General features: G+C 69.2%; 53 protein-coding genes (2 of these 53 running past the window's edge). 17 read left to right on the plus strand and 36 right to left on the minus strand.

Annotated elements, in window-relative coordinates:
- Positions 1-244, plus strand: the 3' portion of a protein-coding gene (locus tag LDL21_RS26430; RefSeq protein ID WP_225282203.1) for an oxidoreductase. It extends 107 nt beyond the left edge of the window; only the last 244 of its 351 coding nucleotides appear in the window; the start codon falls outside the window, past its left edge; it ends in the stop codon at positions 242-244.
- Here the strand turns inward: LDL21_RS26430 and LDL21_RS26435 are convergent, their stop codons facing one another.
- The 3 genes from LDL21_RS26435 to LDL21_RS26445 all read right to left on the minus strand — a co-directional run bounded on the left by LDL21_RS26435 (position 245) and on the right by LDL21_RS26445 (position 4,271).
- Entirely contained in the window at positions 245-1,756 is a 1,512-nt protein-coding gene (locus LDL21_RS26435; RefSeq protein ID WP_225282204.1) for a leucyl aminopeptidase, read from the minus strand. It abuts the gene before it with no gap.
- A 38-nt stretch (positions 1,757-1,794) separates the two neighbouring features.
- The gene (locus LDL21_RS26440; protein ID WP_225282205.1) at positions 1,795-3,750 is read right to left on the minus strand and encodes a GMC family oxidoreductase N-terminal domain-containing protein; all 1,956 of its coding nucleotides are present in this window, start codon (positions 3,748-3,750) and stop codon (positions 1,795-1,797) included.
- A gap of 104 nt (positions 3,751-3,854) precedes the next feature.
- A complete protein-coding gene (locus tag LDL21_RS26445) occupies positions 3,855-4,271 on the minus strand; it encodes a carboxypeptidase-like regulatory domain-containing protein (protein WP_225282206.1) in 417 nt (138 codons plus the stop codon).
- Positions 4,272-4,471: 200 nt separating this feature from the next.
- Between LDL21_RS26445 and msrA the strand changes: the two genes are divergently transcribed.
- Both msrA and LDL21_RS26455 read left to right on the plus strand, forming a co-directional pair.
- Positions 4,472-4,984: a peptide-methionine (S)-S-oxide reductase MsrA gene (gene msrA, locus LDL21_RS26450; protein WP_225282207.1), complete on the plus strand. Its 513-nt coding sequence runs from the start codon at positions 4,472-4,474 to the stop codon at positions 4,982-4,984.
- A gap of 118 nt (positions 4,985-5,102) precedes the next feature.
- A complete protein-coding gene (locus LDL21_RS26455; protein WP_225282208.1) occupies positions 5,103-6,176 on the plus strand; it encodes a hypothetical protein in 1,074 nt (357 codons plus the stop codon).
- Positions 6,177-6,227: 51 nt separating this feature from the next.
- On the opposite strand, the gene LDL21_RS26460 is transcribed toward LDL21_RS26455, so the two are convergent.
- The gene (locus tag LDL21_RS26460; protein ID WP_067643043.1) at positions 6,228-6,479 is read right to left on the minus strand and encodes a hypothetical protein; all 252 of its coding nucleotides are present in this window, start codon (positions 6,477-6,479) and stop codon (positions 6,228-6,230) included.
- 119 nt (positions 6,480-6,598) lie between these two features.
- On the opposite strand from LDL21_RS26460, the gene LDL21_RS26465 reads away from it, so the two are divergent.
- Positions 6,599-7,630 carry a glycoside hydrolase family 18 protein gene (locus LDL21_RS26465; RefSeq protein ID WP_225282209.1) on the plus strand — a complete coding sequence of 344 codons (1,032 nt, stop codon included), beginning with the start codon at positions 6,599-6,601 and terminating at the stop codon, positions 7,628-7,630.
- Here the strand turns inward: LDL21_RS26465 and LDL21_RS26470 are convergent.
- The 3 genes from LDL21_RS26470 to LDL21_RS26480 all read right to left on the minus strand — a co-directional run bounded on the left by LDL21_RS26470 (position 7,620) and on the right by LDL21_RS26480 (position 10,178).
- A complete protein-coding gene (locus tag LDL21_RS26470) occupies positions 7,620-8,264 on the minus strand; it encodes a nucleotidyltransferase domain-containing protein (protein ID WP_225282210.1) in 645 nt (214 codons plus the stop codon). The genes LDL21_RS26465 and LDL21_RS26470 overlap by 11 nt on opposite strands.
- A gap of 89 nt (positions 8,265-8,353) precedes the next feature.
- On the minus strand, positions 8,354-9,904 hold the full coding sequence (locus tag LDL21_RS26475; protein ID WP_225282211.1) for a bifunctional phosphatase PAP2/diacylglycerol kinase family protein: 1,551 nt from the start codon (positions 9,902-9,904) through the stop codon (positions 8,354-8,356).
- Positions 9,905-9,998: 94 nt separating this feature from the next.
- Positions 9,999-10,178 (minus strand): hypothetical protein, encoded by a 180-nt coding sequence (locus LDL21_RS26480; RefSeq protein ID WP_133734234.1) that lies wholly within the window; start codon positions 10,176-10,178, stop codon positions 9,999-10,001.
- A gap of 101 nt (positions 10,179-10,279) precedes the next feature.
- On the opposite strand from LDL21_RS26480, the gene gcvT reads away from it, so the two are divergent.
- Together gcvT and LDL21_RS26490 are read left to right on the plus strand one after the other, a co-directional pair.
- On the plus strand, positions 10,280-11,380 hold the full coding sequence (gene gcvT / locus LDL21_RS26485; RefSeq protein WP_225282212.1) for a glycine cleavage system aminomethyltransferase GcvT: 1,101 nt from the start codon (positions 10,280-10,282) through the stop codon (positions 11,378-11,380).
- A gap of 26 nt (positions 11,381-11,406) precedes the next feature.
- A complete protein-coding gene (locus LDL21_RS26490) occupies positions 11,407-12,504 on the plus strand; it encodes a branched-chain amino acid aminotransferase (protein ID WP_225282213.1) in 1,098 nt (365 codons plus the stop codon).
- A 48-nt stretch (positions 12,505-12,552) separates the two neighbouring features.
- Here LDL21_RS26490 and LDL21_RS26495 read toward each other — a convergent pair whose 3' ends face one another.
- The 5 genes from LDL21_RS26495 to LDL21_RS26515 form a co-directional block, all read right to left on the minus strand.
- On the minus strand, positions 12,553-13,266 hold the full coding sequence (locus LDL21_RS26495) for an MBL fold metallo-hydrolase (RefSeq protein ID WP_067643314.1): 714 nt from the start codon (positions 13,264-13,266) through the stop codon (positions 12,553-12,555).
- A gap of 135 nt (positions 13,267-13,401) precedes the next feature.
- Positions 13,402-14,151: an adenosylcobinamide-GDP ribazoletransferase gene (locus LDL21_RS26500; RefSeq protein WP_225282214.1), complete on the minus strand. Its 750-nt coding sequence runs from the start codon at positions 14,149-14,151 to the stop codon at positions 13,402-13,404.
- A gap of 14 nt (positions 14,152-14,165) precedes the next feature.
- Positions 14,166-15,233 (minus strand): nicotinate-nucleotide--dimethylbenzimidazole phosphoribosyltransferase, encoded by a 1,068-nt coding sequence (cobT, locus tag LDL21_RS26505; RefSeq protein ID WP_225282215.1) that lies wholly within the window; start codon positions 15,231-15,233, stop codon positions 14,166-14,168.
- A gap of 73 nt (positions 15,234-15,306) precedes the next feature.
- Positions 15,307-15,837: a bifunctional adenosylcobinamide kinase/adenosylcobinamide-phosphate guanylyltransferase gene (locus tag LDL21_RS26510; RefSeq protein WP_225282216.1), complete on the minus strand. Its 531-nt coding sequence runs from the start codon at positions 15,835-15,837 to the stop codon at positions 15,307-15,309.
- A 56-nt stretch (positions 15,838-15,893) separates the two neighbouring features.
- Positions 15,894-16,826 (minus strand): alpha/beta hydrolase, encoded by a 933-nt coding sequence (locus LDL21_RS26515; RefSeq protein WP_255675598.1) that lies wholly within the window; start codon positions 16,824-16,826, stop codon positions 15,894-15,896.
- A 207-nt stretch (positions 16,827-17,033) separates the two neighbouring features.
- Here LDL21_RS26515 and LDL21_RS26520 point away from each other — a divergent pair, with 207 nt between their 5' ends.
- Both LDL21_RS26520 and LDL21_RS26525 read left to right on the plus strand, forming a co-directional pair.
- On the plus strand, positions 17,034-17,468 hold the full coding sequence (locus LDL21_RS26520; RefSeq protein ID WP_225282217.1) for a MarR family winged helix-turn-helix transcriptional regulator: 435 nt from the start codon (positions 17,034-17,036) through the stop codon (positions 17,466-17,468).
- Positions 17,469-17,488: 20 nt separating this feature from the next.
- A complete protein-coding gene (locus LDL21_RS26525) occupies positions 17,489-17,938 on the plus strand; it encodes a hypothetical protein (RefSeq protein WP_225282218.1) in 450 nt (149 codons plus the stop codon).
- 4 nt (positions 17,939-17,942) lie between these two features.
- Here the strand turns inward: LDL21_RS26525 and LDL21_RS26530 are convergent, their stop codons facing one another.
- Complete coding sequence (locus tag LDL21_RS26530) at positions 17,943-18,905, minus strand: helix-turn-helix domain-containing protein (protein ID WP_225282219.1); 963 nt, start codon at positions 18,903-18,905, stop codon at positions 17,943-17,945.
- An 85-nt stretch (positions 18,906-18,990) separates the two neighbouring features.
- Here LDL21_RS26530 and LDL21_RS26535 point away from each other — a divergent pair, with 85 nt between their 5' ends.
- The gene (locus LDL21_RS26535; RefSeq protein WP_225282220.1) at positions 18,991-19,158 is read left to right on the plus strand and encodes a hypothetical protein; all 168 of its coding nucleotides are present in this window, start codon (positions 18,991-18,993) and stop codon (positions 19,156-19,158) included.
- Between the two features lie 57 nt (positions 19,159-19,215).
- Here LDL21_RS26535 and LDL21_RS26540 read toward each other — a convergent pair whose 3' ends face one another.
- Complete coding sequence (locus LDL21_RS26540) at positions 19,216-19,875, minus strand: DUF3043 domain-containing protein (RefSeq protein ID WP_372462227.1); 660 nt, start codon at positions 19,873-19,875, stop codon at positions 19,216-19,218.
- 257 nt (positions 19,876-20,132) lie between these two features.
- On the opposite strand from LDL21_RS26540, the gene erpA reads away from it, so the two are divergent.
- Positions 20,133-20,489, plus strand: coding sequence for an iron-sulfur cluster insertion protein ErpA (gene erpA, locus LDL21_RS26545; protein WP_067496006.1), 357 nt, complete (start codon positions 20,133-20,135; stop codon positions 20,487-20,489).
- 217 nt (positions 20,490-20,706) lie between these two features.
- Positions 20,707-21,633, plus strand: coding sequence for a carbohydrate kinase family protein (locus LDL21_RS26550; protein ID WP_255675600.1), 927 nt, complete (start codon positions 20,707-20,709; stop codon positions 21,631-21,633).
- Positions 21,634-21,690: 57 nt separating this feature from the next.
- On the opposite strand, the gene asnB is transcribed toward LDL21_RS26550, so the two are convergent.
- Entirely contained in the window at positions 21,691-23,634 is a 1,944-nt protein-coding gene (gene asnB / locus LDL21_RS26555; RefSeq protein ID WP_225282222.1) for an asparagine synthase (glutamine-hydrolyzing), read from the minus strand.
- A gap of 539 nt (positions 23,635-24,173) precedes the next feature.
- Here asnB and ctaC point away from each other — a divergent pair.
- Both ctaC and LDL21_RS26565 read left to right on the plus strand, forming a co-directional pair.
- A complete protein-coding gene (gene ctaC, locus LDL21_RS26560; RefSeq protein ID WP_225282223.1) occupies positions 24,174-25,172 on the plus strand; it encodes an aa3-type cytochrome oxidase subunit II in 999 nt (332 codons plus the stop codon).
- A 10-nt stretch (positions 25,173-25,182) separates the two neighbouring features.
- On the plus strand, positions 25,183-25,599 hold the full coding sequence (locus LDL21_RS26565; RefSeq protein WP_067495990.1) for a cytochrome c oxidase subunit 4: 417 nt from the start codon (positions 25,183-25,185) through the stop codon (positions 25,597-25,599).
- 76 nt (positions 25,600-25,675) lie between these two features.
- Here the strand turns inward: LDL21_RS26565 and LDL21_RS26570 are convergent, their stop codons facing one another.
- The 7 genes from LDL21_RS26570 to LDL21_RS26600 all read right to left on the minus strand — a co-directional run bounded on the left by LDL21_RS26570 (position 25,676) and on the right by LDL21_RS26600 (position 37,126).
- Positions 25,676-25,822 (minus strand): hypothetical protein, encoded by a 147-nt coding sequence (locus tag LDL21_RS26570; RefSeq protein ID WP_225282324.1) that lies wholly within the window; start codon positions 25,820-25,822, stop codon positions 25,676-25,678.
- Positions 25,823-26,733: 911 nt separating this feature from the next.
- Positions 26,734-27,486 (minus strand): bestrophin-like domain, encoded by a 753-nt coding sequence (locus LDL21_RS26575; RefSeq protein WP_181700959.1) that lies wholly within the window; start codon positions 27,484-27,486, stop codon positions 26,734-26,736.
- Positions 27,487-27,489: 3 nt separating this feature from the next.
- Entirely contained in the window at positions 27,490-28,701 is a 1,212-nt protein-coding gene (locus tag LDL21_RS26580; protein ID WP_225282224.1) for a cytochrome P450, read from the minus strand.
- Entirely contained in the window at positions 28,698-30,155 is a 1,458-nt protein-coding gene (locus tag LDL21_RS26585) for an acyl-CoA reductase (protein WP_225282225.1), read from the minus strand. The genes LDL21_RS26580 and LDL21_RS26585 overlap by 4 nt, the downstream gene beginning before the upstream one ends.
- Complete coding sequence (locus LDL21_RS26590) at positions 30,155-31,555, minus strand: phenylacetate--CoA ligase family protein (RefSeq protein ID WP_225282226.1); 1,401 nt, start codon at positions 31,553-31,555, stop codon at positions 30,155-30,157. Before LDL21_RS26590 ends, LDL21_RS26585 begins: the two co-directional genes overlap by 1 nt.
- Positions 31,552-36,489: a type I polyketide synthase gene (locus LDL21_RS26595; RefSeq protein ID WP_225282227.1), complete on the minus strand. Its 4,938-nt coding sequence runs from the start codon at positions 36,487-36,489 to the stop codon at positions 31,552-31,554. Before LDL21_RS26595 ends, LDL21_RS26590 begins: the two co-directional genes overlap by 4 nt.
- Positions 36,490-36,559: 70 nt before the next feature.
- Entirely contained in the window at positions 36,560-37,126 is a 567-nt protein-coding gene (locus tag LDL21_RS26600) for an EF-hand domain-containing protein (RefSeq protein WP_181700948.1), read from the minus strand.
- Positions 37,127-37,663: 537 nt separating this feature from the next.
- Here LDL21_RS26600 and LDL21_RS26605 point away from each other — a divergent pair.
- Positions 37,664-38,701, plus strand: coding sequence for a helix-turn-helix transcriptional regulator (locus LDL21_RS26605; protein WP_225282228.1), 1,038 nt, complete (start codon positions 37,664-37,666; stop codon positions 38,699-38,701).
- A gap of 20 nt (positions 38,702-38,721) precedes the next feature.
- Here the strand turns inward: LDL21_RS26605 and LDL21_RS26610 are convergent, their stop codons facing one another.
- From LDL21_RS26610 to LDL21_RS26675, 14 genes are all read right to left on the minus strand, one after another.
- Positions 38,722-39,996 (minus strand): FAD-binding protein, encoded by a 1,275-nt coding sequence (locus LDL21_RS26610; protein ID WP_067495966.1) that lies wholly within the window; start codon positions 39,994-39,996, stop codon positions 38,722-38,724.
- Positions 39,997-40,047: 51 nt separating this feature from the next.
- Positions 40,048-41,592, minus strand: a complete 1,545-nt coding sequence (locus tag LDL21_RS26615; protein WP_225282229.1) for an alkaline phosphatase D family protein — start codon at positions 41,590-41,592, stop codon at positions 40,048-40,050.
- A gap of 115 nt (positions 41,593-41,707) precedes the next feature.
- Positions 41,708-43,081: an ABC1 kinase family protein gene (locus LDL21_RS26620; protein ID WP_225282230.1), complete on the minus strand. Its 1,374-nt coding sequence runs from the start codon at positions 43,079-43,081 to the stop codon at positions 41,708-41,710.
- Between the two features lie 294 nt (positions 43,082-43,375).
- Positions 43,376-44,149, minus strand: a complete 774-nt coding sequence (locus tag LDL21_RS26625; protein ID WP_225282231.1) for a sporulation protein — start codon at positions 44,147-44,149, stop codon at positions 43,376-43,378.
- 83 nt (positions 44,150-44,232) lie between these two features.
- Positions 44,233-44,961, minus strand: a complete 729-nt coding sequence (locus tag LDL21_RS26630; protein ID WP_067495956.1) for a lysophospholipid acyltransferase family protein — start codon at positions 44,959-44,961, stop codon at positions 44,233-44,235.
- A 118-nt stretch (positions 44,962-45,079) separates the two neighbouring features.
- Entirely contained in the window at positions 45,080-46,069 is a 990-nt protein-coding gene (locus LDL21_RS26635) for an ROK family protein (RefSeq protein WP_067495953.1), read from the minus strand.
- A complete protein-coding gene (locus tag LDL21_RS26640) occupies positions 46,066-46,818 on the minus strand; it encodes a serine/threonine-protein kinase (RefSeq protein WP_225282232.1) in 753 nt (250 codons plus the stop codon). The genes LDL21_RS26635 and LDL21_RS26640 overlap by 4 nt, the downstream gene beginning before the upstream one ends.
- Entirely contained in the window at positions 46,815-48,089 is a 1,275-nt protein-coding gene (locus tag LDL21_RS26645) for an ArsA family ATPase (RefSeq protein WP_305082694.1), read from the minus strand. The genes LDL21_RS26640 and LDL21_RS26645 overlap by 4 nt, the downstream gene beginning before the upstream one ends.
- Positions 48,086-48,526 (minus strand): SRPBCC family protein, encoded by a 441-nt coding sequence (locus LDL21_RS26650; RefSeq protein ID WP_225282233.1) that lies wholly within the window; start codon positions 48,524-48,526, stop codon positions 48,086-48,088. Before LDL21_RS26650 ends, LDL21_RS26645 begins: the two co-directional genes overlap by 4 nt.
- Before the next feature lie 12 nt (positions 48,527-48,538).
- On the minus strand, positions 48,539-48,928 hold the full coding sequence (locus LDL21_RS26655) for a polyketide cyclase / dehydrase and lipid transport (protein WP_067642979.1): 390 nt from the start codon (positions 48,926-48,928) through the stop codon (positions 48,539-48,541).
- Between the two features lie 43 nt (positions 48,929-48,971).
- Complete coding sequence (locus LDL21_RS26660) at positions 48,972-50,099, minus strand: glycosyltransferase family 4 protein (protein ID WP_225282234.1); 1,128 nt, start codon at positions 50,097-50,099, stop codon at positions 48,972-48,974.
- Positions 50,100-50,162: 63 nt separating this feature from the next.
- The gene (locus LDL21_RS26665) at positions 50,163-51,152 is read right to left on the minus strand and encodes a peptidase MA family metallohydrolase (RefSeq protein ID WP_225282235.1); all 990 of its coding nucleotides are present in this window, start codon (positions 51,150-51,152) and stop codon (positions 50,163-50,165) included.
- Between the two features lie 4 nt (positions 51,153-51,156).
- Positions 51,157-52,137: an NlpC/P60 family protein gene (locus LDL21_RS26670; RefSeq protein ID WP_225282236.1), complete on the minus strand. Its 981-nt coding sequence runs from the start codon at positions 52,135-52,137 to the stop codon at positions 51,157-51,159.
- Positions 52,138-52,401: 264 nt separating this feature from the next.
- Positions 52,402-52,971 (minus strand): C40 family peptidase, encoded by a 570-nt coding sequence (locus tag LDL21_RS26675; RefSeq protein WP_181700930.1) that lies wholly within the window; start codon positions 52,969-52,971, stop codon positions 52,402-52,404.
- Positions 52,972-53,632: 661 nt separating this feature from the next.
- On the opposite strand from LDL21_RS26675, the gene LDL21_RS26680 reads away from it, so the two are divergent.
- The 3 genes from LDL21_RS26680 to LDL21_RS26690 form a co-directional block, all read left to right on the plus strand.
- On the plus strand, positions 53,633-54,850 hold the full coding sequence (locus tag LDL21_RS26680) for an ATP-binding protein (protein ID WP_225282237.1): 1,218 nt from the start codon (positions 53,633-53,635) through the stop codon (positions 54,848-54,850).
- 10 nt (positions 54,851-54,860) lie between these two features.
- On the plus strand, positions 54,861-55,877 hold the full coding sequence (locus tag LDL21_RS26685; RefSeq protein WP_225282238.1) for a tetratricopeptide repeat protein: 1,017 nt from the start codon (positions 54,861-54,863) through the stop codon (positions 55,875-55,877).
- Between the two features lie 65 nt (positions 55,878-55,942).
- Positions 55,943-57,339, plus strand: the 5' portion of a protein-coding gene (locus LDL21_RS26690; protein ID WP_255675604.1) for a DEDD exonuclease domain-containing protein. Its footprint extends 403 nt past the window's final position; the window shows 1,397 of its 1,800 coding nt (coding positions 1-1,397); the start codon lies at positions 55,943-55,945; the stop codon falls past the right edge of the window.

Consider the following 57,339-nt stretch of genomic DNA (forward strand, 5'->3'; position numbering starts at 1 on the left):
CGGAGTCGAGGCATTCGTCGAACCCAAGACCACTGTGACCGATGTCACAGCGGTCCTGGTGGCGGCGGACGGCGAATGGACGCGCCGGATCGTCGGCGAGCACGGCGCGCGCCGCCTGGCCGACACCTTGCGGGTTCCCGTGTACGACGTGACCAAGACGGGCTATCCCCAGCGGATGCGCGACTTCGACGCCCGCCGCCGCATCGAGCAGCGGCGGGCCCGTGAAGCCGAGCTGGAGGAGTGACTACTCCGCGCCGATCTGTTCGATCACCGCGATGAGCGTGCGCACCGGGACACCGGTGCCGCCCTTGCCGATATAGCCGAACGGTCCGCCGGTATTGTAGGCCGGACCGGCCACGTCCAAGTGGGCCCACTGCACACCCTCGGGGACGAATTCCTTGAGGAACAGCGCCGCCGCGAGCATGCCGCCCCAGCGGTGCGGCGTGACATTGGCCAGGTCGGCGACCTTGGAGTTCAGGTCCGCGCGCAGTTCGCTCGGCAGCGGCATGGCCCAGCCGTTCTCGCCCACCGCGCGCGAGACCTCGGCGACGCGATCGCGGAACTCGTCGGTGCCCATCACGCCCGGGGTGCGAGTGCCGAGCGCGACCATCTGCGCGCCGGTGAGGGTGGCGACATCGATGAGGTAGTCGGGTTCGTCCTCGACGGCGCGCACGATGGCATCGGCGAGGATGAGCCTGCCCTCGGCATCGGTGTTGATGACTTCGACCGTGGTGCCGCCGTATTGGGTGAGCACGTCGCCGGGGCGCTGCGCGGTGGCCGACGGCATGTTCTCGGCCATCGGCACGGTCGCGGTGACGGTGACGGGGAGACCGAGGCGCGCGGCGAGCAGCACGGTCGCGATGACCGCCGCCGCACCGGCCATGTCGGAGGTCATGTTCTCCATGTTCGCGGCGGGCTTGATCGAGATACCGCCGGTGTCGAAGGTGATGCCCTTGCCGACCAGCGCGACCTTCTTGGGCCCGCCCGCATAGGTGATGCGCACCAGCCGCGGCGGGCGTGAGGAACCCTGACCGACGCCGATGATGCCGCCGTAACCGGCTGCCGCCAACGCGTTCTCGTCGAGCACCTCCACCTCGAGCCCGGCGGCTTCGGCGAGCACGCGGGCCCGGTCGGCGAACTCGGCGGGGTACAGCGCGCTCGGCGGGGTGTTCACGAAATCGCGTGCGGTGGCGACGGCTTCGGCGACCAGCTGGGCGCGCAGCAGCTCCAGCACCCCGAATTCCGGTTCCGGAACCAGCAGTTCGACGCGGACCACCGGCTGTTCGTCGGGCTTGGGCGCGCTCTTGGCCGACTTGAACGCGGAGAAGGTGTAGGCGCCCAGGTAGAAGCCCTCGGCGGCGGCACCGAGATCGATGCCGGACAGGGTGGTGGCGACGAGTTCGGTGCCCGACAGCGCCCGCGCCGCGACGCCCGCGCTGCGGCGGACCTGCTCGGCGTCGACCTTCTCGGCCGCGCCGAGACCCACGGCGAGCACGCTGGTGACGTTGTCCAGCGCCGCCGGTGCGGGCACCCGGGTGAGTTCCTCGGGCTTGCCCTTGGCGCCGACCGCGCCGAGTGCGTCGAGCAGCTCCGTGCGGACCTCGGGGGTGAGCACGTCGCCGAACAGGTCGGCCGGGGCGATGGCCGGTCCGTTCTCCGAGGAGGTCAAGCCGATCACCAGCACATCGGTATCCGCGGTGAGGGATTCGATACGTGCCAGTTCCGGTCCGAGTGAACGATCTGCAACAGCGGTCATCGACCCAGATTATGTGGTCGGCGCTCGGGGCCGCACGGCTAGGTGAGCTTCGCCGCGAGCCGCGTCGCGTTCATGTACCCGATCGCCTCGATGGTCACCATCGGGTTCACACCGGGCGCGGTGGGGAAGCAGGAGCCGTCGGCGACGACGATGTTGCCGACGTCCCAGGTGGCGCCGTCCGGATCTGTCGCGGATTGCTCGGCCGTGCCGCCCATCCGGGCCGAGCCCATGATGTGCAGCGCGCCCATCGAGCAGCGTCCCGGGCCGTATCCGGCCTGTCGGCAAGCGGCCTCGAACTGTGCGAGCGACCCGCTCTTGCCGGGCGTGAAGGAGATGCCCGCTTGGTGGCCGGAGTAGATGCGTTGCGCGCCTGCGGCTTCGAGCATGGTCGCCGCGCCGACGATGCCGGTGTGCAGGTGGGCGGCGTCGTAGTCGGAGAGCCGGTATTTCACCACCGGCTCGCCGCTGCGATCGACGCCGACGGTGCCCGGGTCGCGGTCGCGGGTGATGACACCGATGGAGCTGGTGCGGGCGAATTCGAGCATGGCGTCGCGATGCTGCCGTGCGCCGCGCCAGTTCATGAACCCGGTGGCCAGCCCCGGGTGCACCGGGCCGGTCTCGTAGATGACGCCGAAGCCGTTGCCGTCGAGGTCGGCGTGGTGCCTGCTGATCCGCGCCTGCAGCGCTCCCTCCCAGGGCCGGATCTCGTCCTCGAACACCCCGAACACGGCGGCCGCGGGATGCAGACGCAGGTGGCGGCCGATATTCGGGTTGCGCAGACCCGACCGGCGCAGCAGCGCGGGCGTCTGCACGGCACCCGCGGCGACGACGACCGCGCGGGCGCGCACCGTGATCTCGACCCCGTCGGAGGTGCGGGCCGATACCGATTCCGCCCGACCGGCTTTCACCGTGACGGTGCGGACGTCGGCGTCGACGACCAGCCGGGCGCCGTGCTCGGCGGCGTCGCGCAACCAGGTCTTGGTCGCCGACTGCTTGGCGCCGAGTCGGCAGCCGTAGCCGCAGCGACCGCATTCGATCGCCGCGTCGCAGGCGTCGCCGACATTGCGCGGCAGGGTGTCGACGTCCCAGCCGAGCGCTCGCGCGCCGCGTTCGAGAATGCCGTCGCGGGCCGAGATCGGCGATTTGGCGCGGGTGACGCCGATCCGCTCACTCACCACGTCGAGCGCCGCCCCGAACTCGTCACCGGCGAATTGGGGGACGCCGAGGTCGGCCCATTCCGCGCGCACACGGTCGGGAACCGGCAGCGAGGTACTCCAGTTGACGACGGTTCCGCCGCCGAGACAGCTGCCCGCGACCAGCGTGAGCTGGCCTTCCGCCGTCGTCGCGGGGCCGGCCGCGTAGAGGGTGGTCAGCGCGGCGAGTTCGCCGTCGCCGAAGTCCTTGTCGTCGTAGTAGTTTCCGCGCTCGAGCACGACCACATCGAGCCCGGCCCGCGCGAGCACGGCGGCCGCGGTGCCACCACCGGCGCCGGATCCGACGACGACCACATCGCAGTCGAGCGTGGTCGGCCGGGTGAACCGCTCCGGCTTCAGCTCCGGTGCCGCGGCGTCGGGGGCGGGGCCGGTCGGTGCCGGGTAGCCGATCCGCTCCCACAGCGGATTCGTGCCGGTCGGGCCGGGGGTGACGTTGTACGCCAGCAGGGAGGCCTGTTTCAAGGCCTGGAAGATCGCGCGGACCGGGGCGAGCCGGGAATCCGCGAGCCGCAGCAGGGCCGCCTCGCGCTGCGCCTGCGACAGGGTGGAGAACCGCCGGAAACCGGTACCGGTGAGCGCGCCGAACGCGCGGGTGTCCCACAGGTCGAGCAGGGTGGCGAACTGCTTGCGGTCGGCCTCGCGCGGGTTACGGCCGAGAATCGCGAGAATGGTTTCCACCGCGCCGAGCTCGGCGGCGCTGGGTAGTCCGGTCTCGTCACCCGGTATGAACGTGTTGCAGATCGCGGCGAGCGTCGCGCGCTGTGCGGCCGTCGGTTCCATGAGGAAACCACCCCTTTTCCACTTCGGGTGATGTCTATCACGGACGGGGTGAACGCGCTGGGCGTCAACGGTTTTCGGGCCGGACGGATGCCCGGCCCGAACCGTCAGCCTGCGACGAAGCGGACCGTCTTGGTGCTCGGGGTGTCGAGAGCGACCTCGGTGGAGGTGATCGGTTGTACGTCGGAGTCGCTGGTATAGGCGGTGAGCTGATAGCGGCCGGGCTGCAGGCCGCGGAAACTGGCCTGGCCGGAATTGCCGGTGAACAGGTGGCGGTGGATCGAATCGCCACAGGCGTCGACGCCGATCAGCACCACCTTGCCGCCCGCGATCGGTGCGCGCGTGTCCGCCGCGACCAGCACGGCATCGATCTGGCCGGCCGCCGCGCGGGTGTACCGGTCGTCGTACAGCGTTTCACCGCCCTGCTCGCAGCTGGTCGTGGTCTGGCCGACGGTGTCGTCGGGACCGCCCGGATGGGCGAGGGCACCGCCGGCCGTGCCCGTGAGAAGAGCTGTCGCGATCACTGCGATCGCCGAACACTGTGAAACCCCGAACCGTGGCATTGCGCCGTATTCCTCCTCGAATGTGGGTAACACTGGGGTTGGTGTTGCGTGAACTCTCGGGGCGAGACTGTACTGAGCGGAATTCCGGGGATGAATCCGGCGTTCTACTCCCACGGTCGTGCGCTGTACGTGCGACCACGAGCTCTCATCGAGGAGGATCTGTGAGCGAGACCCGCAAGGCGATTCTGGCCGGTGGCTGCTTCTGGGGTATGCAGGACCTGATCCGCCGTCAACCGGGGGTTCTGTCGACACGCGTCGGTTACACCGGTGGCGAGAACGAGCACCCGACCTACCGCAACCATCCCGGTCACGCGGAGGCCGTCGAGATTCTCTACGACCCCGAGCGGACCGATTACCGCGCGCTGCTCGAATTCCTCTTCCAGATCCACGACCCGACCACCAAGGACCGGCAGGGCAACGACATCGGCTCGAGCTACCGATCGGCGATCTTCTATCTCGACGACGAGCAGCGGCGCATCGCGCTCGACACCATCGCCGACGTGGACGCCTCCGGGCTGTGGCCGGGCAAGGTGGTCACCGAGGTCACCCCGGCCGGGGAATTCTGGGAGGCAGAGCCCGAACATCAGGACTATCTGGAGCGCTATCCCGACGGCTACACCTGCCATTTCCCGCGTCCGGGATGGAAATTGCCCAAACGCGAGAATGTGAGCTGATAAGCGACGCCGACATATGCCATGATCGGCGATGTCGGCGTGAGCGCGATGACGCCGGATCGGTATGACTCATGACGGCGGCCGCGGTCGCCGCAGACGATGAGGAGATGCGGTTCGGATGACGTATGGACAGCAGCAACCCGGATATCCTCCGGCGAGACCGGATCTCAGCGTAGGCGCCGCTCTCGGGTACGCCTGGGAGAAATACAAGAACAACGTCGTCGTCTGGATCGGTATCGTCCTGATCTTCGCCGTGATCCAGGTGGCGCTCAACTTCATCTTCGGGCTCGGCAATTCCGCCGACACCGATTACAGCGGCAACTTCAGCATCGGATTCGGTGTCTGGCAGTTCATCGGCAGTGTGGTGAGCACCGTCGTCGGCTATCTGATCTCCGCGGCGATGGTGCGTGGCGCACTGGACGAAACCGACGGGCGCAAACCGGGATTCGGTGAATTCTTCAAGTTCACCAATGTCGGCGCGATCATCGTGGCTTCGCTGCTCGTCGGTATCGCCACCGGTATCGGTTTCGTGCTGTGCATCCTGCCCGGCATCGTGATCGCCTTCTTCACCTGGTTCACGCTCTACTTCGTACTCGACCGGAACCAGGACGCGATCACCGCGATCAAGTCGAGCTTTTCCGCGATCTCCGCCAATGCGGGGCCGCTGCTGTTGCTGGCGCTCGCGCTGTTCGGCATCAATATCGTGGGCGCGTTGCTGTGTGGCCTCGGTCTGTTGGTGTCGATTCCGCTGTCGGTGCTGGCGACGGCCTACGCCTACCGGGTGATCACCGGTGGGCCGGTGGTCGGCGGTCAGAGCGTCGCCGATCCGGGTTACCCGCCGTACGGTGGTCCGGCCGGTGGATACGGTGAGCAGCCGGGATACGGCGCTCCGGGTGCGGGTGGCTACGGTGAGCCCGGCTTCGGTGGGCAACAGCCCGGCGGGCCCGGATACGGCCAGCCCGGCTTCGGTCAGCAGCCCGGCGGGCCCGGATACGGTGGTCAGCAGCCCGGCGATCCCGGTTACGGCGGTCCGGGTGCAGGCGGGCAGCAGCCCGGCTATGGCGGTCCGGGTGCCGGTGACCAGGGTTACGGCGGCCCGGGGACCGGTAGCGGCGGCTACGGCGGCCCAGGCTCGGGGCCCGATCTCGGCAAGCCCGACGACGAGGGCTGGGGCAGGCCCGAGAACCGCTGATCTACGCCGAGGGGCGTGCGATGATCCGTCATCGCACGCCCCTCGTGCTGTCTACTCGCAGCCGTAACCGTCGCCGTCGCGGTCGAGGCCGTAGTCGTCGGGGCCGATGACCTTCACCTTGCCGGTGTAGACGGGGCCGTTGCCGCTGCCACCCTCGCAGTCGACGTCGCTGACGATGGGTAGGCAGGGGGAGTACGAGCCGTGGCAGTCCGAGGACTGCTGGGCGCTGGCCACGGCCGGGGTCGCGATCGCGAAGGCGAAGGCCGCGACAGCGGCGGACCCGAGGGTGACGGCGAATTTCATGTGGTGCTCCGTTCAGTTGTACAGCGGCGCACAGTGTTTCACGCATGGGCGATTTGCCGGAAATTTCCCTGTCGGTACCTGCCGGTAGTATCGGGGCGTCGTCGATCGGGGGAGGGACAATGCGGGGGAAGTGGCGGGCGTGGTCGTGGTGGATGCGTGGTCTCGTCGTCGTGCTCGCGCTGGTGGCGGTGGTATCGGTGCCGGTCGCGGGCATACTCACCGCGCTGCTGGTGTACAACGTCGGTGAGCAATCCGAGCAGGCGCGAACCCGGGGTAAGGACGCGTTCTGGCTCGGCCACGCCTGGGTCGACGGGCGCCGCACCGACGCCGATATCGACGGGCTCGCGAAGTTGCTGGCGGGTACCGGCATTCGTGATCTGTACGTCCATACGGGTCCGCTGGAGCACGACGGGTCGTTGCGCGACGACCTGGCCCCCAGGGCGCGCTGGTTCGTCGACGCGGTGCACACGAAGTTGCCCGGTATCCGCGTGCAATCGTGGCTCGGCGATATCGTGCAGCCCGAATTCGACGGTCTCGACGTGGAATCGGCGTCGTCGCGGGATCGGGTGGTCGCCTCGGCGCGGCGGGTGCTCGACTACGGGTTCGACGGTGTGCACTATGACCTCGAACCCATCCGGTCGGGGTCGCCGGGGTACCTGGCACTGCTCGAGCAGACCCGCGTGATGACCGCGGCCGCCGGGGTGACCTTGTCGGTGTCGGCGCCGGTGATCGATCCGCTTCCCGGGCTGCATGCGGTGGGGATCGCGGTGGCTGACCACGGGAAGTGGTGGAGCCAGGCGTATTTCGCGGAGGTGGCGCGGCGGGTCGATCAGGTGGCGGTGATGTCCTACGACACCGCGATGCCTACGCGCGCGCTCTACAGCGGCTACGTCGCGCAGCAGACGGAGCTGGCGCTGGAGGTGACGCCCGCGGAGGTCGATCTGCTGATGGGCGCACCCGCGTTCTGGGCCGACGATCCCGGCCATCACGGGGCGGCCGAGACAGTGGCGGCGGCGGTGCGTGGGATCCGATTAGGGCAGACGCGCACCGATGTGGGCCGCGCGAACTTCGGGGTGGCGTTGTATGTGGATTTCGCTGCTACGCCTCAGGATTGGGCCGATTACCGGCAGGGGTGGTGCGTCATTGCGTAGCCGAAGGGGCCGGTAGTTCGGCGAGCCAGCGGTGGCCGGGGTGGACTCGGGTCAGCCAGTTGTGCAGCCGGGTCGAGCGTTCCGGGGTGAGCAGCGGCAGTACGTGGTGGAAATCGGCGGAATCCTTCGGGCGGTCGGCTTTCGCCTTGAACAGCAGGACCGCTTCGGGGACCAGGTAGGGGATACCGGTGGGGGTGGTGCGGATCAGGTCGCGGTAGGGGAGGGTGATGCTGGGGTCGCGTCGGCAGATCCAGATGTCGCCGTCGTGCGGTTCGCGGAACACGTCCAGGTGATAGGCGCCGGTGAACGGGTCCCGCAACCAGGTCTGGTGCAGGTCGGCGTTGTCGGCGGCGGCCGCGAACGACCACAGCGTGCCGTCACCGACGACATCCCACTCGTATTCGGGAAATGCCGCCGCGATCGTCGGGAAAGCCGCTCGGGGAACAGCGATTTCGATGTCGGCATGGGCGCGCGAGATGGCCCCGGCGAACAGGTCGAGCGCCCACCCGCCTGCCACCGCCCACGGCGCCGTGCAGTCGGCGAGACGGGCGGCGACCACGCTCGGCGTCCAGGGGTCCCAGCGGCGGTCTGCTTCGAACGCGGTGATCGGACGTCCACCGTCCGGAAAGCTCATGATCCATCATGTGCACAGTCCGACAGGGTGGCGCAAGGTTGTTGTGGGCGATGGTGATCGAGGTGAGACGGGTTCGTGAGAAACCCGGTTCAGCGACGCCGATCGGTGAGCCAGGCCAGCGGACGACGGTGATGCGGGCGGGCCCGGTTCTCCCAGCGCGGGTTCTCCTCGTCGCGGCGGTACACCGTCACCCGGCCCGCCACCGAGAACCGCAGGGTGCTCGCCGTGCCGACCACCTCACCGTCGGCGGCCACCGCGATCGGGGACTTCGAGGTGATGGTGAGTTCGTGGGTCTGGCGTTCGCCGTACACCCGGCTGTGCCCGATCGCGGCCAGCATCAACGCGATCACCGCACGGGTCCGGGAGAACCGCACGTCGGCGCGTAGCCAGCGCACATCGAGCAGCCCCTCGTCGAGGCGGGACCGGAACGCGGGCACCGCGCCGTGCGGATGATAGGGGCCGTTGCCGATGAACAGGAACCACATGTCGTGCCAGCGGTCGTCGATGCGGATGTGGATCGGTTCGGCCCGGCGCAGGGTGACGACGAGGGCCGCGGCGAACGCGGGCCACTTGCCCCAGCGGTCCTCCCACTTCTCCCGCAACCGGACCAGCTCCGGGTAGGCGCCGACGCTGGCGGTGTTGATGAGGTGATGGGTGTGCGGACCCTCTGGGGTGTCGAATTCGACTGCGGCGATGTCGACTTCCACGGCCTCGCCCGCACCGGTGGCGTCGGCCACCTCGCGCAGGTCGTAGACGCCGAGGTCGCGCGCGAAGTGGTTGAGGGTGCCCGCGGGGACGACGACCAGCGGCAGGTCGTTGCGGATCGCCACGGCGGCGGCCGCGGCGATGGTGCCGTCACCACCGGCGGCGCCGACCGCGAGCACCGACGGGTCGATAGCCTCCTGCAGTACCTCGGCGGCGTCGCGACCGGGCACGGTGTGCAGCAGTTTCGCGGCGGGCAGGGCCTCGGCGATATCGGGGGTCGGGTCGTAGGTGGAGTCACCGGAGCGCGGATTGATCAGCAGCGCAAGGCCTTTGCCGTCGGCCAGGATCGGCGCGTCCTGCACGGCGTGTGCCTCGGCCTCGTCGGATTCGCGGATCGGCCACCAGCGGCGGGTGGTGAGCGCGACGGCGGTGCCGACGCTCGCACCGACCAGCACGTCGGAGGGCCAGTGCGCGCCGGTGTGGATGCGCGAGTAGGCGACGGCGGCGGCGACGGGAGCCACGGCGAGCGCGGTGCGCGGGCTCTCCAGCGCGACGGCCGTCGCGAACGCGGCGGCGTTGGCGCTATGCCCGGACGGGAACGACGACGACACCGGCGCGTCGACGAGTCTGCGCCCGTGCGGCATCAGCTCGGCCGGTGGCCTGCGCCGGGGGATCAGCGTCTTGAGCACAAGATTCACCGCGATGCTCGTGCCCGCCAGGGCGATCACACCGCGCAGCGCGGCCCGGCGCGGCGGACCGGGTTTGGCCGCCAGCACCGCAGCCGTGGCCAACCACAGCCCGCCCGTGTTCGCCGAGCGGGTCAGTCGCAGCATGCCGCGATCGATGGCGGTTTCGGGAATGCGGGACACAGCCCGGCTCATGGTCTCGTCCATCCGGGCGACATGACCGAACCGGGCGCGGGGCAGATCACTCACACCGAGAACACTACCGCCGTTGCCCGTCTTCATCTTTCGCTCGCGACCGTCGCGACCCGTGCACCCCTCGAAGCCGGGTCACGACGGTTCCCGATCAGGGGACCGGGATCGGGGACGGGTTGCAGTCGGCCGTGGGGCTCTCGCCGGACAGCGACTGCAGGATGCAGCCCACATTGATCTGGCTGCTGCCGGTCTCGGCGTGCGCGACCGGCTGGGTCAGCAGCACCGACGCGCCGGCGAGCATCAGGACGGAGATGGGTCTACGGAGATTCATGGCGTGATCCTCGCATGCTCCGGCGTGCCGAGATGGCTGGTGAGAGCCCCCAAATGCAGGGGCACGCCGCGATGTCGTGACCGCCGGATAAGCTCGCTGCCATGACCGACAACGTCCTGCTCGAAGGCCCCATCCATGCCGTTCATGTCGAACTGGGGGCGACCTTCGCCCCGTTCGGTGGCTGGGAGATGCCGGTGCAGTACGCGGGAACCGTCGGCGAGCACACCGCGGTGCGGACGACCGTCGGCCTGTTCGATGTGAGTCACCTGGGCAAGGCGACGGTGGCGGGGCCCGGCGCCGCGCAGTTCGTGAACTCGGCGCTGACCAACGATCTCGGCCGCATCCGCCCGGGCAAGGCGCAGTACACGCTGTGCTGCGCGCAGGACGGCGGCGTGATCGACGACCTGATCGCCTACTACGTCGGCGACGACGAGGTGTTCCTCGTCCCGAACGCCGCGAACACCGCCGCGGTCGTCGCCGAACTGCGCAAGACCGCACCCGAGGGCATCACCGTCACCGACGAACACCGTGAGTACGCGGTGTTCGCGGTGCAGGGACCCAAGTCCACCGAGGTACTCGCCGCGCTCGGCCTGCCCACCGACATGGAGTACATGGCCTACGCCGACGCCGAATGGGACGGTCGGCCCGTACGCGTGTGCCGCACCGGCTACACCGGCGAACACGGCTACGAACTGCTGCCGAAATGGGACGACGCCGAACCGGTGTTCCGCGCGCTGGTCGAACAGGTCCGCGCCGCGGGCGGTCAGCCCGCCGGGCTGGGTGCCCGCGACACCCTGCGTACCGAGATGGGCTACCCCCTGCACGGCCACGAACTCTCCCTCGACATCACTCCGAACCAGGCTCGCACCGGGTGGGCCGTCGGCTGGCAGAAGCCGCAGTTCTGGGGCAAGGACGCGCTGACGAAGGAGAAGGCCGACGGACCGCGCCGCACCCTGCTCGGTCTCAAAGCGCTCGACCGAGGTGTGCTGCGCCAGGGCCAGACCGTCCTGCGCGACGGCGAACCGGTCGGGGAGACCACCTCGGGCACGTTCTCGCCCTCGCTGAAGGTCGGCATCGCGCTGGCCCTGCTCGACACCGACGCGAAGCTCGCACCCGGCGACGAGGTGGAGGTCGATGTGCGCGGGCGCAGGCTGCGCTGCGAGGTGGTCAAGCCGCCGTTCGTCGACACCAAGACCAAGTAATAGTTACCGCCCGATAGGATCACGTCATGACAGTCGCTGCACAGTTCACCCGTATTCCGCACCCCGCGCCCATCTCGGCGCAGCAGCGGGAACAGGTACTGGCGGCGCCCGGTTTCGGGCGGTACTTCACCGATCACATGGTGTCGATCGACTACACCGACGGTCAGTGGGGCAACGCTCGGGTCGAGCCGTACGGTCCGTTGTCGATGGATCCGGCCACCATGGTCTTCCATTACGGACAGGCGATCTTCGAGGGCCTCAAGGCCTACCGTCAGCCCGACGGCAGCATCGCCACCTTCCGCATCGACGCCAACGCGGCTCGGTTCCGTCGTTCGGCGGCCCGCATGGCGATGGCGGAGCTGCCCGAGGAGCTGTTCATCGAGTCGGTGCGCCAGCTGCTCGAGGTGGACGCCGACTGGGTGCCCGCCGCCGGTGGTGAGGACTCGCTGTACCTGCGTCCGTTCATGTTCTCGACCGAGGCCGGTCTCGGGGTGAAGCCGGCCGCCGCCTACAAGTACCTGCTGCTCGCCTCGCCCGCGGGCGCGTACTTCCCGCGCGGTGTGAAGCCGGTGCGGGTGTGGTTGTCCACCGAATACGTGCGCGCCGCACCCGGCGGTACCGGTGAGGCGAAGGTGGCGGGCAACTACGCCGCCTCCCTGCTCGCCCAGGCCCAGGCCACCGAGAAGGGTTGCGACCAGGTGGTGTGGCTGGACGCCTGCGAGCGTCGCTACGTCGAGGAGATGGGCACCAACAACCTGTTCTTCGTGTTCGGCACCGGGTCGCAGGCGCGGCTGGTGACCCCGGAACTGTCGGGTTCGCTGCTGCCCGGCATCACCCGCGACTCGCTGCTCACCCTGGCCGCCGACTCTGGCTACCCGGTGGAGGAGCGCAAGGTCTCGGTGGAGGAATGGCGCAAGGGCGCCGAATCCGGTGAGATCAGTGAGGTTTTCGCGTGCGGAACGGCCGCCGTGATCACCCCCGTCGGTTGGGTGCGTTCCCACGACGGCGAATTCGCGATCGGCGGCGGCGAGCCCGGCGAGGTGACGATGGCGCTGCGCGACACGCTCACCGGTATCCAGCGCGGCACGTTCGCCGACACCCACGGGTGGATGCGCAAGCTGTAATCGGCGAAAAAAGAGCGGGCCCCGGTGTGGGCCCGCTCTTTTCGCTTGTCAGCCCGGCATCAGGGCTTGCCACTGCTGCAGGGACTGGGGACGCAGCACGTAGTTGTTGTCGCGGACCGAGGACAGCTCGGCGCTCGGCGCCTCGGAGTACCAGTGGCCCGGGTAGACGACGGGATTGCCGTTCAGCCCGGCCAGGTGGCGCAGGCTGCGGAACATCTCGTCGGAGTCGCCGCCGGGGAAGTCGGTGCGGCCGCAGCCGTCGACGAACAGGGTGTCGCCGGAGATGAGGCGGCCGTCGAACAGGAAGCACTGGCTGCCGGGGGTGTGGCCGGGGGTGTGGAGCAGTTCGATGTCGAAGGCGCCGACCGAGACGGTGTCGCCGTTGTCGTGGCCCGTCAGTTCGCTCGGGGCGATACCGGTGGTCTTGGCGACCCAGTCCAGTTCGTGCTTGTTCACGTGGACGGGCACGCTGGTCTTCTCCAGCAGTTCGCGCACACCGCCGAGGGTGAAGCCGAGCATGGTTCCGCCGACATGGTCGGGGTGATGGTGGGTGGCCAGCACGCCGCTCACGCGCATGCCGTCGGCGGCGGCCACCTCGACGAGGTCGGCGGCCTGGTAGGCGGGGTCGACGAGAAGGGTCTCGCCGGTCTCCCGATCGCCGATGAGATACGCGAAATTGCGCATCTGTGTCGCGATCGGATCGCCGACGGCGTAATCCCGGCCCGACAGCAGCTGACGGAAGTAGAGGCGCTCGGAAGACATGTCTTCCACTGTATTGCCACCGGTGTGCTGGCGATGCACCCGAGTACCGATGACCGGGCGGTCTGTGGGAGCGCACAACCGGCGAGCACCCCATTTGTGAACAGTGCTGGTTTCACATAGTCGTGCGGCGGGGAGTCAGAATGTCAGCGAGAAGCCAAGGGCGGCAAGAGAAGTCGTGATTTCCACCGTCGTGCCGAGAATGTCACCGGACATGCCGCCGAAGCGGCGCACGCAGTGGCGGGTGATCAGAACCGATCCGGCCAGGGCGGTGAGGACGACGACGGGGCCGAGCCAGAAGTTGCCGGGAACGACGAATACGGAGCAGCAGAGGGCGAGGGCAGACCAGAAGGTCACTGCGGTGACCGGCTGGGTGCCCGCGACCAGGGTGCCGAAACCCGACCCCGGAGCGGCCGCAACGCCATGTCGGCAGGCGATGACCACCGCGACCCGGCCGAGCGTCACCGCGAGCACGATCGCCGCCCATCGCCGCTCGTCGACGAGCGCGGCGAAGGCGAACGCCTGAATCCCGATCGCGAAGATCAACGCCGTCACCCCGAACGGCCCCGCCGCACCGGACTTCATGATCTCGCGTGCCCGCTCGGGCGGCCCATAGCTGCCGAGCCCGTCGGCGGTATCGGCGAGCCCGTCGAGGTGCATACCGCGCGTGCACAGGGCGAGAAGCCCCACGGCGAGCAGGCCGGCGAGCACGCTGGTGAGTCCGGCCCGCTCGAACACCCACAGCGCCCCGGCCACCCCGCCGCCCAGCAGCAGTCCGACCAGCGGCGCGAGCGTGATCGCCCGCCCCGCGACGGCCCGGTCGACCTGCGCCGGACCGCGAACGGGTGCGACAGTGAGCCAGGAGATCGCCAATCGCGCGGCGTTCACACTGTTTCGCGGCGTCACTTGACGAGGTCGACAGATACTTCGTCGGATGTGCTCACGCCCGCGTCGGCGAAGGTCGACATCTCCGAGAGGGTGGCGACGGCGGCGCGGAGGAGGGGGAGGGCGGTGAGGGCGCCGGAACCTTCGCCGAGGCGCATGTTCAGGTCCAGGAGTGGTTGCAGGCGGAGGTGTTTCAGGGCCAGGTCGTGGGCGGGCTCGGTGGAGCGGTGGGCGGGGAGCCACCACGCTTTCGCGCCTGCGGCGAGGTCCTCGGCGACCAGGGCGGCGGCGGTGACGACGACACCGTCGAGCAGGACGGGGGTGCGGCGGGTGGCGGCCTGGGCGAGGAATCCCACCATGGCGGCGAAATCGGCGCCCGCCGCCACGCGCAGCAGTTCGACGGGGTCGGCGGCGACGGGGCGGGCGCGGCGCATGCCGTCGCGGATGGCGGCGACCTTGCGGATCCAGCCCGCGTCGTCGACACCGGTGCCGCGTCCGACGGCGGCGACCGGTTCGGTGTTGGTGAGGGTGGCGACGAGGACGGTGGCGGGGGTGGTGTTGCCGATGCCCATGTCCCCGGCGACCAGCAGATCGGCGCCCGCGTCGACCTCCTCGTCGGCGATCGCGCGCCCGGCGGCGAGCGCGGCGGCCACCTCTTCCCCGGTGAGCGCGTCTTCACGGTCGATGGAGCCGGAGCTGCGGCGCACCTTGTGCTGGGAGACCGTCGGATCGGTGTCGCCGTCGACGGAGATGTCGGCGACCCGCACGGTCGCGCCCGCGACGGCGGCCAGCGCGTTCACCGCCGCCCCACCGGCCAGGAAATTCGCGACCATCTGCGCGGTGACCTCGCTCGGATACGCGGAGACGCCATGCTCGGCAACACCGTGATCACCGGCGAACACCACCACCCGGGCACGTTCGAACTGCTTCGGCGGACACGCACCTTGGCAGGCGGCGATCCAGTTGCCGAGTTCCTCGAGTCGTCCCAGCGATCCGGCCGGTTTCGTCAGCTGCGTCTGGCGCTGCTCGGCCGCGGCACGCACCTGCGCGTCGGGGGCCGCGACCGGGCCGAATCCGTGTGTCACTGGCAAGCCTTTCGACAAAGTGGTTCTTCGCTGCTCATCTTGCCCGGACCACGGCGTGCCGGGCGACCCCGGCTCATTTCAACCGGACCGGCAGCCCGGCCACGATCAGGAACGCCTCGTCGCACACCCGGGCCAACCGTTGATTCAGGGTGCCGATCTCGTCCCGGAACAGCCGACCCGACCGCATCGCCGGGATGACACCCATGCCCACCTCGGGCGACACGATCACCAGACGGTGCCGGTAGGCCGCGACGGCCGCCACGAGTTCGTCGCAGTCGGGGGTGACGGTGCCGCGCGGTGCATCCCAGGCGGCGCGGGCGTCGAGGCGGGCGGTGAGCCAGGTGCCGATGTCGTCGAGCAGTGTCGCGGGTGCGCCGGTGGTGAGAACCGTTGCGGGTTCGGTGTTCTCGACGGTCGACCAGTGCGCCGGGCGCCGGTCGCGATGGACGGCGACGCGCTCGGCGAAATCGTGGTCGGCGGGATCGAGGACGGCGGTGGCCAGATAGCGCACCTCGATCGCCTCGGTAAGCAGTCCCTCGGCGAACGCGGACTTTCCCGAGCGGGCGCCACCTAGAACGAGGGTGCGTGAGGCAGTGGCCGACATGGCAGCACGGTAGCAATCGGTGCCATGGCGAGGCGCGGCGGTGGGCCGCCGGGATCTCAGGCTTCGCCGAGTGCCTGCAGGATCATCGGCCGGGCGTTGGTCAGCGACTGCTGCCAGTACGGCCAGGTGTGGGTGCCCGCGGTGATGTCGACGCGGGCGGGGATGCCGAGGGCCGTGGTTCGTTCCCGGAAGATGCTGGCCGCGATCACGGCCAGCGACTCGATGCCCATCGCATTGACGGTGTTGCCCACCGCGGAGCTCGCGTCGAGTGGGCCGGGCACACCGTTGCCCGAGGTGATGTAGAGCGGCAGGCCGCGCAGCAGTTCGGCCTGGACGGTCGCGTCGTTGCGCCGCCAGGCGGGATCGCCGACCGGGCCCCACATGTCGTCGAGGTTGAAGCGGCCCTCGTCGAGCATGGCGGCGCGCATCGTCAGATCCCACCCCGGGAAGGTCGGGTTGAGAAAGCCGGAGAACGCGCCCGCGAACCGGAACTGGTCGCGGTGGTGCGCCGCCAGCGTCAGCGCGGCATTGCCACCCATGGAGGCGCCGACCACCGCGTTGTTGGTGCGTGAAACACCGTATCCGGCAAGGAAGTCCGGCAGTTCGCGGGTGAGGAACGTTTCCCACCGGTAGGTGGTGGTCTGTCCGTTGGTGCTGCTCGGGCGGTACCAGTCGGTGTAGAAACTCGAATGCCCGCCGACGGGGAAGACCAGAGTGACGTTGTCACCGGCGAATCGGTTCAGCACGTCGGTATCGGTGGTCCACTGGCTGTGGTCGCCCGGTGCGCGCAAACCGTCGAGCAGATACAGCGCGGCCGAACCGCCCCGCGCCGCCCACCGCACCTGCACTTTGATCGGCCCCATGCTCGACGGAACGTACAGTTCCTCGAAACCGCCTGCGGGCGTGCGCAACACGGGGACGGTGGGCACGGCCGCAGCCGTTGCCGAACCGATCGTCGACACCACCACAGCCGCGGTCACGGTCGCCAGGACCGTCCTCAACCGCGTGAAATTTCCCCGCCCGCTACGAAACACCGTTCCAGCTGACCAGGTTCCCCATCGGGGGTCAAGTCACTCCGCCTTCTCGATGAACTGACGTGTTCACAAATTATGAACCGTCACAGGCGAATCTGCGCGGAGTCCCAAGTACATGGCTTGCCATGTATTGTTGGGTCGACGACAGAAGATGGGAGCGCGATGGACCGCGGTGACTCGCTCGGGTACGTGATCAACCACCTCGCGCGCCTCATGGAACAGGCGCTGCGCGACCGCATCGCCCGGCACGGGGTGGTGCCGGGCCAATTCGCGCAACTGCTCGCCCTGTACGAGCAGGAGGGAATCTCGCAACAGCAGCTCTGCGAGAAGGTTCGTATCGACCAGTCGACGATGGCGCACACGCTCAAACGGATGGAGCGCGACGGCCTCGTCGAACGCACACCCGACCCCGCCGACGGCCGACGGGCACTGATCCACCTCACCGACCGGTCGCGCCGGCTCCGCCCCGCGTTGGAAGCGGCGGCCCGAGAGGTGAACGCCCTTGCGACAGCGGGATTTTCCGACGCCGAGCGCGAAGAACTGCTGCGCCTGGCCGCCCAGGCGATCGGCAACCTCGAAGCCGATCGCGGCACCTGACGACTGAACAGAGGTACCCCATGCTCACTCGAATCCACCCCATCGCGGGCGTGATCGGACTGCTCACCATTCTCACGTTCTGGGTGTCCACGGTGCTCAGTGAGCTCAGCGGGTCGAAAGACGCCGTAGTCGCCGTGAAACAGGCCGTCCCGTGGGCGCTCCCGGTGCTGGTGCTCGCGCTAGCCGCGACCGGCGGCACCGGCTTCCGGCTGGCGGGAAATTCGACGCTGCCCCTCGTCGTCGCGAAGAAACGGCGGATGCCGATCATCGCGGCCAACGGTCTGCTCGTGTTGATCCCGTCGGCGATCGTCCTCGCGGTTCTCGCCGGGCGCGACCGGTTCGGGCCGCTGTTCTACGGTGTTCAGGCACTCGAACTCGTGGCGGGCGCCGTCAATATCGTCCTCATGTCGCTGAATGTGCGCGACGGTCTGCGCCTCGCCGGGCGGTACCGGACTCCGGAACAGGCGTAGTCGTTCAGTTTCCGGAGCCGAAGCGCCTGCGGTACTCGGTGGGGGCGAGGCCGACTTGGCGCTGGAAATGGTGACGCAGCAGCGCGCCGGATCCGAAACCGCACTGGTCGGCGACGCGTTCCAGCGGCAGCTCGGTGGCTTCGAGTAGATGTTTGGCGAACAGGACGCGCTGCGTGGTGAGCCATTTGACCGGGGTGGTTCCGGTTTCGGCGGCGAAGCGGCGGGCGAAGGTTCGGGTGGACATGCTGGCGCGGGCGGCGAGTTCGTCGACGGTGTGTGGATGCGCCAGATTCTCGCTCAGCCAGGCGAGGAGGTCCGACAGGCCTGCGGCGTGGCATTCGGGGATGGGCTGCTCGATGAACTGGCGCTGACCACCGTCGCGCTGGGGTGGAACCACCATGCGGCGAGCGATGCCGTTGGCGGCGGCCGTGCCGATCTCGCGGCGGACCAGGTGCAGGCAGGCATCGATGCCCGCCGCGGTGCCCGCACTGGTGATCAGGTTGCCTTCGTCGACGAACAGCACGTCGGGGTCGACCGTGGCCTCGGGGTACTTGGCGGCGAGGGTGTCGACGTAGCGCCAATGGGTCGTGCATTTGCGCCCGTCCAGCAGGCCTGCCTCACCTGCCAGGAATGCCCCGGAACAGACGGTGAGCACGGTGGCGCCCGCGTCGGAGGCCGCGCGCACCGCCTCGACGACACCGGGTTGGTAGGCGTGTGCGGTGGTGAAGGGGAATGCCGGAATCGCGACGAGATCGGCGTTCACGAGTTCGTCGAGACCGTATTCGGGTGTCACGGTGACGCCGGGAGTCGTCGAGCGCAGCGGCTTACCAGGCTCCGCCCCGCACACCCGGAACTCGAAACCGGGCAACCCGTCGGCGGTGCGGTCGAGCCCGAAAACCTCGCAGACGACGCCGAACTCGAACATCGCGAGCTTCTCGTTGAGGACGACCGCAACCCTGGACAGCATCACCCCATCCTACTGGCTGGATTTTTACGCACAATGACAGAACAGCCACTTTCGGCTGAAAACCAACGGGCGCAAAATTACTGCCATGCTTACTTTTCTGATCGTCCTCGCCGCCATCACCGCACTCGCCGTCCTCGCCGGACGTGGCACGGCGGGCGCCACCGGGGTCGTCGACCGCGACGCTCAGCGCATCGATGCCGAGCTCCGCGCGATCGCCGGCTATTCGACCGAGATCCGTCCGGGCAATTTCTGAAACAACGAATGCCGTCCCATCCGGATGGATGGAACGGCATTCGCGCAGGTGCGGAAGTTATACCGCGTCGCCCGGGCCGACCCGCGGCTTCGGGGCACGCATCTTGCGGATCTGGGACGCGCGGACGAAGGCGTACCAGCCCAGCTTGAAACCGGTGTCGGTGGTCTCGGGGAACCGCTCGATCACCCGGTTGTTCACGATCCTGCCGAGCACGAAACCCTCGATGATCATGAACAGCATCATCACCAGCATGGCGAGAGTGATGATGCTGTTGAGCTGCGGCGCCACGAACATCGTCAGGATGAGCACCAGCGCCATCGGCATGAACAAACCGACCAGGTTGCGGCGCGCGTCGACCAGATCGCGCACATACGCGCGAACGGGGCCCTGGTCACGGGGCAGCAGGTACTTGTCCTCGCCCGCCAGCATCCTGGCGCGCCGCTCCTGCACCGCGGCGCGGCGATCGGCGGCCGCAGCCTTACGGTCGGCGCGGTTGCCCTTGGCCGCCTTGCGGCGGGCCCGTGCCTCCTTGGCCGTCATCGGGGCGGGCGCCACCGGGCCGCGTCGTTTGCCTTCGGCGTCACGCCTTTTCGGGGTCGGGCGACCCTTACCCGGGGTGGTCGATGCGGGTGCGGCGGCGGTCTTCTCGACGTCGGGCACCGAGGGGTCGACGGACTCGTCGATGGTGCTGGACTCGTCGCGACGGAACAATTTCACGTCCACCAGGCTATTCGATGGGGTCGAGCAGGGGGAAACTCGGTCTCCCCGGCGGTGCCGGTGGTCTCACCGCCGAACCGATGCGAGCTGGATCACACCCGATGGGCGAGTAGTGTGGGCACGAGCACCCGGGGCGGGTCCACACGCGCCGGCATGGGTGGCAAAATGGAATAACGCAGCCGGTGCGATGTGTTGATTTCAGTCGTGCGCTGTGCACCTGAGGTCCGTTGACGGGCTGAGCCGAACTAGGAGTGTCCATGACTGTGCAGAACGAGACCGCCACCGAAACCCACGGTGCGACGCTGACCGACGCTGCCGCCGCCAAGGCGAAGGCGCTGCTCGACCAGGAAGGTCGCGACGACCTCGCCCTGCGGATCGCCGTGCAGCCGGGTGGCTGTGCCGGCCTGCGGTACCAGCTGTTCTTCGACGACCGCGTCCTCGACGGTGACATCGTCGTCGAGTTCTCCGGTGTGAAGCTGGCGGTCGACCGCATGAGCGCCCCCTACATCCAGGGCGCCTCGATCGACTTCGTCGACACCATCGAGAAGCAGGGCTTCACCATCGACAACCCGAACGCGACGGGCTCCTGCGCCTGCGGCGATTCGTTCAACTGAGGTCGGCTGCCGCGGGTTTGCGGGCTCCGTGAACCCGCGCTCACATGCGCCGCGACGACGTGGCGAGGTGACCAAGAGGTGAACTACCGGCGGTCACGCTTGCTACGGTTGAGGTCCGGGATCGGGTGATCCCGGGCTTCTTTGTTTCCGTCTAGCGCCGAAGGGGCTTCGCCTCGTGTCTGTAGCCGTGTCCGCGTCCATCGCCACCGACCACCTCATGCGTTTCCCCGGCAAATTCGCCGATGCGCTGCTCGCCGATCAGCTCGACCATGTGTCGCTGAGTTTCCTCGTCGACGATCTGCAGATCCGCCGCGGCGGCGTCGCGGGCAACATCGCCTACGCGATGGGCCTGCTGAAGCAGCGCCCGCTGCTCGTCGGCGCGGTCGGCGCCGACTTCGCCGAGTACCGGAAGTGGCTGGAGGACAACGGGGTCGACTGCTCGGCCGTGCACGTGTCGACCAAGTCCCACACCGCCCGTTTCGTGTGCACCACCGATGAGACGATGGCCCAGATCGCGTCGTTCTACCCCGGCGCCATGAGCGAGGCGCGCGAGATCGACATCGCCGCGATCGCCGCCGATCACGCGGTGGATCTGGTGCTGGTCGGCGCAAACGACCCCGAGGCGATGATCGCCCACACCCGCCAGGCCAAGGCGCAGGGCATTCCGTACGCGGCCGACCCGTCGCAGCAGCTGGCCCGCCTCGACGGCGAGCAGGCCGCCGAACTCGTCGACGGCGCCGCCTACCTGTTCACCAACAAGTACGAGTGGGCGCTGCTGCAGTCCAAGACCGGCCTGAGCGAAGCCGAGATCACCGCCAAGGTGGGCATCCGGGTCACCACCCTCGGCGCCGAGGGCGTGCTCGTGGTCGACACCGATGGCACCGAGGTCCGCGTAGGTGTGGTTCCCGAGCTGAGCAAGGTCGACCCGACCGGCGTCGGCGACGGTTTCCGCGCGGGCTTCCTCACCGCCCACCGGGCGGGCCTGAGCCTGGAGCGCGCCGCCCAGCTCGGCTCCCTCATCGCCGTCCTCGTCCTGGAAACCACCGGCACCCAGGAATGGACCCTCAACACCGAAGACGCACTCGAACGCCTCACCAAGGCCTACGGCCCCGAATCCGCCGACGACCTGGCCGTTCTCCTCTAGCCGGACATCTTGAAACGACGAACGCCCCCGGGATTTCCCGGGGGCGTTCGTGGTGTGTCAGAGGGAGACGGGATAGGTCGGTTCCTGGATTTCGGGCTTGATGCGGTCTTCGACGAAGATGCCGTGCCAGACCATGAAGACCAGCAGGGTCCACAGGCGGCGGCTGTGGTCGGAGACGCCCGCTTTGTGGTCGCGCAGCATCTGCAGGACGGCCTGCTTGTTCAGCAGGTGGTCGGTCTGGGACTCGGCGATCTGGGTTTCGGCCCAGTCGTAGAGTTCGGTGCCGCGCAGCCAGTGGCGCAGGGGGACCGGGAAGCCGAGCTTGGCGCGGTTGAGGACGTGGTCGGGGACGATGCCGTCCAGGGCCTGACGCAGCGCGTACTTCGAGGTTTCCTTGGTGATCTTCTGGTCGTAGGGGATGCCCTCGGCTACGCGCATCACCTCGTTGTCCAGGAACGGCACGCGCAGCTCCAGGGAGTTGGCCATGGTCATCTTGTCGGCCTTGACCAGGATGTCGCCGCGCAACCAGGTGAACAGGTCGAGGTGCTGCATGCGCGCGACCGGGTCCCAGCCCCTGGACTGGGCGTAGATCGGGGCGGTGACGTCCTGGTGGGTCCACTCCGGGCGGAACTCACGCAGCACCGAACGCAGCTGGGCGTCGTTGAAGCTGCGGGCATTGCCGTAGTAGCGGTCCTCGAGGCTGAGCGAGCCGCGCTGCAGCAGGGACTTGCCGCGCTTGCCGTCGGGGATACGGTCGCCCAGCTTGCCGACGAGTTTGCGCACTCCGGCGGGCAGGTACTCGAAAGGCTTGAGCGACAACGGTTCCCGGTAGATGGTGTAGCCGCCGAAAAGTTCGTCGGCGCCCTCGCCGGACAGCACTACCTTGACGTGCTTACGGGCTTCCTTGGCCACGAAGTACAGCGGGACCAGCGCCGGGTCGGCGACCGGGTCGTCGAGGTACCAGACGATCTCCGGGATGGCGGCGGCGAACTCGGCGGGGGAGACCACCTTCACGATGTGGCGGGCGCCGATCAGCTCGGCGCTCTCGGCGGCCACGTCGACCTCGGAGTAGCCCTCGCGCTCGAACCCGGTGGTGAAGGTGATGAGCTTCGGGTTGTGGCGCATGGCCAGCGCGGCGATGGCGGTGGAGTCGATGCCGCCGGACAGGAACGAACCGACCGTGACATCGGCGCGCATGTGCTTGGCGACCGAGTCCTCGAGCGCGGCGGCGATCTCCGCGTAGCGGCCCTGTGCGGCGCCCTCGGCGAACGGGCGCACCCGGAAGTCGGGGCGGAAGTAGCGGGTGGCCGACGGCTGCGCGCCCACCCGAACGGTGGCGTAGGTGCCGGATTCGAGGCGGCGGATGTTCTTGTGCAGCGACTCGGGCTCCGGCACGTACTGCAGCACCGTGTAGTGCTCGAGGGCGCGCGGGTCGAGCTCGTCGGACAGACCGAGCGGGCTCAGCAGTTCGAGCACGCTCTTCTTCTCGCTGGCGAACGCGGTGCCGCCGGGGCCGGTGGCGTAGAACAGCGGCTTGATGCCGAAGGGGTCGCGGGCCAGGAACAGCTCCTGCTTCTCGGTGTCCCAGATCGCGAAGGCGAACATGCCGCGCAGCTTGCGCACGGCCTCGGGGCCCCAGAAGTGGAAGGCGGCGACGATCGACTCGCCGTCACCGTCGGTGGCGAAGATCTTGCCCTCGGGGAATTCGGCGCCGTGTTCGGCGGCCAGCTGTTCGCGCAGTTCGAGGTAGTTGTAGATCTCGCCGTTGAAGGTCATCGCGTAGCGCTGCGGGTTGTCCGCCGGGCCCCAGCGCAGCGGCTGGTGCGAGTGCTCGATATCGATGATGGAGAGGCGGTTGAAGCCGAAGATCATGTGATCGTCGTGCCAGGTGCCCTTCTCGTCCGGGCCGCGGTGGCGCTGGCAGTGCAGGGCGTCGTAGACCTGATCGACCACCTCGGTCGTCGCCGCATCAGCTGTCAGGAATCCGAGCAGTCCGCACACGTGTCGGCAACCTTCTCTCGTTCGATGTGCGCATGAGCGACCCTGGCGGGCTCGGCGCGTGGACGTCCGGCGCGACGGGGTCGACCGGGGTTGCACTGAACTCTACCGACTCCGCTCGCCCGGTACCCAGGCGAGCGGGCATGTGCGCCGCGAAACCCGGTGCGGCGGTTCGCGCGTCCGCCCGAATCGCCGGGTCGCGCGAACAGAACCGCAGGTCGTGCGGTCGCGTCCGATCAAGGCGGAGTGTCGAATCCGACCCCGCGACAAGACAGCACCCGCTTTGGTCTACGCTGCGTAGTACTCAGGTCCTTCTCAGGTGAACCGGCGTCACAGCCGCGATACTCGGGACGGACCGAAACGTGCTGGAAAACGTGTCGGACGGGCGGATCGCGGCCCCGAAGACGCAAAGTGTCGGAATGTGTAGCGACCAGGAAGGCGTGAGCGTGGCGCACAAGGCGAGCGAAGAGATCGGGGCTCGACCCGTTCGGGGTCGGCAGGGCCGTATCCTTCGGCGGGCCGGGCTGGCGGTGTCCTTGGGGATGACTGCTCTCCTGGTCTCGGGCTGCTCGATCGACAATGTTTGGCTGCGGTTCGGCTGGCCCTCGGGCATCACGCCGCAGGCGACCCGGATGCGGGAGCTGTGGACCTGGTCGGTCCTGGCCGCGCTCGCCATGGGCGTGCTGGTGTGGGGTCTGACCTTCTGGACCGTCATCATGCACCGCAAGCGCAAGGACTCCCCGGAGTTCCCGCGCCAGACGGGCTACAACGTGTCGCTGGAGCTGACCTACACCGCGATCCCGTTCGTGATCATCGCGGTGCTGTTCTACTTCACCGTCGTCGTGCAGAACTACGTGCACGAGAAGACCGACAACCCGGACGTCACCGTCGACGTGACCGCCTTCCAGTGGAACTGGAAGTTCGGCTACCGCGACGTGGCCAATGTGGGCGGCCTCACCTGGAACGGCATCGACACCGAGCGGGAGCTGGCCAACGAGGAGCAGCTGCGCGGCTACGAGGAGCGCGAGGGCGACCACGGCAAGAAGCAGCCGGGCCCCCTGCACGGCAAGCCGGCCAACGACATCCTCTCGTACCTGCACTACGACAAGGTCGAGACCGTCGGTTCCAGCACCGAGATCCCGATCCTGGTGCTGCCGACCGGCAAGCGCATCGAGTTCCAGCTCGCCGCCGCCGACGTGATCCACGCCTTCTGGGTGCCGGAGTTCATGTTCAAGCGCGACGTGATGCCGAACCCGAAGGAAAACCAGTCCGACAACGTCTTCCAGATCTCCGAGATCGAGAAGGAAGGCGCGTTCGTCGGGCGCTGCGCCGAGATGTGCGGCACCTACCACTCGATGATGAACTTCGAGGTCCGCGCGGTCTCGCCGGAGAAGTTCGCCCAGTACCTGCAGGCGCGCATCGACGGCAAGACCAACGGTCAGGCCCTCGAGGCGATCGGCGAGTCCCCGGTGGCCACCTCCACGTACCCCTTCAACACCAAGCGCGATATCAAGAGCGCTTCGGTGAACGAGAGCAAGTGAGGATTCTGATATGAGGATCGAAGCACGGATCTTCGAACTGCTCACGGCGTTCTTCATCCTGGTGGGCATCGTCTACGGCTTCTTCACCGCGCAGTCGCGCACCGGCATCGAGTGGGCCGGTACCACCGCGATCGTGCTGACCGCGGGCCTGTCGCTGATCATCGGCACCTACTTCCGGTTCGTCGCCCGCCGCATCGACCTGCGGCCCGAGGACTTCGAGGACGCCGAGATCGTCGACGGTGCAGGCGACCTCGGCTTCTTCTCGCCCGGTAGCTTCTGGCCCATCACCCTGGCCGCCGCCGGTTCGGTGACGGCGCTCGGCCTGGCCTTCTTCCAGTTCTGGTTGATCGGCCTCGGCGTGGTGATGGTTCTCGCCGCTGCCGCCGGCCTGGTCTTCGAGTACTACCTGGGCGTCGAGAAGCACTGACGCGCTACGCACAATCGCCGCAATCCTGTACGGGATTGCGGCGATTGTCGTTTCGGGACCTTCGGTAGGTCCGGGATCAGGAGCGGCGCGTCGCGGCTCTGGCCGCACCCGCGCTGCCGATCACGAGCAGCAGGATCGCCAGTGCCCATCGTCGTTGCTCCTGGACGACCGGGCGCGCGTCGACGACCTCGGGTTCCCGTTCTCGCGAGGCTGGGATCTGCACCGGTGGCCGCGTCGGGACTGTCGAAGGAACCGCGGGTGGACTGGTCGGTGTGCTGGGTCGGGGTTGTTCGGTGCGCGCCGGCGGTGCGGGGAGTGCGGGAGCCTGCTGGGGTGGAGCGGGGGTTGGAGGCTCCGGCACGATCGGCGGTTGCGGAGGTATCGGGGCGGGAGCGACCGGCGGGTCCGGATTGGGCAGCGCCGGGGCCGGGATGTCGAACGGGGCGGGTGCGGGTGGGGGTATGTCGAACGGGGCGGGAGCCGGTGGTGGGATGTCTGGCGGGACGGGTGCCACTGGTGGTGGGGCGTCGGGCGGCGGCACAGGAACGGGGGCCAAGGGCATTCCGGGCTCGGGGTGAGGTGGCTCGGGTGGCACCGGGATCGCCGGTAGGTCGCCATGGCCCGGTGGGTCGGGTGGCGGGAGCAGCGGTGGCTCCGGCGCGGGGCCGGGCGGGTTCGGCTCGGGGACAGCGGGGGTGGGCGTAGTGGTCGGAATTTCGGGGACCGGTGCGGGTGCAGGTGGCGCGGGAGGGGGCGACGGCGGTTCGGGAGGTGCGTCACGCCGGGGTGCGGGACCCGGGATGATGATCTGGGCGTAGGGGGCTTTCGGGCCGGGCGGGTTTTGCGAGTCACGTTCGGGTTCCGGGGCGGATACTTTCGGCGCGGCCGGTGTGTTCGGCGTCTGCGGACGTGACGGCGCTGCGGGCCGCCCGTCGATCGGGGTCGGTGGCGTCGGGTACTCCTCGACGGGTCGGTCCGGCCGGATCCCACCGCCCGGGATTCCGTTGCCGGGGATTCCGCCGCCCGGATCAGCGCCGGGGACGAACGGAAATCCGGGTGCGGCGTCGACCGCACCCGGCAAACACAGGCCGGCACCTATCGCTATCGCGCAGAATCCCGTGCGCATCGGTGTTCTCATGTGAGCTGAGCCAGAATCGTGGTGAAGGCGTCGGGCCCGATTTTCGCGGCCCGCCCGTACGGGTTCTGGAGCTGGTAGATCGTGTAGATCATGAAGGTGACCACGGCGGCGAAGCTGGCCACCACCACTACGTGGACGCGGGCGCTGGTGCCGGCGAACATCAGCGACAGGCCGATCGACAGCAGCGCGCCGAGCATCAGTGCCACCCACATCATCGGGGACAGTGTGCTGCCCGCGGCTTCCACCCGGGTCTGACGCGCTTCGTACACCTCCCACAGCCGGTCCGCCGCCGCGATCTGGCGGGAACGCTGCCATTCGTCGGCCGCCGGTGTGGCGGCGATGGCGGTGCGCACCTCACTGAGCTCGGTCCAGGCGGTGTCGTCGACCTCCTTCGCGGCCGTCATGGCGGGCCACTCCACCTCGATCACCTCGCCGGTGTAGCGCCGCACCGAGGCGGTGATGGCGCTGCGGGCGGGATCCGGCAGCGAGTCGCCCGCCCACTGCAGGGCGAGCAGCCGGTCGGCCTCGTCCGAGACCGCTTTCTCGGCGGCGGAGTTGGTGTCGAGTACACCGATGAGCAGGAACGAGGCGAGCACCACCTGCAAACCGGCGACGAGAGTGAAGACCTGCCCCACCGACTCGTTGACCGATTCGCCCTCATGGCCTTTCCCACGCCTGCGCAGGTAGTAGGCGCACGCACCGGCGAGGCCTGCGATCAGCGCGACCCACAACAGGGCTTCCCACAGCATGTCTCAGACGTCCTTCGTCGGGTGATCGAATGTGACCGGAAGTGAATCCAGGCAGATATGTCTGCCGTTCTCGAAGTAGCGGGTGGGTGTGCCCGCCAGGTGGTAATTCGGATACCTGGCGAGTTCGGCTAGGACCAAGGCGAATTCCTGCCGGGCGACGTGTGCCCCGAGGCAGAAGTGGATGCCTTGGCCGAAGGTGAGGTGCCGGATCGGACCGCGATCGAGCCGGAAGGTGTCGGGGTCGTCGAACCGGCGTGGGTCGCGGTTGGCGGCACCGGTGAGCAGCACCACCCGCGCGCCCCCGGGGATCACGGTGTCGCCGACGACGACCTCGGTTGTCGTGCGCCGGGTGCCGTGGTCGACCGGCGCCCACAGCCGCAGCGTTTCCTCCACCGCGGCGGGGATGAGCGCGGGATCAGCCCGCAACCGGTCCTGCAGATCGGGTCGCCGGGCCAGCTGCCAGAGCAGGTGCGCGAGGGTGTTCATCGATGTTTCGTGGCCCGCGATGGCGAAAGCCACCAGCATCACATGCAGTTCGTCGTCGGTCACGGGCCTGCCGTCGAACTCCGCACGGACCAGCGTGGAGAGGTAGTCGTCACCGGGTTCGTCTCTCGCCCTGGCGATCTCCTGCCGGAAGAGGTCGGCGAACGGCGGCCAGAACCCGTCGGCGTTGGGGTCGGCTGCCATTCGGTCCCAGGTGTTGGCGGTGAGATCGCGGATGCGCCGCTGAGCGTCGGGGGAGAAGCCGACTGCCATGCCGACCACCGCGAGCGGTAGCGGGACTGCCAGCTCGCCCACCAGATCGGCGGACCCGCGCCGGGCCGCCGGCCGGATCAGTTCGGCCACCGCGCCCTCGATGCGTGGCCGCAATTTCTGTGCGGCCGCGAGCAGGAACGGAGGGCGCATCAGTGACCGGTAGTTGCCGTGCTCCGGCGGGTCGTACTCCAGCGGGGCGAAGCGTGGCGTCCCTTCGGCTTTCGGGAAGAACACGCCCGCGGCCGAACTGTAGGTCTCGTGGTCGGTGAGGGCTGCGGCCACGTCGTCGTAGCGGGCGAGCAACCACATCCCGCCGTAGGCGGGGGAGTAGGTGACCCGGCTCTGTTCGCGGATCGCCCGATGCACCTCGATCGCCACATCGGGGGTGAAGGCTGGATCGTGATGATCGAATCGCTGGGCCAGACGGGCGAATTCGGCCTCGGGAAGCAGTGTAGTCATCGCGGCACCGCTTCCACGGCCGGGGCGAGCTGGGCGAAGGGGTGGATGCGGTGCGGATCGTAGGTCTCGTCGACGACCCATTTGACCAGTCGGCGCATCGGTTCGATCCCGTCCTGCGGGGTGTCGGAGCGGAAGTGCGTGGCGAAGCCGAGTGAGACCAACCGCTGCGCGCCCGCGTGAGGCGCGAGGTCACGCAGCGTGCGTTTGAGCGATTCCGGCCATACCCCCACGGTCTGGGTGTAGGCGTTCATCGCGTCCAGTGCTCGTTCCGGATGATCGATCGGGACGACATTGGCGACCCGGCCGCTGAGCGAGGCGTGGAAGTCGACCGGTTCGTCGGACAGCGAGACCAGCACCGCGCCTTCGTCTTCAGTCCCGCCGAAGACGCGGAAGAAGGCCGGGCTGGTGCGCAGGGCGGCGATCTCGCGGCGCAGTGCGGGGTCGAATCGGGTACCGGCCGTACTGACCGCTGGAGGCAGGGCCTGGATCTGTTCGTGGAGCAGCTCGCCCCACCGCACCGCCCGGTCGATGCCCGCCGTGTCCGTGCCGGTGCAGACGTAGACCACCCGGGCGTTGAAGCACGCGTCCTGATTGAGCAGGCCGACATCGGCGGCGGCGAGGGCCGCGGTCTCGTGCCGGGCGTCGTCGTCGGTGAACGCCTCGGGCCCGATGACCGTCGCGCTGAGCTTCGGATCCAGGGTGACCAGTTCCAGCCCCGGCTGCTGATAGCGGGTGAGGTGCCGGACGGCCGCGAATCCGCCCCAGGCGACGAGCTTTTCGACATGAGCCGGCCGGTAGAGCTCGCTTTCGAACCGCTCGTCCCCGCCGCGCCAATAGGCGACGGCAAGGTGCCGCACCAGCGGATGCGCCGGATCGACCTCGGCCATCGTCCGTGCCAGCGCGACGGCGGTGAAGGGGTCGTTGGCGGGCAGTTTCACCACTGCGTCGCCCCGGGTGAGGGCATTGCGCACCAGGGTGATCGCGGCGATGATCGGGTTGTTGCCCGCGATGACGTGCACGGTCCTCGCCCCGAAGGCCCGCACCCGCGCCGAGCCCCATTCGGCCCAGCCGTCGAGATACCGGATGCCGATGGTGTTCTCGGCCAGGTCGAGGGTGGTCTCGCGGGCGAACAGTCCGGCCAGTTGAGCGTAGGTGGAGCGCAGCACGGGCTCGGTGAGTCCGGAGCAGCCGACGAGTTTCGGGAGGGCTTCTCGCAGGTGGGGGTTGTCGTCGGGGTGCAGTCGCTGCCCGACCTCGTCGAGGAAGTCGATGATGTCGGCGGTCGGCAGTTCGTGGATGTCGCGCATGCTCGTTGGTCCGGGGCAGACGAGGCCGGGAAGCAGGCGGTGTGCGTCGGGTGCCCGGAAGGCCGCGCTCCCGGCGCCGAATTCGGGACCGTCGTCGTGCACGGTTCGCCCACGCACGAACGCGGGAGCCAGCGGTGTCCCCGTCATCACAGTGCCCCGTTGAGGAAGGTCAGCGCCTCGTCGAGCGCTTCGGCGGTGGCGGCGCAGGTGATCTTGTCGTCCCCATCGGGACCGGCGAAGCGACTGATGGCCGCGCCGATCCGCGGGGTGGTCCGGCCGCAGACGCACGGTTCCCAGTCCACTGTCACCAGGTCGCCGGTGACGATGCCGCCCCAGTTCAGGTCGGCGGTCAGGTCGTAGAGGGCGACTCGGCCGGTCGTGGTTCCGGTACGCGGCAGGACCGCCCCTGTCTCCGGGTCGAGCAGGTACAGCACCAGCCACGGTTCGAGGTGATAGCCACCGGCACCGCACTGCAGGTTCAGCGACATCACCTCGACCATGGCGTACACGAATCGCAGGGCGGGCACACCCGCGAACCGGGCGGTGCGGTCGGCCCAATCCTCCGGCAGCGCACCGGCTTTGGAACCACCACCGGCGAAGATCACCGAGTCCGGTGCGAAGACATCGGTGAGTCCCTGTTCGGCCGCGCTGTCGGCCATGCCGGACAGCACATCCCAGGTCGACAGGGCCGCCACCCGGGAACCGGCCAGCTCGTCGGCGAGGCGCCGCACGAACGAGGTCATTCCCGGTCCGGTGGCGCGCAGGGCCTCGGTGAACTCGGCCCGTCGCAGCGCGAGTGCGGGCGGCACCTCCACGCGGCCCGCTTCGCCGCGGGCGGCGGCTGCCCGGAGCCTGCCCGCCAGGAACATGACATCGGCGGAGAGCAGCCCCGGGTGCAGGCAGTGCATGCGTTCGGGTGTCAGCGCGATCTGCTCGGCCATGGCGGTCGCGTGCCGGGCGATGCCGCTGCGGCCGGTCCGAAAGCTCGGCCACACCACGTCGACGCCGGTGTGGTCGTCGTGGGGAAGCACGTCCATGCGCACGATGCGGTACAGCCGGTCGTACTGGATCTGAGAGTGCGGGATGAACGACATGGTGCCGGTGGTGCCCGACGAATGCGCCAGGCGCAGTTCGGTTCGCTCGTCCACTAGCGCGAGCCAGTCGTCGATCGAGGTGCACCCCGCGACGTCGAGGCCGGTCAGGTCGACGGTGGTGAGTCGCGACATCCACGTGTTCATCCGGTCGAAGCGGTTGTCGACCAGCAGTCGTGTCGGGTACGCCTTGTAGACCGTGTGGGGGAACAGTAGGGCCGCCGCGTCGTCGATGGAGTCGAAACCGTCGATGTGCTGTTCGGTGGCGAGCGCGTCGAGAACCGGTATGCGTGGTCGCAATTCGTCGAAGCGCAGGCGTAGCGCGTCCAGTTGGAGTGCGGTCAGCTCCCTGGGATCCATGGTGTGCATGGCGATACGTGACCGGTCGAAGTAGGTGGCGGCGTCCTCGGCGAAGGTGCGCAGGTCGGCGGTGGTGGTTACGGGAGTTGCGGTCATCGATGGCTCCTCGAGAGCAGGTCGGCGAGCGCCCCGGCGGCGGCGTCGATCGTGGGGTGATGCCACAGCAGCGTGGCCGGAATCTGTTGTCCGAGTAGCACGGTCAGTTCGCGACGCAGGAACGCGGAGAGCAGCGAGTCGAAACCCAGCTCCGTCAGGGCGATTCCCAGCGGAACCTCCGTGGGGGACACGCCGAGCAGGTTCGCCACGGACGATCGCAGCAGGGTGACGAGCGCGGCAGGCAGATCGGCTGGTTCGAGGGCTGTCCACCCGGCACCCGGACTGACGGCGGGGGCCGGGGCGAGGCCTGCCAGCAGCGGTGGGTGGGCTGGGTGCGGGACCACGCGCAGCACAGCGACATTCGCGCCACCTGCCGTGATCGGCCCGTCGAGGGCGCGCAGCGCCTGCTCCGTCGAGATGTCGGCGGTGCCGTGGACGGCGAGTTCGGCCGTGATCGCCGTCGAGGACGTCGACATGCCGAGCCCACGCCAGCTGGTCCAGGCGATGGCCCGGCATCCGCTGTCGCCGAGGGCGCGGCGGTGGCGGGCGAAACCGTCGGCGAAGGCGTTGGCCGCGCTGTAGACCGGTTGACCAGGCAGGTGCAGCAGCTGGCCCGCCGAGGAGAACAGGATCAGGAAGTCGAGATCGCCGGGCGCGAACAGTGCGCCGAGAGCGAGGGTTCCGGCCACCTTGGCGGCCAATCCCTGCTCGACGAGGTCGGGCCGCAGGTCCGCGACCGGCACGTTCGCCACGGTGCCTGCCGCATGGACCACGCCGCGCAGCGGAGGCAGACCGTGGGCGTCGGTGTCGAGGGCGGCGGCGAGCGCGGGCCGGTCGGCCACGTCGGCGGCCACGGTTCGCACGGTGACACCCTGAGCTTCCAGTGAGCGTTGCAAGCGGTTCGATCGCCGTGGCGCAGCCCGCCTGCTCACCAGAATCAGCCGGCGGGCGCCGCACTGGACCAACCACTGGGCGGTGATCGCACCAAGGGCTCCGGATGCCCCGAGGACCGCGTAGGACGCGGCCGGATCACAGCGCACACCCGATGTGCCGGGGTTCGACTGGACCGGCACCGCGCGCAGGTGGTGCACGTGGCCGTCGATGACGGCGGCGACGTCTTCGCCGGAGCCCGGTGGTATGCACAGGTGTCTGCGCAGCGCGGCCAGGTCGTCGGCGGTCGGGCGGGCGGGTAGGTCGACGATCCCGGCGAAACTGTCCGGGTATTCGGCGAGCAGGGCCCGGCCCGCGCCCCACAGTGCGGACTGTGCGAGATCGGCCGGAGTAATGGCTTCGGCTGCCCCGCGTGTGACGCACCACCACGGTCCGCGCCGGGTCCGCGCGGTCTCGAACAGTTCGGTGACCATGCGCCGCACCGACTCCTCGACGGATTCATGTGTCCGCGGCCTGGGCGCGCAGACCATGATTCCGTCCCCGTCGGTGCCTGAAAAGGCTTGCCGCAGTGACAGGTCGTCCCCGGAAAACGTGATACCGGGTGCCGCGGTGGTACCGGGATCTGGTTCGCGGATCTGCCAGCGCAGATCAAGAGTGGCGGCCGGCGACTCGGCGTCGATGTCCGGCTCGGCGTAGCGAACACCCGTCAGGCAGGCAAGCAACCTGCCGTCGGAGTCGGACAGGTCGGCGTCGACCCGTAGTCCCGCCCGGACGGTGACAGTGAGCACCAATTCCGCCGGTGGTGGTCCCGACGGGAAGCGGCACTCGGCGATGTGAGCGGGCATGCGGAGTACAGGTGGCCCGGGGAAGACCACCGACGCCGCCGACAGGGCCGCATCCAGAAACGTCGCCCACGAATCGGGCGCGGCCGCTGTGCTTTTCACTCGGGCGGACAAACCCTGGTCGTTGCGCTCGGCCTCGATGATCTGCCAGTGCAGACCCATCGATGTCACGCCAAGCGCGGCGAGCCGATCGATGACGAAGTCGGCGGGCAGGTTCTCGCCGCGGTACCACAGCACGGGTGATCGGCGGGTCTGGCCCGTCGCGCGCCGGTAGTGGGCCGTGGTGTGGGTTTGCCACGCTCCGTCGGTCCGGGAGGAGAGGGTGAGCCTGCCCGCCGAAGCGGTGACCTGGATGTGTCGTGCCGGCTCCATGGTGACCGGTACCCGAAGGGCGATGTCGTAGAGCCGCCGGCCGGGTACCGCCGCGGCGAATGTGTGCAGCAGGATCGCGGCGGGCACGATCTCGCTGCCGCACACCGGGTGGTCACCCGGATAGGGCCGGACGGTTCGGTCGAGGTAGGTGTGCCAGACGCGGACCGGCGGTGTGGTGTTGACGACAGTGGGCTCACCACCGAGCAGCGTCGCGGAGGAAGGGTCGTGGCCGACGATGGCGGTGGCCGCCTCGGTCGTGTGCCGCCAGTAGTGCCGGTGTTGCCAGCGCATGGTCGGCAGGTCGACCAGAGCGCCTTCGGGATACATGGCCGCCCAGTCGATTCGGGCACCGAGCCGATACAGCTCACCGACCGCGGTGTGGAAGGCGGCAAGTTGGGGACGTTGTCTGTGCAGAGTCGGGACAGCCCGGTATGTCTCGTCGATCTCGGCGAGGGAATGGGCGACGACCGGGTGGGCCGAGATCTCGAGGAAGGTGCGATGCCCGTCGGCCCCGGCAGCGGCGACGGCGTCGGCGAAGCGCACCGGCGCGGCCAGATTCGTCGCCCAATACGCGGCGTCGCGAGGCCGTGGATCGCGTGGATCGGTGAAGGCGGTTGTGTACAGCGGTATCCGAGCCGGGCCAGGCTCGAGATCGGTGAGTTCGTGAGCGAGCTGCTCGGCGATCGGGGTCAGCGAAGGGCTGTGGAAGGCAAGGTCGGAATCGACACGGCGGATCGGGATCCCGCGTGCGACCCATTCGTCGGCCAGCGCGTCGACCGCGCGGCGGGTGCCGGAGACCACCGTGCTGCCGAACGACGACCGAACGGCCGCGCACACATCGTCGTAGCCCGCCAGTTCGGCTGAAACCTCGTCGAAAGCGCGCGCCACCATGATCATGGCGCCCCGGCCGGTGGCCGGTTCCAGCAACCGGGATCGCACGCAGATCAGGCGCGCACCGGCCGCCGGATCGAGCACGCCCGCGACGACGGCCGCTGCGATCTCGCCGACCGAATGGCCGAGCACCGCAGCCGGTCGCACCCCGTGCGCCCGCCACATCGCCGCGAGCCCCAGCTGAGTCAGGAAGATCGCGCACTGTGCCGTCGGGGTGTGGGAGAGGTCGCCCCGGCGCAGCAGATCTTCGGCGCTGCAGCCCCATTCGCTACGGAACACCGGTGACACCTCGGCCACGGCGGCCGCGAAAGCCGGGTCGGCGTCGATCAGTTCGGCACCCATCCCCGCCCATTGCGCTCCGTGCCCGGAGAACACCCACACCGGATCGTGCGGTGGTGCCGAGCGGTGGTACTCGGCGGTGACGGCTGCGTCGAGGCCCGCGAGGAGTTCGGCGGTATCACCGGCGAGCACCGCCACCCGGTACGGGAGGTGACTGCGATGCCGGGCCCGTGTGAAGCACACGTCGGCCGCATCGATATCGGGATGCGATCGTACGGCGGTGGCAAGCGCCCGCAGTTCGTCGCGCAGTCCCCCGGCCGAGGCCGCGCTGACAGCACAGAGGTGTTCGGCGCGAGGGGAAGTCGTCACCGGCGATACGGGCGGCGCGGCATCGACGATGATGTGACACAGGGTGCCGCCGTAGCCGTAACTCGCCACACCCGCACGTGCGGTGTGCTCGGTCGACGGCCAGTCAAGGGTGGCGGTGGCCAGGGCGATACCGTTGCGATGCCAGTCGATATCGGATCGCGGTCCGCTCGTCGTCCGCGTGGGCGGGATCGTCCGATGATGCAGTGCAAGGACGACTTTGACCAGACCGGCGATACCCGCGGCGGCCTCGAGGTGGCCGATGTTCGGTTTGACGGAACCGATGAGGCACGGTTTTCCCGACGGGCGCGCGGTGCCGAATACCTCGGCCAGCGCGGCCGCCTCGGCCGGATCGCCGGCCCTGGTCCCCGTCCCGTGCGCCTCGACATAGTCGACCGACCCCGGTGACACTCCGGCGTCCGCGCACGCGGCCCTGGCCAGATGTTGCTGGGCGGGACCGCTCGGCGTCATGATGCCGCTGGTTCGCCCGTCCTGACGGATGGCGCCGCCGCGCAGAACCGCGAGCACGCGGCGCCCGGCGGCGAGCGCGTCGTCGAGCCTCTCCAGGACGACGAAGGCACACCCCTCACCGCGACCGTATCCGTCCGCGGCGTCGTCGAACGACTTGGACACCCCGTCGTCCGCGAGCACACCGGCCTCGGCAAGCGTGACCGACAGCGCGGCGTCGCCCATCAGCATCACACCACCGGCGAGCGCGAGCGGAACGGAACCGTCGCGCAGCGCCGACATCGCCTGATGCACCGCGACCAGCGACGACGAACAGGCGGTGTCCACGGCCACGCTCGGGCCGCGCAGGTCGAGCGCGTGTGAGATGCGGTTCGCCGCACCGCACAGCGCGGCACCGATACCGGTCCACGCGGTGACGGTCGACGGGTCACCGAGCAGTCTGCGGCCGTAGTCGTCGGAACCGATTCCGGCGTACACGGCGGTGTCTGTCCCGGTCAACGTGGTCGGGTCGATTCCACTGTGCTGCAAAGCTTCCCAGGCGACCTCGAGTGCCAGTCGGTGCTGGGGGTCCATGTGCTCGGCCTCGGCGGCCGGAATGCCGAAGAAGGCGGCGTCGAATCCCGCGATGTCGTCGAAATAGGCGCCGGGACGCAGTGCCCGCCGAACTGCGGGCACGTCACGATTGTCCGGCAGGCGTCCCGGTGGCTGCTCGCCGACGACGGTGCCGCCGCCGGTGATGAGCCGCCAATATGCCCACGGGGAGTCGATGCCCCCGGCGAAGCGGCAACCGATGCCGATCACCGCCACCGGTGTGTGTCGTGTCATGCGTCCTCCCGAGCCGGGCGCCGACCGGGAGGTGTCCCGGTCGGCGCGAAAGAGCCTGTGCCGCCGACGATCAGGCCAACGGGCCGATGTCGCCGTAGAGCCAATTGCCGGGCGCCTGCGGATCGGGGCTGGTGTAGTACTCGTGCCAGGCATCGAGCAATTCCTCGACCGACAGCGAACCGCTGCCGTCGCGGTCGAGCCGCTCGAAGGCCAGCCGGCTGTTCTCGGGCGAGGTGCCGAAGGCGCGCTGGTACTGGAAGAACTCCTCGGGCGAGACCTTGCCGTTGTTGTCGGCGTCGCACAGCGCGAACAGGGCCTCGGCGAGCGGACGGAAGCCCTCGCGGTACACGTCGCCACTGGCGGCGAACTTGCGCAGGCCTTCACGCCATTCGGTCTTGCTGATCAGGCCGTCGCCGTCGGTATCGAACTCGGTCGACACGTTCTCCCAGAAGTTCTGGAAGGCGACCAGCAGCGCCTGGGCCTTGGGGGAGTCGAACGGCGCGTCGAGATAGGCGATGATGCGAGCCGCCAGGGCGATCACGTCGGCCCGTTCCATCACCCCGTCGCCGTTCTGGTCGCCGTGGCCGAAGCACACGTCGAACTTGCGGTCGAGCATGTCGGATACCACTGAAGTCATTGCTGACACCACCTCGTAAGTAAGGGGAGGACACGAACTGTGGAATCCCGCGGCGAAATCGCAAGGGAAGCGGGAGATCTCGAAGTTAGACCGCGGCTATCAGTCGGTGCAATGGTCCAGTTAATGCCTGGAACGCGGGTCGCGACGTGCTCGTGACACCTAATCGCCAGGCCGCAGCGGGGTTGCCGAACTCGGGACGGCCCTCCCGGGTGATCGGGTTTGGCACGGTTTTCTGGTGAAGATGGCACGGAAAATTGGGCTCGGCCGCTCGCGGTCCGAATGCGCGGAAAGCGGTCGGAAAGTGGCGAGTTCCCCTGTTATGCTTGTGTTTTCGCAGCTTGGGAGTTGTCGGCACGGTCGAGCTATCGGGGACAGGCGCGGAGGTGGGGTATGCGGATCTATGCGGGTGTGCGCGAAACCGATGAGCGGCAACACGGCGGGCGAGATACGCCCGGCGGACACCCGGCGGAACATTCGTCCGGCCGACGCGGCGATGCGGAGCCCGTCCCGTCGGGTTTGTCTGGTTCAGGGCAATCGATGGGCGAACCACCGCATCGTGAATTCGCGTGCCTGCTCGATACGGCAGGCCGCGGCGGCGGCGGGGGGATCGCCCTGCGCGGGCAGCGGGACCTGAACCGGCTGGCATTCGGGTGCCGTGTGCGCGCCGACGAGGACTTCACCGCCACCCTCTGGACCCTGAGTACGGGCTCGGTGCTGGTCGCCCGGCTGCGCACCTCGGGTATCACCGCAGAGCGCGACGGCGGCGCCGTCCATGATCATTACGGCCAGTACCTGCAGTTGAGCCTGGTGATAGATGGCCGGGTCGCCCTCGAACAACGGGGCGCCCGCTCCGTCGCGGCGTCGGGGCAGGCGTTCGCGGTCTGCCTGGACGCGCCGTTCCGGTCGGTGCTGTCGCGGGGTGAGGCGTGCGCCGTCGACGTGCTGCACCTGTACGTGTCGATGGGCGCGCTGACCGCCTGGGGTCTCGAGCCCGCCGCGGCGGGCGGTCAGGTGTGGGCGCTGTCCGGCGCCGCGGTCTCGGCGCTCCTTTTCGCGCGCGATCTCGCCTGCGGCGCAACGAGTCCCGCGCATCTGGGCATCGCCGCCCGGATCGACGAGATCGTCTTCCGGTCGGCCGTGGTCGCGCTGCTCGAACGCGACCTGGCCGGGGCCGCGATCGAGATATCGACCGAGGACATGCTGCGCCGCCGCGCGATCGACGTCATCGACCGCGGTTTCACCGACCCGGCCATGAACCCCGACGCGGTGGCGCGACGCCTGCACGTGAGCAGAAGGACGCTGTTCCGCGCCTTCGAGCTGCAGGGCCTGTCCGTCGCCGGACTCATCCGTACCCGCAGATTGGTGGCCGCCGCGACCGCGCTCAGCGAAAGCTCACGCAGTATCCGCGAGATCGCCGAGACCTGCGGATTCCGCACGGCCGACCAGCTCTCCCGCGCATTCCGGGCCGAATACGGCGTGCCACCCGCCGCGTACCGCACCGCACGGCGTGCCGACACGCTCACCGCCCGGTGCGCGCGCCAACCCTTCGTGCACACCACCAGAACCGCGTTCTGATGCGCTACCGCGCGGAGGTGTCAGACGCTGTAGCGCAGCGCCTGCTCCGAACGGCAGATGTCGTCGATACCCGCGACGATCTCCCGCAGCTGCTCCGAGGGCAGGGCCGACGGACGCAGGCGGCAGGTGAAGGTGATGAGGCCGTAGTCGGCGGGAGTCAGGCCGCGGGCGGCGGCTTCGGCCCGCAGGTACGGCGAGCGCACACCGTAGGTCATCGCGGAGATGACGGTGAAGCAACCGGAGCGTTCCCGGTGCTCGGAGAACAGGTCGTGCAGGCCGTAGAACACCGAGCCGTAGTTGGCCAGCGGTGCGAACACGCCGACGCGGTAGGCGGGGCCGCGCTCGGAGGAGTTGATGACGGTGTCGGCCAGGTATTCGGCATCGCGCATGGTGAGCACCTTGGGCGCGAACATCAGCGCGCCCGCCGCCGCATTGCGTACGGGCATACCGGCGCGGCCGCCCGCCGCGGAAGCGATGGCGCCCAACGACTTACGGGTGCGGGTGCCGACCTCGCGCCGCGCCCGCAGACCGCGGGTGGGTGCGGTGGGGTACAGGCTCGACCACTGCCCGAACCGGACCGCACCGAGGGTGACCTGTCCGGTGCCGACGGGGCGGGTGACCTTCAGCGGCGCGGTGTCGACCCAGCGACCCACCTGCAGCGCCGCGCTGCCGGGGTTGGTGATCTCGGCGGTCGCGTGCTCTACGAAGGAGTCGAAGTCGAGGAAGCGGTCGGCGTCGGTGGTGAGCCAGGTGTGGTCCTTGTCGACCTCGACCACATCGAGGGTGAGCGCGGTGATGATGCCCGCGCGCCCGCCCGCGCCGAGGATGCGCTGGAACCGTTCGGTGTGGTGGCCACGCCCGCAGGTGCCGATCCGGCCGTCGGGGTCGACGTACTCGAGGTCGACGATCTGATCGATGAACATGCCGTAGCGGTGCGAGGCGGTGCTCACACCGCCGACGGAGGCGAAACCGCCCGCGGTGATGTCGCGGTGGTCGCCGACCACGGGCAGGCCGAGGCCGTGCGCGCCGAGGCGCCGGTCGATCTCCGACAGCTTCGCTCCGGCCTGCACCCGCACGGTGCGGCGACCGAGATTGATGTCGAGGACCGAGTTCATCTTGCGCAACGACAGCACGCCACGCTGATCGGCCAGCCCGAACGAGGACTCTTCGGTCGGTTCGCCGCCACGTACCGTCAGACGTTCGGCTCGATCACGCGAATCACGCACGGTGCGAACGACATCCGCAGTGTCGGTGGGGAGATATTCTTCGGAGGTGACGGTATGCGGCGTGCCCATGACCGCATAGCTAACCACAGCGCGGCGATTCTGGCGACGGGTAGTTCCCACCTATTTCCGCGACGGCGGAAGTTGCTTGCTGAACAGGACTTTTCCGGTCGCGTCGCACAGGTCGACCGTCAATTCCCCGGTGCCGCCGTCGATGCGGACCTCGCCGAAATGCTGGTACTCGAGATCGAGCGGCGAGGTGTTCGGCGCCGGGGGCGCGTGCACGAAAACGGCCTCGGGTCCGAAGGTCGGGTCGAGCGGGTTGGGGCCGAAGGCGCCCGCGTTGAGCGGCCCGGAGACGAACTCCCAGAACTCGTCGAAGTCGGTGAAGTTCGCGCGCGCGGGCGAGTAGTGGTGTGCGGCGGTGTAGTGCACGTCGGCGGTGAGCCAGACGACGTCGCGCACCTTGTTCGCCTTGATCGCCGACAGCACCCGGGCGATCTCGGTTTCGCGGCCCGACGGCGCGCCCGGCGCGGCATTGGCGACGCCTTCGAACGCGGTCTTGCCGTCGGGGACCACCACGCCGATCGGCAGATCGGCGGCGACGATCTTCCAGGTGGCCGTGGACTGCTGCAAACCATCGATGAGCCATGCCGTCTGGGCCGCACCGAGCACCTGACCCTGGGGCCCGGTGTTGGCGGTGTTGGCGTCTTTGTAGGCGCGCATGTCGAGGACGAAAACGTCGAGCAGCGGGCCGTAGGAGATCTTGCGGTAGAGCCGTCCGTCGACGGCCTCGCGCGGCTCGAGCGGCATCCACTCGTGGAACGCCTGCCAGGAGCGGGTGGCGAGGGTGTCCATGCTGCGCTCGGTGTAACCCTTGTCGGCGGCGACGGTACCGCCGGGCGACCAGTTGTTGGTGGTCTCGTGGTCGTCCCACTGCACGATCTGGGCGACCGAGGCGTTGAAGCGACGGTAGTTCTCGTCGGTGAGGTTGTAGGCGTAGTTGCCGCGGAACTGGTCGAGGGTCTCGGCGGGCTGGTTCTTGGCGTCGGCGGTGATATTGCGCCACACCCGGCCGTCGGGCAGCGTCACCGATTCCTTCAGCGCGTTGTCGGCATAGATGACGTCACCGGAATGCAGGAACAGGTGTGGGTCGCGAGCGGCCATGGTCGCGAAGACCTTCATGCCGCCGACATCGGGGTTGATGCCGAACCCCTGACCCGCTACGTCGCCGGACCACACCAGCGAGATATCGGCGGGCGCGGTGGGGGCGGTGCGGAACACGCCGCTCAGCGTCTCGGAGGTCGCGCCGTCCTCGCCCTCCAATCGCACTCGGTAGTGCACGAGCTGCCCGGCGGGCAGGCCGTTCACCCGTACGCGCCCGGTGCCGTCGGTGGCGGGAGTGAGCAGCGGCCCGGTGAACCGCCGCACGTCGCTGAACTTTTCGGTGGCCGCCGTTTCGACGACCAGGGTGGCGGGACGATCCGAGCGGGCCCAGATCAGCGCGCCGTCGCTACGCGGGTCGCCGACCGCGATGCCGTGGGTGAGGGTCGGCCTGGCCCGCACCAACCCGGGGCCGGCACCGCAGGCGGCCAGCGCGGGGCCGGTGAGCAGACCGAGAGCGGAGGCGCGCAGCAGCGTGCGCCGGGACATCGCGAAGTCGACCATGTCCTGCACCGTGCCCGGTCGAGTCGAACGGGCGGTCGTGTGTACGGCAACAGCCGGTGAACGCTGCCGGACGGAAAGCCTCACGTCCACCTGGGCGAAAGGAACTGTTCAGCGGTCAAAGACCAACGGCGGCAGCGGTTTCGGGGTACCAGCGGGTGCATTCCGCACGCAACGGGACGGCCGTTCGGAGCTGGCACAGGATGGCGACGCCGCCGAGGAACGAACGCAGCAGGGGAGTGTCGGCCGGTGGCATGGTGAGCTGGCGCAGGATGTTCGACAGGCTCAGGTCGGTGGCCAGGCGCACCTGCTCACGCAACCAGTCCGCCGACAGCGGGTAGGTCGGCGACATCAGCGCCTCGCGCACGGGACGCAGACGCTCGGCGACGGTGGCGATGTCGAGGTCGCCGCCGGGGGCGACATAGCCGTGGCGGCGCAGCGCGGCTTCGAGGTCGGCCACGGATTCGGCGACGACGGCGGCGCCCACGTCACCGGCGACGGTGAGGAACGCGGGCGTCCAGGGCGTGCACGCACCGAAGTCGACCACCCCGAGCCGCCCGTCGGGCATGCGCAGGAAGTTGCCGGGGTGCGGGTCGCCGTAGATGAGGGAGGCGCGCGCGGGCGCGGAGAACAGGAAGCGCAGGATGAGTACGCCCAGCCGGTCGAGTTCGGCCGGTTCGGCACGAGCTATCAAGCGCGACAGCGGGATTCCGTCGAGCCACTCGGTGACCAGCACGTCACCGCGCTGCGCGATCACCCGGCCGACCACCACATCCGGATCGTGGCGCAGGGCGGTGCGGAAGTGCTCGAGGTTGGCGGCTTCGCGGGCGTAGTCGAGTTCGGCGCCGATCTCCTCGCACAGTGCCTCGATCACCGGACGGGTCTCGGCACCCGGCAGCAAGGCGGTGAACAGGGGAGTGGCTCGGCGCAGGACGCTCAGATCCGCCAGCACCGCCTGCCGCGCACCGGGGTACATGACTTTCACCGCCACCGGTGTGCCGTCGTGCCAGCGGGCCCGGTGCACCTGACCCACCGATGCGGCCGCCGCGGCGCGGTCGTCGAACTCGAGGAACAGCGAACGCCAGCGGGGACCAAGATGGGTGGCGAGTTCGGTGTGGACGGCGGCGGGCAGCATGGCAGGGGCCGAATCGTGCAGGCGCGCAAGGGCTCGGCTGTACGGTTCGGCGAGATCGGGGGCGAGCCCGAGTTCGAGCAGGCCGAGCAACTGGCCGAGTTTGGCGACGCAGCCTTTGAGCTCGCCGAGCACCTGGAAGAGGTGTTCGGCGGTGCGGTGGCGGATCTCGCGCTCCACAGTGGCCGCGTCGCGTCCGGCCGCCCGTCGGCCGATTCCCGCTACGCGTCTGCCCATATAGGCGACGGGCACCGCTGCCAGCCTGGTGCCCCGGGCGACCCGGCCGGTGGGCGGCGCCCCGTCGGGCTTGCGGCGGGGAAAACGCACGACACGACCCGCGTCGAATTCATCTGCGGCCATGTCCACCTCGCCCTCCCCGTCGACGGCCACGCGACCTACATCTTCGGCCTGCGTGTGCGGCACACGTTACCAACCGGTCGTGGTGGCGTCCGCACATCAGGACCTGTCGAACAGGCGACTGCCCGAGCAGAGGTGCGACTGCGTGATCCAGGTGCCCGCGGGCTCAGCCGATCACGCTGCAGGCAGGGCGCTGCCGAACCTGAGCGGCGAGCCGGGCTCAGGCGAACCGAGCGGCAGGCCGGGCACAGCCGAACCGGACCGCGGGCGGAACTGAGCCGAACATCGCTAGGCGGCTCAGCCGAGGGCGCCGAGCCGGTGCAGGCTGCCGTGGATCTCCTGGGTCCAATCCCGGTGGGCCAGTTGGGCGTAGTCAACCCAGAACATCCCGATTCCGTCGCGGGTGCCGCGCAGCAGGCCGCCCTGGATATCGGCCTCGAGGACCACGGCCATGCCCGTTTCGGTAGCGACGAAGGTGACCTCGAGCTGGTTCACCCGCGGAAAATGCGGAGAACGGCCGAATTCGAGTTCCTGATAGAACGGCAGCCGCTGCGGTGTGCGGTTGATGCGGCCCGCCTCCACGTCGGTGCGCAGCAGCGGAAAACCCATGCGCCGCACCGCGTCGAGCACCACGTGCTGCGCGGGCAGCGCGCCGATGCCGATCGGATCGGTATCGGTGGAATCGACCGCACCGTGCAGATCGACCACGGTGCGCAGGGCCACCGCCGCGCCGGGCAGGTGGTGGCCGTCGAAGAAGGTGATCGGGGTTTCCAGCGGAACAGGTGCGGCGAAACGGAATTCGGCGATCCGGCCGGCACCCAGTGTGAACGGCCCGGTGACGGCGACGCGGCCGAACGCCTGATCGGCGACGCGCTCCTCACCGTCGGAGTATTCGCGCTCGACGCGGGTGATGAACTCGACGGCCACCTGCCCGACCGCCTGGTCGACACGCCCACCGCGCAACCGGATGACACCCTCGACGACACCACCCGGCTGCACACCGGGAGTGAACAATTCGGTGTCGACCTCGGCGCCGCCGACACCGGCCGCGGCCAGCATTTGCTTGAACATGTGACCAGTCTGGCCGACGGCGCTTACGAGATGCTTATCAGGCGCGGCGGTGCCGAGCCGACCGGTGGCACAGGGGATCGGCGTCAGCTGGCGGCGCGGTCAGGGATGCGGGTGGCCTCGATCTGGTGATCGGTGGGCTTCACGCCCTTCTTGAGGCTGTGGGCGTACACATCGACGTATTCCTGACCGGTCAGGCGCATCAGCTCGTACATCACCTCGTCGGTGACGGCGCGCTCGACGAAACGGTTGCCGCTCATGCCCTCGTAGCGCGAGAAGTCCAGCGGGGCACCGAACTTCAGCGTGACCCGGTGACGGCGCCACTTGAACGGTCCGGGCGGGGACACCTTGTCGGTGCCGATCACCGCGACCGGGATCACCGGGACACCGGTCTCGAGTGCGAGGCGGGCCATGCCGGTCTTGCCCTTGTAGAGGCGACCGTCGGGGGAGCGGGTGCCCTCCGGGTACAGGCCGACCAGGCGGCCTTCGTCGAGCAGCTTCTTGGCCGCGTTGAGCGCGTCCTCGGCGGCGGTGGCGCCGCTGCGGTCGATCGGGTACTGGCCGGTGCCCGAGAAGAAGAACTTCTGCAGACGGCCCTTGAAACCGGGGGTGGTGAAGTACTCCGCCTTGGCCAGGTAGTTGATGCGGCGCGGGCTCAGCAGCGGCGCGAACAACCAGTCGGCGAAGGAGAGGTGGTTACCCGCCATGATGGCCGGCCCGTCGGTCGGGATGTTCTCCACACCTTCCACAACGGGGCGGTTGTAAAGGTGCATGAACGGTCCCACGAGTACGAACTTGAGCAGCCAGTAGAACATGGCGTCCTTTCCCCGGGGACCGGGATGGTTGTGTGCAGCGTCGTTCGGAAAACGACTTTACCGCTGGTCGCAGGTCACAACCAACCAGGACGGTAGCCGACAGGCATGGGTGTGACCCTCATCTCCCGGTAGTACCCGCCAGTGGCGTTCCAATCGCGGCGCGAGCCAATTCGGCGGCACCGATCATGCCCGCCGCCTCGCCGAGCTGGGTCGTGCGCAACCGGACGAGCGGGCGATGACCCGAGCCGGTGACGGCGCTCGCGTAGTGCTCGCGGGCCTCGTCGAGGAACAGCGGCGCCGAACTGCTCACCCCACCGGCGATCACCACGAGATCGGGGTCGAAGATGTCGCTCACGAAGGCGAGGCCGAGCCCGAGCCAGCGCGCGAAGTCCGACATCACCCGCACCGCGAGCGGGTCACCGTCCTGGGCGGCACCGGCCACCCGTCGGCCGGTGAGCGAACCGGGATCGCGGATCACATCGCGCGCGAGCACCGAACGCACGGGGTCGGTGGCGAGCATCTCGATCGCGGTGTCGGCCAGCGCGGTTCCGCTGCAATAGCGCTCCCAGCAGCCGCGTTTGCCGCATGCGCAGGCACGGCCGTCCGGGACCACCTGCAGGTGGCCGAGTTCGGGCGCGACGCCGTGGCTGCCACGGTAGAGCCGACCGTCGATGAGCAGAGCCGCACCGATGCCGGTGCCGATCGCGACGAGGACGACGGTGTGCCCGCCCGCCGCCGCGCCGAAGCGGTACTCCGCCCAGCCCGCCGCGTTGGCGTCGTGCTCGAGAATCACGGGCAGTTCCAGCCGGGTGGTGAGCCGCTGGGCCACCGGCGCGTCCTGCCAGGGCAGGTGCGGGGCGAACCGGACGGTGGTGCGGTCGGCGGAGATGAACCCGGCCACCGCGAGCCCGACCGCCGCGATGGGATGCCTGCGGGCCAGTTCACGCACGGACCGGTCGATGGCGGCCTCGAGCGCGCGGGCCGAATGCGGTGTCGGCGCCTGCACGGTGTCGAGCACCTCACCGTCGGCGTCGACGACGGAGGCGCGGATATTCGTGCCGCCCACGTCGACTCCGACGGTCAGTGGGTGGGTACTCGCCTGGCTCATCCCCGGATCGTGACCGGAATATCGACATAACGCGAGCGTGGCGCGCGGGCGCCCGCGGGCTTCTCCTCGCCGGGCGCCGGACGTGCGCCGGAGCCCGCGGTGAACTGCCCTGCGCCCGACGCGGTTTCGTCCGGGGGCTCGGGGGTGATGTGCGGGGTGCGTGCGCTGAATTCGTCGATCCGGCGTGGGCGCGGGGTCGGCTGTTCACCGAGACCGGTGGCCCGAGCCGAATCCTCGGTCGCGGTGGACCCGTTCGACCGCGGCGAGGCGGGTCGATCGCCACGCGTGCCCGGGCCGCTCGGCGCGTGCGGGTTGCGCTGATCGCCGTGCGTGGCACCGGCAGTACTCGTCGGATGCGTCCCGGACGCTTCGTCGGTCGGCTGGTATCGCTGTGCCCGGGTGGCATTCTCGCGCGTGTGGCCGGGGTGGCCCGCGGCGTGATCGGCCCATTCCGGGGGCAGGACCGGCTCGACGGGGACGCCGGCGAGGGCTTCGCGTAGGACGGTCACCATCGAGGTGCCGTGTTCGGCGAGGGCGGCGACGACGTCGTGGTGGTCGCCGCGGACCAGGGCCGCGGCCGCGCACACCGGGCACCAGGCGCAGCCGCCGAGGTCGGCCGCGCCGTCGGCGGCGGTGCGGCGCAGCACCGGTTCGACGCGCGCGAGCAGCACTTCGGCGAGCAGGCGCAGCTCCTCGGCGAACTCGGCGAAACCGTCGTGGTGGCGATCGGACTGCCTGTCACTGCTCATGTGCGCCTGGCCTTCGTGTAGTTCGGATCGGCGGGCCACACCTGCGGATCGGGCCGGAACCGGACAACGAGATGACCGTCGTCGAGCTCGGCGCCCGCCACCGTGCAGCGGCGAAGCACCGGCGCGAGGCGCACCCTGGTGCGCACCCCGTCAGCTCCCACGATCAGATCGTCCTCCACTCGGCCCAGCCGCAAGGTGCCGGGATCGACCACCGGCAGCCGCATCCGCATCGCGTACACGGAGTCGACGCCGGAGCCCGACTCCCATCGAACCATCGGTTCGCCCGATTCCGCAGCCCCGAGCGACGGGCGGGGCAGCGTGTCGACCGAATAGGAGAACGCGGACAGTGCGCTCAACCCCACCGGTTCGGCCCCGGCGTGCTTGGCGACGATGATCGGGACATCGGTGAGCTGCTCGTGCAAACGCGCGACCACCTCCAGCTGTTCGGCGCGCCGATTCAGATACCAGTGCACCGCCGGGTGCGCGTTCTCACCGGGCGGCGGGACGGGTGCGAGCACCTTGTTCACCACCACCGCGTCCAATCGCAAGCCGAGCAGTGCCGCGGCCGACCGCACCCGCCGGGCCTCGGCCACCGCGACCTGCTCCGGTCCGGTGACCAGACGCGCGCTGGTGCGGGCGCGGTCGGCGAGCAGGTCACGGACCTGTGTCACCGCGTTCACCACCCGCTCCACGGCCGCAGCGAGTACCGCTTTGCGCAGGTCGGTGCCGATCGCGCTCATCGTGCGGGCGTGCTTGGGCCAGAGCCGTTCCAGGTAGTTGAGCAGGGTGTCGGGGGCGGTGACGATACGTAGCATGTCGGCCGAGGGTGGACAGTCGACCACGATGACGTCCCAGTCGTTCTCCTCGGCGAACTGCCCGATCTCCACCAGCATCAGCAGTTCCTGCACCCCGGGCAGCCCGGTGAGCTCGGCGGGATCGAGTGCGGCCAGGTCGATGCCGTGATCGTGGCCGCTGCCCTTGTCCAGCATCCGCACCACATCGCGGAACCGGTCCTCGAGCAGGGCGAGGGAATCGATCTCGATCACCTCGATCCCCGGCGCCACCCGGGCGACTCCGGCCACCGTGCCCGGGTCGTGCGGGAAACGGAAACCCAGCGCGTCGCCGAGGGAATGCGCCTGGTCGAGCGAGGCGATGAGCACCCGCTCACCGGCGCGCGCGTAGGACATGCCCGTCGCGCAGGCCAGCGTCGTCTTCCCGACCCCGCCCTTGCCGACGAACAGTTCGACGCGGGTGATGCCCGGGGCGCTCAGCCCTCGACCCGCTTCTTCAGTTCGTTCAGCGCCGTATCGGTGATCACCTTCTCGGCCTTGCGCTTGAACATGCCGATCATCGGAATGTTCAAGTCGACGGTGAGCTCGTAGGTCACCTCGGTGCTGCCGTCGGGACGGTCCAGGAGTTCATAACTGCCGTCCTGGGCTTTCTGCAGGTCGCCGTCGAGAAGGTGCCAGCTCACCGCCTTGCCGTCGGCTCGCCAGGTGTAGCTGAGGGTGTAGGCGTCTTTGACGACGCCCGCGTCGAGCACGAAACGCGCGGTCGAGGCCCGGCCCGTCGCATCGGTGCCGAGCACCTCGACCGATTTCGCCGCGGCCACCCATTCCGGGTAGGACTCCAGATCGGCGATAACGGCCATCACCTGCTGCGACGGGGCCTCGATGACGATCGATCTCTTGGTCCGGTCGGGGGCCATGGATTCCTTTCGTTACAGCGCCGAGGCGGGTGCGACGCCCGCGGGGCGGCCCGCTTCCAGCCGTGCCTTCAGTTCGAACGACATGTCCTTGCCCGCGACCCGCCGCGCGCGGTTGGCGGCGGCCAGCGCCCGCGGCGTGAGCGGCTTGCTCGCGGTGGGCTCGGCGTGCAGGAAGTAGTGCAGGATCGCGCCGTCGGCGACGGCCTCGAGCCACACCTCCATGGTGCCGGTCAGCGGGCCCGCGACCGTCCAGCGAATGCCCTTGTCGCCCCGGTCCTCCCGCACGTCGAGGTGCAGGTCGGGCCACCAGCGGCGCCAGTTGTTCGGGGCACCGAGCACCTCGGCGATCGCGGCGGGCGGCGCGGCGAGAAAGGTCTGATCGGCGACCTGGATACTGCTCACCTCGCTGAGAGTAATGGACGCGCCACCGCGACAGTCCGGGGTGTCACCCGAGCAGTTGCCGCAGACGGGCTCCCTGGCGATCCCAATGCCAGTTCCGCTGCACCCATTCGCGGCCCGCGGCACCCATGCGCGCGGCGTTGTCGCGGTCGGTGAGCAGCTCGACGATGGCATCGCTGATCTGCGGCAGCGAGCGACCGTGCACCACCAGACCGGTTTCGCCCTCGCGTACCGTCTCCGGCGCCCCGCCGGAATCGCCCGCCACCACCGGCACCCCCGTCGCGGATGCCTCGAGGAACACGATGCCGAGGCCCTCCACGTCCAGGCCCGCGCCACGGGTGCGGCACGGCATGGCGAACACATCGGCGATGGTGTGGTGGGCGGCGAGCTCACCGGAGGGGACGCGGCCGGTGAACACCACGCTGTCACCGAGGTCCAGTGCCTCGGCGAGGCCGCGCAAGCGGTTCTCGTACGGTCCGCCGCCCGCGATGACCAGGACCGCGCCGTCGACCCGTTCCTTGATCTCGTTCATCGCGACGATGAGCATGTCCTGGCCCTTGCGTGGCACCAGCCGCGACAGGCACAGGATTGTCGGCCGGTCGCCGAGGCCGTAGCGGGCGCGCAGCTCGGCGCGGGCACCCGGGTCGGGGCGGAATTCGGACGGATCGACGCCCGGGGGCAGGTGTTCCAGCGCCGCGCGCGGGCCGAACGCCGAGGCGAACCGGCCCCGGGTGTACTTGCTGACGTAGGTGACCACATCGGTGTTCTCGCCGATCGTGCGCAGCACCTGGCGCGAACCGGGCAGCATCGACCAGCCGACCTCGTGCCCGTGGGTGCTGGCCAGGATGCGTTCGGCGCCCGCTCGCCGCAGTGCGGGCGCCATCGCGGCCAGTGGCGCGGCTGCACCGAACCAGACTGTGTCGCAATCATTTTCGCGCAGCAGAGCGCTTGCTCGCTTGATCACGGCAGGTGTGGGAAGCATGAGTGTGGTCGGATGGCGGACCACCCGGAACTTCTGGGTGGCGTCGAACTTCTCGTGACTGTCACCGCGCCAGCGGGGGGCGTAGACGACGAGGTCCTCGGGGGGCAGCTGCTGGGTCAATGCCTGCAGATAGGACTGGATACCACCCGGCCGAGGTGGGAAATCGTTGGTAACCAGGAGAGTTCGGGCCATAGTGAACAACCTAATGTGTCGGTGCCTCGGCGCGGGGCGGCGGTCGGGCGAGGTGGCCGGTGGTCAGACAGCGTTGGCGCGCAGCCAGGAGCGCCAGCCGTCGAGCAGCTGGGACCGGGAGGCGCCGAGCACGGTGGTGAATGCCGCGTCCTGTGCGGCGGTCGACTGCGGACCCCGCGCGAGCTGCCGGTACAGGTGGGTGAGCGCGGCGGGACCGTGCTTGTCGGCGAGGTAGGCGCACACGCTCCACGCCGACTCGTAAGCCAAGGCGGCGTCGGTCCCGGTGAACTCCGCGTCGGTGACCAGGTCGGCAGGCAGCGTGCCCGCCCGTAATCGGGTAGTGAGGGTCGGGGCGATCTGCGAGAAGGTCTGACCGCTCGCGCGCTGGGCGACGTACTCGGCGAAGCCCTCGAGCATCCACTGCGGCGCACCGTCGACGGTGACCGCGCGGGTGGCGACGTGGGTGAGCTCGTGGCGCAACAGGGTGGCCATGCCTTCGTCACCGACGCGGCGACGCGCATCGGGATTGAACACGATGCGCTGTTCGATGGGCTCGGTACCGGGCGCGTAGGAGCCGGTCAACGACACCGCGGCCACGTCGGCGGTGGTCGAGGCCCCCGCCCGGCGGGTCAACGCGGTGAACTCGGCGCTGTTGCTCGCGACCACGATGACCGGTGCCCGGTTCCACTCGGTGCCCCACACGGCGCTGACGTCGGCGATCGCGGGCGCGAGCTGGGCCTCGAGTACCTCGAGATCGGCTTCGTGGCCCGGATGGGCGACCACCAGCGCGGTGTCGGCGCCACCGGCCTCGACCTGACGCACCAGAATCGGCCCGAACGGCTGCACCTCGCGGCGCACCGGGGCCAGGCGCGGATCGTCGATGCCGACGGTCGTGCCGAGCACCTCGGCCTGATCGGTGGCCAGCTGCAGCGGTCCGGCGTTGCGCGGCACCAGGATCAGGGCGACGCACGCCCCGGTCAGCAGGGTGACCGAGGCGAGCGTGAGACAGAATTCGAGTCGGCCACGCGCCGACAGCCAGGTGCGCACGTTCACGGCTTCAGTATCGCCGGGCCGAGTGATAGGGGGTGGTGTCGATGGGTGCGACGGCGACCGGCACACCGAAGGTGGAGGCGTGCACCATCATTCCGTTGCCCGCGTAGATCCCGACGTGCGAGATCTCCGGATAGAACAGCACCACGTCACCGGGTTGCAGATCTTCCTTGGCGACGGGCGTGCCGTACCCGGCCTGCGCGGAGCTGGTGCGCGGGACGTTCTTGCCGACCTGCTTGAAGGCCCACTGCACGAGACCGGAGCAGTCGAACTGGTCGGGGCCGGTGGCGCCCCACACGTACGGGTCGCCGACCCGGGTGAGGGCGGCGGCCAGCGCGCTCGTTCCGCTACCGGGCACGAGGCCCGCGAGCAGGCTGTCGCGATCGAAGCCGGGCGGGAAGGGGGAGCCGGCGAGCGTCGACTTGTCGCGCGCCGACAGCGCACCCCATGCCTCGACGACCTGCGTGGTCGCGGCCGCGAGGTCGGCACGTTTGCGGTCGACATCGGCGCGCACGGCCTCGGCGGCGGCGGTCGCGGCGCGGGCGGCATCGGCGGCGGTGCGGGCGGTGGTCTCGGCGGCGGTCGCCGCGTCGGCGGCCTTCTTGAATTCGCGGACCGAGTCGGCGGTCTGCTGGGACAGCACGTCGAGGGTCGACATCTTGTCCAGCAGTTGCTGGGGGGAGTTGCTCGACAGCACGGCGAACATGCGGTCGGTGCGCGCGCCGGTGTAAGCGGCCACGGCGGCGCGGTCGATCATCGGCTGGAACTTGCGCACCTCGGCGCGGGCGGCGTCGGCTACGGCCGTCGCGGCGGCGAGCGCGGCGTCGACATCGCGCTGGACGGCCAGTTTCGCGTCGAGTTCGGTTTGCGCGGTCAGGGATTCCTGGTTGACCACTTCGGCCTGCCGCGACAGGTCGACCATGCGGGCGATCGCGTCACCGGCGGTGGTGGGTAGGGCGACCGGGTCGGCCGCGGAGGGGCCGGCCACGGCGGCGGTGCATACCAGGACGGTCGCGGACAGGGCTCCGGCCAATCCACGCGCTGCGTGAAATCTCCGGTGTTGTGATCTCACAGTGCCCCGTGCCCCGTTCTCTCGATATCCGACGATGCAAGCGCCTTACCTGAACCCGGACTTCCCCGTCCGCCACGAAGGTCTCGATCAGATTACGGAACGGCGAGGGTTCGTGTCCAGTGGGGCACGAAAGGGTCACGGTGCGCCCTTCCCCGAGAACGACGCACCGTGCCGGCTGGATCAGAAGCGGCGAGCGCCCGCGAACGGCATCGAGTCGAGCGACGCGACGTGCACCGGCGAGCCCGAGGTGGCCGCGTGGACGACATTGCCGTCACCGGCGTAGAGGCCCGAGTGGCCGCCGCCGTAGAACGACACCAGGTCGCCGGGGCGCAGGTCGCCGATCGACACCGGAGTGCCCGCGCCGAGCTGGGCGCCGCTGGTGCGGGGCAGCTCGATGCCCGCCTGGCGGTAGGCCCACTGGACCAGACCCGAGCAGTCGAAGGCGTCCGGGCCCGCGGCACCGTAGACGTAGGGGGAGCCGACCTTGCTCAGCGCGGCATCGAGGGCGATGTCGGCGGCGGTAGCGGTGGGCGCGGTGAACACGTGCGGCGCGGCCGGGGCCTCGATGCCGGGGATGCCCGCCGGGATCGGGATCTCGTTGGGCACCTCGAAGGTGCCGATGCCGGGCACGGTGACGGGCGTCGCCGACGCGGGAGCGGCCGGCAGGAGGAACGCGCCGATGGTGGCAGCGCCGACGGCTCCGGCGGCAACGGCACGCTGCGCCTGACGCTTGACGGTGTTGGTCGCCATGATGCGGTACTTCCAATCTGCCCCACGACGTCCCGTCCGTATGACGGGGCGGACTCCTCGCGCCGAGCCGTTCTGGCCTGGCGGACTCCGTGAGGTCTCGAAAAGGTTACGAACCAATCACGGTGGTTTGTAAAGTCGGACATGCGTCCTGGAAGGGAATTCGTCGATTCGACCGGAACGAACGTGCGACGTGAGTCACACCGAATCACGAAAAGATAACGCCAGGTCGAATTTCTGAAGCGGCCCGGCCGCGGCCCGGCGCGGCGACGGGCCGGTGTGTCTGCGCGACACGCCGACGATTCTCAGTGAAGTCCCAGGTTGGGCGAGTGTGGCGCGGGGGCGACCCGCCGGTTGGCGCCCAGTCAACACGCCGGGCGCGCCGCCCTCCGGCGGCGTCGGAAACTGGAAACGTCACTTATCCGATCGATTCGGCGGCAGTAATGCATAACTGCGATATCTGTGATGCCGGTCTCAATTGGGTTTGCTCGCGGGCATTTTGTTCGCATCGGTGCGAAATATTCGCGGCGAATGATCGGCATCGGGTCGGGCACCGCGCTCGCGGACCCGGTCCCGGTGGGTGGGACCGATCATCGGCCGATTCAGCGAAATCCGTTGCGCCGGTTACGGTACGGTCGAATGTTCGCGGTTCGAAGGGGGAGAGGTGGCCGACGACCAGGTACTCACCGACATGCTGACGATGCTCGACCGCAGTCCGGGGGTGCTCGCGCTGCGCGTGTGCGTCATCGAGCTGCTGATCGAGCGGCAACGGTATGCCGACGCGCTGGCCCACTGTGGTGTGGCGCTCGGGAACGAGCCCGGAAACGCGCAGGTCCTGGCCTTGATGACGCGGTGCAGCACCGCACTGAGCGGTGGATCGCCGGAACCGGCGCCTGCCCCGGCATCGCCCGGCTACGACTGGGCCGCCGCCGAGAGTCAGGTGGGTGACATCATCGCCCCCGCGTTCGTCGACGCCCCGGCCGAGTACGTCACCGACGAGGACGCCGCCACCGTCGAACGACCCAGTATCGGCCTCGCCGATGTGGGTGGCATGGACGAGGTGAAGCGTCAGCTCGACCTCACCCTGCTCGGCCCGCTGCGCAATCCCGAACTCGCCAAGGCCTTCGGTACCTCCGCGCGCGGCGGCCTGCTGCTGTACGGCCCGCCCGGCTGCGGCAAGACGTTCATCGCCTCGGCGGTCGCGGGGGAACTCGGCGCCAACTTCTACCCGATCGAGATCGCCGACATCCTCGATATCTACACCGGGTCCAGTGAGCGCAATGTGCACAGCATCTTCGAGATGGCCCGCCGCAACGCGCCGTGCGTGCTGTTCCTCGACGAGGTCGACGCGCTCGGGCACAAACGCAGCCAGATGCACGGGTCCTCGACCATGCGCACGGTGGTGAACCAGTTGCTCACCGAGATGGATTCGGCGACCCACAGCAACGAGGGCGTCTTCGTGCTCGGCGCGACGAACCACCCGTGGGACGTGGACGTGGCCCTGCGCAGGCCCGGCCGGTTCGACCGGATGATCTTCGTCGGTCTGCCGGATGCCGCCGCGCGCCGGTCGATCCTGCACTACCACCTGCGTGATCGTCCGATCGCGGGCATCGACCTCACTGCCCTCGCCGCGCACACCGATGGCCTGTCCGGCGCCGACCTGGCCCACATCTGCACCTCGGCCACCCAGTTGGCGATGGCGGACTCGATGCGCACGGGTGAGGTGCGTCCGGTCGGCATGCCCGATGTGCAGGCCGCGCTCGCCCAGGTGCGCCCGAGCACCGGTGCGTGGTTCGAATCCGCCCGCAATGTGGTCGAATTCGCCAACGGTGACGGCAGCTATGACGATCTCGCGCGGTATCTGAAGCGCATCAAGCGCTGAATCGGCACCGATGAGCGAACCGCGACTCGACCGGGCCGCCGTACTGATCGAGCTGGACTGGCTCGAGGCGGCACGCGCCGAGCTGGCCGCACTCCTGGCCGCAGAACCCGACAACGCCGATGCCCACGCACAAGTCGCGCACACGTGGCTGAGGTCCGCGGACTTCGCCACCGCGAGCGCGGCGGCCCGTACCGCGCTACGTCACGACCCCGACCACCTGTTCGCGTGGATCCTGCTCGCGCTCAGTGAACACGGGTTGTTCGACAGGCTGATCGATACCGATCGGATCGCCGCGATCGCCCACCAGGACGAGGCGGTGCGCGCGGCGCACACGGCGGTGGACCTGAACCCGTGGTCGGCCGAGTGTCACCGGGTACTCGCGATCGTGCTGCTACACCGGGACCGGGAAGCGGCCCTGGCCGCCGTCGACGCGGGCATCGAACTCGACCCGCAGGAGCCTCTGCTGTACATCGCGCGGGCCCGCGTGCTGTGGCGAGGCGCCGACGCCGACGCCAAGCGCGCGGCGGCCCTGCGGGCGGCACTCGAGCAGGCGTTGCGGCTGGAACCCGACAATGCCGAGGCCATGTATCTACTCGGCGCGGAAGCCGCGCAGTCGGGACAGCGGGCGAAGGCCGAGCGGTTGCTCTTGCGGGCCGCCGAAATCGAACCGGCCCACGGGCCCGCGGCGCGGGAACTGCTGCGGCAGGTCCCCGACCCGTCGGGTTCGCTGCGTGACCCCGCCGTGCGCCGGGAGTTCCTCGGCGGTCCGAGCGCCGGCGGCCGCAGCAGGACAGGCACCCGCGCCCTCGCCGGCCTCGCCTTCCTGTTCATCGTCGGCCTGGCCCGCGCTGTCTCGGGAGTAGACGCCGACGACGCCTCGCCCCGCCCCACCACCACCCTGCGCCCACCGCTCACCTACTACAAACCGCAGCCGCTACCCACCTTCCCCGAGTGGAGCCGCTACCTCACAGCCCGACCCACCCCACCACAGCCCCTCCCCGCCTGGCCCCAACACGTCCCCCGCTGAACCCAGGCCGCCGACTCGAGCGCGCCAGCGCTCCAACAATCCTGTCGGACCCCTTCCTTACTCTGCTGTCCGTGCCCGACCCTGTACTCCCGGCCGCGCGGCAGCTGGCCTTCGACGAGCTCGATACGCCGTTGTATGCCACCACTTTCGTCGTCGTCGACTTGGAGACCACCGGGACCAGCCCCGACGGTGATGCGATCACCGAGATCGGGGCGGTGAAGGTGCGTGGGGGAGAGGTGTTGGGGGAGTTCGCGACCCTGGTGAATCCGGGGTACGAGATTCCGCCCGCGATCGTGCAGATCACCGGGATCACCACGGCCATGGTGTATGCCGCGCCGCGGATCGAGGCGGTGTTGCCGGGGTTTCTCGAGTTCGCGGCGGGGGCGGTGCTGGTGGCGCACAATGCCCGGTTCGACACAGCTTTCCTGAAAGCCGCTGCCGCGCGCCAGGACATTCCGTGGCCGAATCCGCAGGTGTTGTGCACGGTGAAGTTGGCGCGGCGGGTGCTCACTCGCGACGAGGCGCCGTCGGCGCGGCTGGGGGTGCTGGCACAGATCCTCGGTGCGTCGACCACGCCGACGCACCGAGCTCTCGACGATGCCCGCGCCACCGTCGATGTGTTGCACGCGCTGATCGCCCGGGTCGGTAATCAGGGTGTGCAGAGCCTGACGGAACTGCTCGACTACCTGCCCGGTGTCACCGGAACTCAGCGCGCCAAAAGGACATTCGCCAACGATCTACCTGCCGCGCCGGGTGTTTATCTGTTCCGCGGCCCGTCCGACGAAGTCCTCTATATAGGGACGGCGGTGAATCTGCGCCGCCGCGTGCGCAACTACTTCACCGGTTCGGAAACGCGCGGCCGCATGAAAGAGATGGTCGCGCTGGCACAACGGGTCGACCACGTGGTGTGCGCGCACGGACTCGAAGCCGGTGTTCGCGAGCTGCGACTGCTCGCCGCCCATGCTCCGCCCTACAACCGCCGTTCGAAGTTCCCCAAGCGTGGCTGGTGGCTCACTCTCACCGACGAACCCTTTCCGCGCCTGGTTGCCGTTCGCACGCCGACCCGAACTGCTCTCGGCCCGTTCAACTCTCGCGCCGACGCCGTAGATGTCGGCCTGACCATCGCCGAGTTCGCGGGCCTGCGCACGTGTGCCACCCGGCTCACCCGCGCCGCGAAACACCTGTGCCAACCAGCGATCGTCGGCGGATGCCCGGCCGCCAGCGACGACGGCTCGGACGCCGAGGCCTACGCACCCGCCGCCCATTCGGTTCGCGATCTGCTCACGGGTCGCTCCGACACGCTCCTGCGCGCCATGCTCGAACGCATCGAAACCTATTCCACGGCAGAGCATTTCGAGGCAGCAGCCCGCCTGCGCGACCGCACCGCCGCTGTGGTCGCCAAGCTGGCTCGCACGCAACGACTCGCTGCCTTGGCCCGCCTCGCCGAACTGATCATCGCCCT

The sequence above is a fragment of the Nocardia rosealba genome, assembly GCF_020216065.1.
GTDB lineage: Bacteria > Actinomycetota > Actinomycetes > Mycobacteriales > Mycobacteriaceae > Nocardia > Nocardia rosealba.

Coding starts and splice junctions, on each gene's coding strand:
- LDL21_RS26455 (WP_225282208.1), top strand. CDS start 5,103: ATGACGTATGGACAGCAGCAACCCGGATATCCTCCGGCGAGACCGGAT.
- LDL21_RS26605 (WP_225282228.1), top strand. CDS start 37,664: ATGGGCGAACCACCGCATCGTGAATTCGCGTGCCTGCTCGATACGGCA.
- LDL21_RS26580 (WP_225282224.1), bottom strand. CDS start 28,701: ATGACTACACTGCTTCCCGAGGCCGAATTCGCCCGTCTGGCCCAGCGA.
- ctaC (WP_225282223.1), top strand. CDS start 24,174: ATGACTGCTCTCCTGGTCTCGGGCTGCTCGATCGACAATGTTTGGCTG.
- LDL21_RS26535 (WP_225282220.1), top strand. CDS start 18,991: ATGCTTACTTTTCTGATCGTCCTCGCCGCCATCACCGCACTCGCCGTC.
- LDL21_RS26620 (WP_225282230.1), bottom strand. CDS start 43,081: ATGGCCGCAGATGAATTCGACGCGGGTCGTGTCGTGCGTTTTCCCCGC.
- LDL21_RS26460 (WP_067643043.1), bottom strand. CDS start 6,479: ATGAAATTCGCCGTCACCCTCGGGTCCGCCGCTGTCGCGGCCTTCGCC.
- LDL21_RS26510 (WP_225282216.1), bottom strand. CDS start 15,837: ATGTCGGCCACTGCCTCACGCACCCTCGTTCTAGGTGGCGCCCGCTCG.
- LDL21_RS26440 (WP_225282205.1), bottom strand. CDS start 3,750: ATGGAACCGACGGCCGCACAGCGCGCGACGCTCGCCGCGATCTGCAAC.
- LDL21_RS26630 (WP_067495956.1), bottom strand. CDS start 44,961: ATGTTCTACTGGCTGCTCAAGTTCGTACTCGTGGGACCGTTCATGCAC.
- LDL21_RS26660 (WP_225282234.1), bottom strand. CDS start 50,099: ATGGCCCGAACTCTCCTGGTTACCAACGATTTCCCACCTCGGCCGGGT.
- LDL21_RS26640 (WP_225282232.1), bottom strand. CDS start 46,818: ATGAGCAGTGACAGGCAGTCCGATCGCCACCACGACGGTTTCGCCGAG.
- LDL21_RS26585 (WP_225282225.1), bottom strand. CDS start 30,155: ATGACGGGGACACCGCTGGCTCCCGCGTTCGTGCGTGGGCGAACCGTG.
- LDL21_RS26465 (WP_225282209.1), top strand. CDS start 6,599: ATGCGGGGGAAGTGGCGGGCGTGGTCGTGGTGGATGCGTGGTCTCGTC.
- LDL21_RS26480 (WP_133734234.1), bottom strand. CDS start 10,178: ATGAATCTCCGTAGACCCATCTCCGTCCTGATGCTCGCCGGCGCGTCG.
- LDL21_RS26625 (WP_225282231.1), bottom strand. CDS start 44,149: ATGTTCAAGCAAATGCTGGCCGCGGCCGGTGTCGGCGGCGCCGAGGTC.
- LDL21_RS26520 (WP_225282217.1), top strand. CDS start 17,034: ATGGACCGCGGTGACTCGCTCGGGTACGTGATCAACCACCTCGCGCGC.
- LDL21_RS26495 (WP_067643314.1), bottom strand. CDS start 13,266: ATGTCTTCCGAGCGCCTCTACTTCCGTCAGCTGCTGTCGGGCCGGGAT.
- LDL21_RS26530 (WP_225282219.1), bottom strand. CDS start 18,905: ATGCTGTCCAGGGTTGCGGTCGTCCTCAACGAGAAGCTCGCGATGTTC.
- LDL21_RS26615 (WP_225282229.1), bottom strand. CDS start 41,592: ATGGTCGACTTCGCGATGTCCCGGCGCACGCTGCTGCGCGCCTCCGCT.
- LDL21_RS26590 (WP_225282226.1), bottom strand. CDS start 31,555: ATGACCGCAACTCCCGTAACCACCACCGCCGACCTGCGCACCTTCGCC.
- LDL21_RS26575 (WP_181700959.1), bottom strand. CDS start 27,486: ATGCTGTGGGAAGCCCTGTTGTGGGTCGCGCTGATCGCAGGCCTCGCC.
- erpA (WP_067496006.1), top strand. CDS start 20,133: ATGACTGTGCAGAACGAGACCGCCACCGAAACCCACGGTGCGACGCTG.
- LDL21_RS26435 (WP_225282204.1), bottom strand. CDS start 1,756: ATGACCGCTGTTGCAGATCGTTCACTCGGACCGGAACTGGCACGTATC.
- LDL21_RS26675 (WP_181700930.1), bottom strand. CDS start 52,971: ATGGCGACCAACACCGTCAAGCGTCAGGCGCAGCGTGCCGTTGCCGCC.
- gcvT (WP_225282212.1), top strand. CDS start 10,280: ATGACCGACAACGTCCTGCTCGAAGGCCCCATCCATGCCGTTCATGTC.
- LDL21_RS26650 (WP_225282233.1), bottom strand. CDS start 48,526: ATGGCCCCCGACCGGACCAAGAGATCGATCGTCATCGAGGCCCCGTCG.
- LDL21_RS26550 (WP_255675600.1), top strand. CDS start 20,707: ATGCGTTTCCCCGGCAAATTCGCCGATGCGCTGCTCGCCGATCAGCTC.
- LDL21_RS26600 (WP_181700948.1), bottom strand. CDS start 37,126: ATGACTTCAGTGGTATCCGACATGCTCGACCGCAAGTTCGACGTGTGC.
- LDL21_RS26635 (WP_067495953.1), bottom strand. CDS start 46,069: ATGAGCCAGGCGAGTACCCACCCACTGACCGTCGGAGTCGACGTGGGC.
- LDL21_RS26565 (WP_067495990.1), top strand. CDS start 25,183: ATGAGGATCGAAGCACGGATCTTCGAACTGCTCACGGCGTTCTTCATC.
- LDL21_RS26595 (WP_225282227.1), bottom strand. CDS start 36,489: ATGACACGACACACACCGGTGGCGGTGATCGGCATCGGTTGCCGCTTC.
- LDL21_RS26490 (WP_225282213.1), top strand. CDS start 11,407: ATGACAGTCGCTGCACAGTTCACCCGTATTCCGCACCCCGCGCCCATC.
- LDL21_RS26470 (WP_225282210.1), bottom strand. CDS start 8,264: ATGAGCTTTCCGGACGGTGGACGTCCGATCACCGCGTTCGAAGCAGAC.
- LDL21_RS26610 (WP_067495966.1), bottom strand. CDS start 39,996: ATGGGCACGCCGCATACCGTCACCTCCGAAGAATATCTCCCCACCGAC.
- LDL21_RS26685 (WP_225282238.1), top strand. CDS start 54,861: ATGAGCGAACCGCGACTCGACCGGGCCGCCGTACTGATCGAGCTGGAC.
- LDL21_RS26525 (WP_225282218.1), top strand. CDS start 17,489: ATGCTCACTCGAATCCACCCCATCGCGGGCGTGATCGGACTGCTCACC.